The organism is Leptotrichia sp. oral taxon 847 (genome assembly GCF_001553645.1).
GTDB lineage: Bacteria > Fusobacteriota > Fusobacteriia > Fusobacteriales > Leptotrichiaceae > Leptotrichia.
On the sequence record NZ_CP014231.1, the window covers coordinates 807,401 to 865,071 of the forward strand.

The 57,671-nt window shown below is 27.4% G+C and carries 61 protein-coding genes and 1 riboswitch (1 of these 62 cut by a window edge); of the genes, 13 read left to right on the plus strand and 48 right to left on the minus strand.

Annotated elements, in window-relative coordinates; genetic code table 11:
- Nucleotides 1–149: 149 nt before the first annotated feature.
- The 7 genes from argS to AXF11_RS03660 all read left to right on the plus strand — a co-directional run bounded on the left by argS (nt 150) and on the right by AXF11_RS03660 (nt 5,947).
- Nucleotides 150–1,871 (plus strand): arginine--tRNA ligase, encoded by a 1,722-nt coding sequence (gene argS / locus AXF11_RS03630; protein WP_068155021.1) that lies wholly within the window; start codon nt 150–152, stop codon nt 1,869–1,871.
- Nucleotides 1,872–2,101: 230 nt separating this feature from the next.
- Nucleotides 2,102–2,392, plus strand: a complete 291-nt coding sequence (locus AXF11_RS03635; protein ID WP_068155023.1) for a hypothetical protein — start codon at nt 2,102–2,104, stop codon at nt 2,390–2,392.
- Between the two features lie 28 nt (nt 2,393–2,420).
- The gene (locus tag AXF11_RS03640) at nt 2,421–3,281 is read left to right on the plus strand and encodes a polysaccharide deacetylase family protein (protein WP_068155025.1); all 861 of its coding nucleotides are present in this window, start codon (nt 2,421–2,423) and stop codon (nt 3,279–3,281) included.
- Between the two features lie 151 nt (nt 3,282–3,432).
- Nucleotides 3,433–3,933 carry a septal ring lytic transglycosylase RlpA family protein gene (locus tag AXF11_RS03645; RefSeq protein ID WP_068155026.1) on the plus strand — a complete coding sequence of 167 codons (501 nt, stop codon included), beginning with the start codon at nt 3,433–3,435 and terminating at the stop codon, nt 3,931–3,933.
- Between the two features lie 44 nt (nt 3,934–3,977).
- Nucleotides 3,978–4,688: a 3-oxoacyl-ACP reductase FabG gene (gene fabG / locus AXF11_RS03650; protein ID WP_068155029.1), complete on the plus strand. Its 711-nt coding sequence runs from the start codon at nt 3,978–3,980 to the stop codon at nt 4,686–4,688.
- An 18-nt stretch (nt 4,689–4,706) separates the two neighbouring features.
- Nucleotides 4,707–5,330 carry a ribonuclease H family protein gene (locus AXF11_RS03655; RefSeq protein ID WP_068155031.1) on the plus strand — a complete coding sequence of 208 codons (624 nt, stop codon included), beginning with the start codon at nt 4,707–4,709 and terminating at the stop codon, nt 5,328–5,330.
- Between the two features lie 38 nt (nt 5,331–5,368).
- A complete protein-coding gene (locus AXF11_RS03660; protein ID WP_068155034.1) occupies nt 5,369–5,947 on the plus strand; it encodes a hypothetical protein in 579 nt (192 codons plus the stop codon).
- A 145-nt stretch (nt 5,948–6,092) separates the two neighbouring features.
- Here the strand turns inward: AXF11_RS03660 and rho are convergent, their stop codons facing one another.
- The 15 genes from rho to cobM all read right to left on the minus strand — a co-directional run bounded on the left by rho (nt 6,093) and on the right by cobM (nt 21,388).
- Complete coding sequence (rho, locus tag AXF11_RS03665; RefSeq protein ID WP_068158216.1) at nt 6,093–7,328, minus strand: transcription termination factor Rho; 1,236 nt, start codon at nt 7,326–7,328, stop codon at nt 6,093–6,095.
- A gap of 215 nt (nt 7,329–7,543) precedes the next feature.
- Nucleotides 7,544–8,872: a tRNA (N6-isopentenyl adenosine(37)-C2)-methylthiotransferase MiaB gene (gene miaB, locus AXF11_RS03670; RefSeq protein WP_082729375.1), complete on the minus strand. Its 1,329-nt coding sequence runs from the start codon at nt 8,870–8,872 to the stop codon at nt 7,544–7,546.
- A 748-nt stretch (nt 8,873–9,620) separates the two neighbouring features.
- Nucleotides 9,621–10,199, minus strand: coding sequence for a hypothetical protein (locus AXF11_RS03675; RefSeq protein ID WP_068155035.1), 579 nt, complete (start codon nt 10,197–10,199; stop codon nt 9,621–9,623).
- Nucleotides 10,200–10,203: 4 nt separating this feature from the next.
- Entirely contained in the window at nt 10,204–10,878 is a 675-nt protein-coding gene (locus AXF11_RS03680; RefSeq protein ID WP_068155039.1) for a hypothetical protein, read from the minus strand.
- Between the two features lie 231 nt (nt 10,879–11,109).
- The gene (cobU, locus tag AXF11_RS03685; protein WP_068155041.1) at nt 11,110–11,679 is read right to left on the minus strand and encodes a bifunctional adenosylcobinamide kinase/adenosylcobinamide-phosphate guanylyltransferase; all 570 of its coding nucleotides are present in this window, start codon (nt 11,677–11,679) and stop codon (nt 11,110–11,112) included.
- Nucleotides 11,680–11,712: 33 nt separating this feature from the next.
- A complete protein-coding gene (gene cobJ, locus AXF11_RS03690; RefSeq protein ID WP_068155043.1) occupies nt 11,713–12,456 on the minus strand; it encodes a precorrin-3B C(17)-methyltransferase in 744 nt (247 codons plus the stop codon).
- Nucleotides 12,457–12,505: 49 nt separating this feature from the next.
- Nucleotides 12,506–13,879 (minus strand): hypothetical protein, encoded by a 1,374-nt coding sequence (locus AXF11_RS03695; protein ID WP_231724763.1) that lies wholly within the window; start codon nt 13,877–13,879, stop codon nt 12,506–12,508.
- Between the two features lie 181 nt (nt 13,880–14,060).
- Entirely contained in the window at nt 14,061–14,573 is a 513-nt protein-coding gene (locus AXF11_RS03700) for an HXXEE domain-containing protein (protein ID WP_068155046.1), read from the minus strand.
- Between the two features lie 2 nt (nt 14,574–14,575).
- Nucleotides 14,576–15,589, minus strand: a complete 1,014-nt coding sequence (gene cbiG / locus AXF11_RS03705) for a cobalt-precorrin 5A hydrolase (RefSeq protein WP_068155048.1) — start codon at nt 15,587–15,589, stop codon at nt 14,576–14,578.
- Between the two features lie 44 nt (nt 15,590–15,633).
- Nucleotides 15,634–16,614 carry a hypothetical protein gene (locus tag AXF11_RS03710; RefSeq protein ID WP_060918518.1) on the minus strand — a complete coding sequence of 327 codons (981 nt, stop codon included), beginning with the start codon at nt 16,612–16,614 and terminating at the stop codon, nt 15,634–15,636.
- A gap of 18 nt (nt 16,615–16,632) precedes the next feature.
- The gene (locus AXF11_RS03715; protein ID WP_068155049.1) at nt 16,633–18,243 is read right to left on the minus strand and encodes a DKNYY domain-containing protein; all 1,611 of its coding nucleotides are present in this window, start codon (nt 18,241–18,243) and stop codon (nt 16,633–16,635) included.
- Between the two features lie 24 nt (nt 18,244–18,267).
- Nucleotides 18,268–19,035, minus strand: a complete 768-nt coding sequence (locus AXF11_RS03720; protein WP_068155052.1) for an NUDIX domain-containing protein — start codon at nt 19,033–19,035, stop codon at nt 18,268–18,270.
- A gap of 223 nt (nt 19,036–19,258) precedes the next feature.
- Nucleotides 19,259–19,852, minus strand: a complete 594-nt coding sequence (locus tag AXF11_RS03725; protein WP_068155054.1) for a flavin reductase — start codon at nt 19,850–19,852, stop codon at nt 19,259–19,261.
- 117 nt (nt 19,853–19,969) lie between these two features.
- The gene (locus tag AXF11_RS03730) at nt 19,970–20,581 is read right to left on the minus strand and encodes a hypothetical protein (RefSeq protein ID WP_068155056.1); all 612 of its coding nucleotides are present in this window, start codon (nt 20,579–20,581) and stop codon (nt 19,970–19,972) included.
- Between the two features lie 45 nt (nt 20,582–20,626).
- Nucleotides 20,627–21,388 carry a precorrin-4 C(11)-methyltransferase gene (gene cobM, locus AXF11_RS03735; RefSeq protein WP_068155058.1) on the minus strand — a complete coding sequence of 254 codons (762 nt, stop codon included), beginning with the start codon at nt 21,386–21,388 and terminating at the stop codon, nt 20,627–20,629.
- A 271-nt stretch (nt 21,389–21,659) separates the two neighbouring features.
- On the opposite strand from cobM, the gene AXF11_RS03740 reads away from it, so the two are divergent.
- The gene (locus tag AXF11_RS03740) at nt 21,660–22,073 is read left to right on the plus strand and encodes a pyridoxamine 5'-phosphate oxidase family protein (RefSeq protein WP_060918511.1); all 414 of its coding nucleotides are present in this window, start codon (nt 21,660–21,662) and stop codon (nt 22,071–22,073) included.
- 20 nt (nt 22,074–22,093) lie between these two features.
- On the opposite strand, the gene AXF11_RS03745 is transcribed toward AXF11_RS03740, so the two are convergent.
- The 6 genes from AXF11_RS03745 to AXF11_RS03770 all read right to left on the minus strand — a co-directional run bounded on the left by AXF11_RS03745 (nt 22,094) and on the right by AXF11_RS03770 (nt 25,820).
- A complete protein-coding gene (locus tag AXF11_RS03745) occupies nt 22,094–22,423 on the minus strand; it encodes a winged helix-turn-helix transcriptional regulator (RefSeq protein WP_068158220.1) in 330 nt (109 codons plus the stop codon).
- A gap of 138 nt (nt 22,424–22,561) precedes the next feature.
- Nucleotides 22,562–22,954 (minus strand): DUF1016 N-terminal domain-containing protein, encoded by a 393-nt coding sequence (locus AXF11_RS03750; protein ID WP_068155059.1) that lies wholly within the window; start codon nt 22,952–22,954, stop codon nt 22,562–22,564.
- A gap of 61 nt (nt 22,955–23,015) precedes the next feature.
- Nucleotides 23,016–23,702, minus strand: a complete 687-nt coding sequence (locus AXF11_RS03755) for a hypothetical protein (RefSeq protein WP_068155062.1) — start codon at nt 23,700–23,702, stop codon at nt 23,016–23,018.
- A gap of 43 nt (nt 23,703–23,745) precedes the next feature.
- Entirely contained in the window at nt 23,746–24,636 is an 891-nt protein-coding gene (locus AXF11_RS03760; RefSeq protein WP_068155064.1) for a hypothetical protein, read from the minus strand.
- Nucleotides 24,609–25,334: a precorrin-2 C(20)-methyltransferase gene (gene cobI, locus AXF11_RS03765; protein ID WP_068155065.1), complete on the minus strand. Its 726-nt coding sequence runs from the start codon at nt 25,332–25,334 to the stop codon at nt 24,609–24,611. Before cobI ends, AXF11_RS03760 begins: the two co-directional genes overlap by 28 nt.
- A 114-nt stretch (nt 25,335–25,448) precedes the next feature.
- Nucleotides 25,449–25,820, minus strand: coding sequence for a DUF488 domain-containing protein (locus AXF11_RS03770; protein ID WP_068155067.1), 372 nt, complete (start codon nt 25,818–25,820; stop codon nt 25,449–25,451).
- A 573-nt stretch (nt 25,821–26,393) separates the two neighbouring features.
- Between AXF11_RS03770 and AXF11_RS03775 the strand changes: the two genes are divergently transcribed.
- Nucleotides 26,394–26,894, plus strand: coding sequence for a TlpA family protein disulfide reductase (locus AXF11_RS03775; protein ID WP_068155068.1), 501 nt, complete (start codon nt 26,394–26,396; stop codon nt 26,892–26,894).
- Nucleotides 26,895–27,108: 214 nt separating this feature from the next.
- On the opposite strand, the gene AXF11_RS03780 is transcribed toward AXF11_RS03775, so the two are convergent.
- The 14 genes from AXF11_RS03780 to ylxM form a co-directional block, all read right to left on the minus strand.
- Nucleotides 27,109–27,876 (minus strand): META domain-containing protein, encoded by a 768-nt coding sequence (locus AXF11_RS03780; protein ID WP_068155070.1) that lies wholly within the window; start codon nt 27,874–27,876, stop codon nt 27,109–27,111.
- A 134-nt stretch (nt 27,877–28,010) separates the two neighbouring features.
- Nucleotides 28,011–28,529 carry a hypothetical protein gene (locus AXF11_RS03785; protein ID WP_068155071.1) on the minus strand — a complete coding sequence of 173 codons (519 nt, stop codon included), beginning with the start codon at nt 28,527–28,529 and terminating at the stop codon, nt 28,011–28,013.
- Nucleotides 28,530–28,830: 301 nt separating this feature from the next.
- Nucleotides 28,831–31,911, minus strand: a complete 3,081-nt coding sequence (locus tag AXF11_RS03790; RefSeq protein WP_068155073.1) for an autotransporter domain-containing protein — start codon at nt 31,909–31,911, stop codon at nt 28,831–28,833.
- A 777-nt stretch (nt 31,912–32,688) separates the two neighbouring features.
- On the minus strand, nt 32,689–33,255 hold the full coding sequence (gene cbiT / locus AXF11_RS03795; RefSeq protein ID WP_060918538.1) for a precorrin-6Y C5,15-methyltransferase (decarboxylating) subunit CbiT: 567 nt from the start codon (nt 33,253–33,255) through the stop codon (nt 32,689–32,691).
- Nucleotides 33,256–33,293: 38 nt separating this feature from the next.
- A complete protein-coding gene (locus AXF11_RS03800; RefSeq protein WP_068155075.1) occupies nt 33,294–35,063 on the minus strand; it encodes a DUF2207 domain-containing protein in 1,770 nt (589 codons plus the stop codon).
- A 94-nt stretch (nt 35,064–35,157) separates the two neighbouring features.
- Nucleotides 35,158–35,961, minus strand: a complete 804-nt coding sequence (locus AXF11_RS03805; RefSeq protein ID WP_068155076.1) for an energy-coupling factor ABC transporter ATP-binding protein — start codon at nt 35,959–35,961, stop codon at nt 35,158–35,160.
- Entirely contained in the window at nt 35,961–36,644 is a 684-nt protein-coding gene (locus tag AXF11_RS03810) for a CbiQ family ECF transporter T component (protein WP_068155078.1), read from the minus strand. Before AXF11_RS03810 ends, AXF11_RS03805 begins: the two co-directional genes overlap by 1 nt.
- The gene (locus tag AXF11_RS03815; RefSeq protein ID WP_068155080.1) at nt 36,631–36,948 is read right to left on the minus strand and encodes an energy-coupling factor ABC transporter substrate-binding protein; all 318 of its coding nucleotides are present in this window, start codon (nt 36,946–36,948) and stop codon (nt 36,631–36,633) included. The genes AXF11_RS03810 and AXF11_RS03815 overlap by 14 nt, the downstream gene beginning before the upstream one ends.
- A gap of 5 nt (nt 36,949–36,953) precedes the next feature.
- Nucleotides 36,954–37,661: an energy-coupling factor ABC transporter permease gene (locus AXF11_RS03820; protein WP_082729376.1), complete on the minus strand. Its 708-nt coding sequence runs from the start codon at nt 37,659–37,661 to the stop codon at nt 36,954–36,956.
- A gap of 146 nt (nt 37,662–37,807) precedes the next feature.
- A riboswitch (cobalamin riboswitch) is annotated at nt 37,808–38,046 on the minus strand.
- Nucleotides 38,047–38,112: 66 nt separating this feature from the next.
- A complete protein-coding gene (locus tag AXF11_RS03825; RefSeq protein ID WP_068155084.1) occupies nt 38,113–39,633 on the minus strand; it encodes a cobyric acid synthase in 1,521 nt (506 codons plus the stop codon).
- Nucleotides 39,634–39,731: 98 nt separating this feature from the next.
- Nucleotides 39,732–40,358, minus strand: a complete 627-nt coding sequence (gene cbiE, locus AXF11_RS03830; RefSeq protein ID WP_068155086.1) for a precorrin-6y C5,15-methyltransferase (decarboxylating) subunit CbiE — start codon at nt 40,356–40,358, stop codon at nt 39,732–39,734.
- A gap of 110 nt (nt 40,359–40,468) precedes the next feature.
- Complete coding sequence (locus AXF11_RS03835; RefSeq protein ID WP_068155088.1) at nt 40,469–42,145, minus strand: ClC family H(+)/Cl(-) exchange transporter; 1,677 nt, start codon at nt 42,143–42,145, stop codon at nt 40,469–40,471.
- Between the two features lie 40 nt (nt 42,146–42,185).
- Nucleotides 42,186–43,517 (minus strand): signal recognition particle protein, encoded by a 1,332-nt coding sequence (gene ffh, locus AXF11_RS03840; protein WP_068155090.1) that lies wholly within the window; start codon nt 43,515–43,517, stop codon nt 42,186–42,188.
- A 16-nt stretch (nt 43,518–43,533) separates the two neighbouring features.
- Complete coding sequence (gene ylxM, locus AXF11_RS03845; protein ID WP_068155092.1) at nt 43,534–43,875, minus strand: YlxM family DNA-binding protein; 342 nt, start codon at nt 43,873–43,875, stop codon at nt 43,534–43,536.
- A gap of 155 nt (nt 43,876–44,030) precedes the next feature.
- Between ylxM and AXF11_RS03850 the strand changes: the two genes are divergently transcribed.
- A complete protein-coding gene (locus tag AXF11_RS03850; protein WP_068155094.1) occupies nt 44,031–44,612 on the plus strand; it encodes a hypothetical protein in 582 nt (193 codons plus the stop codon).
- Between the two features lie 42 nt (nt 44,613–44,654).
- On the opposite strand, the gene nrdG is transcribed toward AXF11_RS03850, so the two are convergent.
- The 11 genes from nrdG to AXF11_RS03905 all read right to left on the minus strand — a co-directional run bounded on the left by nrdG (nt 44,655) and on the right by AXF11_RS03905 (nt 54,521).
- Complete coding sequence (gene nrdG, locus AXF11_RS03855; protein WP_068155096.1) at nt 44,655–45,158, minus strand: anaerobic ribonucleoside-triphosphate reductase activating protein; 504 nt, start codon at nt 45,156–45,158, stop codon at nt 44,655–44,657.
- 1 nt (nt 45,159) lies between these two features.
- Nucleotides 45,160–47,343, minus strand: coding sequence for an anaerobic ribonucleoside triphosphate reductase (locus AXF11_RS03860; protein ID WP_068155098.1), 2,184 nt, complete (start codon nt 47,341–47,343; stop codon nt 45,160–45,162).
- Between the two features lie 334 nt (nt 47,344–47,677).
- Nucleotides 47,678–48,343 carry a hypothetical protein gene (locus tag AXF11_RS03865; RefSeq protein WP_068155100.1) on the minus strand — a complete coding sequence of 222 codons (666 nt, stop codon included), beginning with the start codon at nt 48,341–48,343 and terminating at the stop codon, nt 47,678–47,680.
- Between the two features lie 225 nt (nt 48,344–48,568).
- Nucleotides 48,569–49,549: a hypothetical protein gene (locus tag AXF11_RS03870; protein WP_068155102.1), complete on the minus strand. Its 981-nt coding sequence runs from the start codon at nt 49,547–49,549 to the stop codon at nt 48,569–48,571.
- A gap of 25 nt (nt 49,550–49,574) precedes the next feature.
- Nucleotides 49,575–50,942: a TrbI/VirB10 family protein gene (locus AXF11_RS03875; protein ID WP_068155104.1), complete on the minus strand. Its 1,368-nt coding sequence runs from the start codon at nt 50,940–50,942 to the stop codon at nt 49,575–49,577.
- Between the two features lie 13 nt (nt 50,943–50,955).
- On the minus strand, nt 50,956–51,759 hold the full coding sequence (locus tag AXF11_RS03880; RefSeq protein WP_068155107.1) for a TrbG/VirB9 family P-type conjugative transfer protein: 804 nt from the start codon (nt 51,757–51,759) through the stop codon (nt 50,956–50,958).
- A gap of 35 nt (nt 51,760–51,794) precedes the next feature.
- Complete coding sequence (locus AXF11_RS03885; protein ID WP_068155109.1) at nt 51,795–52,037, minus strand: VirB3 family type IV secretion system protein; 243 nt, start codon at nt 52,035–52,037, stop codon at nt 51,795–51,797.
- A gap of 243 nt (nt 52,038–52,280) precedes the next feature.
- Entirely contained in the window at nt 52,281–53,009 is a 729-nt protein-coding gene (locus AXF11_RS03890; RefSeq protein WP_068155110.1) for a hypothetical protein, read from the minus strand.
- The gene (locus AXF11_RS03895) at nt 53,006–53,287 is read right to left on the minus strand and encodes a hypothetical protein (RefSeq protein WP_068155113.1); all 282 of its coding nucleotides are present in this window, start codon (nt 53,285–53,287) and stop codon (nt 53,006–53,008) included. Before AXF11_RS03895 ends, AXF11_RS03890 begins: the two co-directional genes overlap by 4 nt.
- Before the next feature lie 39 nt (nt 53,288–53,326).
- Nucleotides 53,327–54,103 carry a hypothetical protein gene (locus AXF11_RS03900; protein ID WP_068155114.1) on the minus strand — a complete coding sequence of 259 codons (777 nt, stop codon included), beginning with the start codon at nt 54,101–54,103 and terminating at the stop codon, nt 53,327–53,329.
- A gap of 7 nt (nt 54,104–54,110) precedes the next feature.
- Complete coding sequence (locus AXF11_RS03905; protein ID WP_068155115.1) at nt 54,111–54,521, minus strand: hypothetical protein; 411 nt, start codon at nt 54,519–54,521, stop codon at nt 54,111–54,113.
- A gap of 408 nt (nt 54,522–54,929) precedes the next feature.
- Between AXF11_RS03905 and AXF11_RS10410 the strand changes: the two genes are divergently transcribed.
- From AXF11_RS10410 to AXF11_RS10570, 3 genes are all read left to right on the plus strand, one after another.
- Nucleotides 54,930–55,967 carry a glycosyl hydrolase 108 family protein gene (locus tag AXF11_RS10410; protein WP_082729377.1) on the plus strand — a complete coding sequence of 346 codons (1,038 nt, stop codon included), beginning with the start codon at nt 54,930–54,932 and terminating at the stop codon, nt 55,965–55,967.
- Between the two features lie 146 nt (nt 55,968–56,113).
- Nucleotides 56,114–56,548: a hypothetical protein gene (locus AXF11_RS03915; protein ID WP_068155117.1), complete on the plus strand. Its 435-nt coding sequence runs from the start codon at nt 56,114–56,116 to the stop codon at nt 56,546–56,548.
- Nucleotides 56,549–56,752: 204 nt separating this feature from the next.
- The gene (locus AXF11_RS10570) at nt 56,753–56,947 is read left to right on the plus strand and encodes a hypothetical protein (RefSeq protein ID WP_156440379.1); all 195 of its coding nucleotides are present in this window, start codon (nt 56,753–56,755) and stop codon (nt 56,945–56,947) included.
- A gap of 91 nt (nt 56,948–57,038) precedes the next feature.
- On the opposite strand, the gene AXF11_RS03925 is transcribed toward AXF11_RS10570, so the two are convergent.
- Complete coding sequence (locus tag AXF11_RS03925; RefSeq protein WP_068155122.1) at nt 57,039–57,437, minus strand: hypothetical protein; 399 nt, start codon at nt 57,435–57,437, stop codon at nt 57,039–57,041.
- Between the two features lie 19 nt (nt 57,438–57,456).
- Nucleotides 57,457–57,671 carry the 3' end of a TraG/VirB4 family ATPase gene (locus tag AXF11_RS03930; RefSeq protein WP_068155124.1) on the minus strand. Its footprint extends 2,365 nt past the window's final position, so 215 of the gene's 2,580 nt are visible here — the last part of the coding sequence; the start codon falls outside the window, past its right edge; it ends in the stop codon at nt 57,457–57,459.

A 57,671-nucleotide genomic window follows, 5' to 3' on the forward strand; every position in this document is an offset into this window, starting at 1 on the left:
TATACTATTTTTTCAAGTTTCTATTTCTTTTTTTACGAAAGAGGACCATCGTCATATTTTTGATTAAAAAAATCTTGTGGTTATTTAAAAATTATGATAAAATACTTTGGTATTATGATGTTTTAGAAAGGAGAATTTAAAAATTACGGATGAAATTGTTGACAAATAAAATAAAAAAATTGTTTTCTGAAAATATAAATAAAATTTTTGAAAATGATTTTTCAGATAAAATTGACATACAAAATTCTACAAAAAAAGAATTTGGAGATTTTCAGACGAATTTTGCTTTGGTTAGTTCTAAATTAATCGGAAAAAATCCTAGAGAAATAGCGACTAGAATAGTCGCAGAATTTAAAAAAAACGAAATTATTGAAAAGCTCGAAATTGCAGGACCAGGATTTATTAATATTTTTTTGAAAAATGAATTTTTGAATGAAGAAATTAAAAAATTGGAAAACGAAAAATATGATTTTTCTTTTTTAGATACAGATAAAACAGTAATTATTGACTACTCTTCACCAAATATTGCTAAAAGAATGCACATTGGACATTTGAGAAGTACAATAATTGGACATTCGATTAAAAAAATACTGGAATTTCTGGGAATAAAAGTAATTTCAGACAACCATATTGGAGATTGGGGAACTCAATTTGGAAAACTTATAGTTGGCTATAAAAATTGGTTAGATAAAAATGCTTATGAAAAAGATCCAATTGGGGAATTGGAGAGAATTTACGTTTTATTCTCAGATAAAGCAAAAAAAGAACCATCTCTTGAAGAAAACGCAAGAAAAGAATTAAAAAAATTGCAGCAAGGCGACAGTGAAAATATAAAATTGTGGAAAGAATTTATCAAAATTTCTTTAAAAGAATACAACAAAGTGTATGAAAGACTTGGAATAAAATTTGATTACTATTACGGCGAATCTTTTTACAACGATATGATGCCAGAAGTTTTGGAAGAATTAAAGAAAAAAAACATTGCAAAAGAAGACGAGGGAGCATTAGTCGTGTTTTTTGACGATGACAAATTACCGCCTGCACTCGTTCAAAAAAAAGATGGAAGTTTTTTGTATGCAACTTCAGATCTTGCAACTATGAAATTTAGAAAAGAAAAATTGAAAGTGGACGAAGCTATCTATGTGACAGATGACAGGCAGCAAAATCACTTCAAACAAGTGTTTGAAATTGGAAAAATGTTGGGCGCACCTTACGACTATAAAAAATTACATGTAATTTTTGGAATCATGAGATTTGGAGATGTGATTTTTTCTTCGAGAAGTGGAAATATTATAAGACTGGTTGATTTACTGGACGAAGCTAAAAGGCAGGTTAAACAAGTTATTAATGAAAAAAATCCTAATATTCCAGAAGATGAAAAAGACAAAACAGCTGAAATCATAGGAAGTGGCGCAATAAAGTATTTTGATTTAAGTCAAAACAGGACAAGCGATGTTACGTTTACCTGGGATAAAGTTTTAAATTTTGAAGGAAATACGGGACCGTATTTACAATATACATACGTTAGGATTATGTCCATTTTCAGAAAATTAAAAGAAGAAAATATCATTTTGGAAAATGAAGAGATAGTCCTAAAAAATACAGACGACGTAGAAAGAGAACTTGCGGTTTCACTTTTAAGATTTCCACAGTTTGTTGTAAAGGCTTATGAAATATTAAAACCTAACATTATCGCTGAATATCTGTTTGATACAGCAAAATTATTTAATAACTTTTATAATTCAAAACAGATATTAAAAGAAAAAAATCCTAAGATACGTGATGCTAGAATCTTATTATCTAAAAAAACTGCATTTATTTTGAAACAAGGACTTGATTTATTAGGAATAAATACTGTAAACAGAATGTAAGAGAGGATTTATAACGGCAGGGTTAAAAAAAATTAATTTAAAATTGTATTATAGTTAATCTTAAATTAATGATTATAGTGTATACTATACACAGATCGATAAAAAGATCTAAAACCTCAATTAACCCCCCCTTTTATGAGACCTCTTTTTCGAAAGAGGTCTTTTACTTTTTTAAGGGAACAAAATTAATTGATAAAAAAATTTAAATAAAAAAGAAAAGAGGAAAAGAAATGGCGAAAAAAGACAATTATCTTTATAGTTATAAAGATGATAATGATGAAACAAGAACAAATAAACTATTAAAAAGGGCAGTAATACTGTTTATAATATCTGCAATTTTAGTTGCAGTATCACATTTTTTCTTGAACAAGGAAAAAGTAGTTTTAATGTCAAAAACTCCAGTTTTAAAAGAAAATAAGGAAGACTTAAAAAAAGAGATTGATGAAATCAACGACAGAATTAAATCTACTGAAGAAGGAAACAATAGAATACAAGAAATTATAAAAAAATACGACAAATAAAAATAAATTGAATGTGAGGTAAAAAAAAATGAAAAAAGGAATAGCAATAATTGGAATAATCGCCGCATGTGTAGGATTTGTATATTCAGGTTGGCATATTTTTGGGACAACATCAAAATTTGTCCAAAATCATGGATTAAAAAGTAACATAAAAAAATTAACAAAAGAAAAAATTAAAAAAGAAAAAACTTTAGAAGAATTGACTAAAAAGAATGAAGAAGTTACAGCAAAATATGAACAGATGAAAAAAGATGGAAAAATAAAAATAGTTCATTTGACTTTCGACGACGGTCCTTCGAATAATACTGAGAAAATTTTGGCAATATTAAAAAGAAATAACATAAAAGCAACTTTTTTTGTGATAGGACATAATCAAAATAAATATAAAGAAATAATAGACGCAGGGCATGCACTAGGAGTTCACAGTTATACTCACGATTATAAGTACATTTATGCCAACGAAAAAAACTTCTTTGACGACTTGTACAAATTGCACGACGATATTAAGGCAAGAACTGGAAAAGATGTAAGAATAACAAGATTTCCTGGTGGTTCAAGCAATGCAATTGCATCAAAAGCCTTGAAACAACAAATTATTACTAGAATGGCAAGAGAAGGGTATATTTATCACGACTGGAACTGTGATTCTACAGATGCGAGCGGAAACGGTGTGCCTGTAGCTAAACTTATCAAATATGGTATTTGTACTAACCATCCAGAAATTGACGTCTTGATGCACGATACAAATGTCAAGGGAACAACTGTTCAAGCACTACAAAGCATTATTGATGGATATAGAAAAGCAGGATACAGTTTTGAAGTAATCACACCTAGCAGTATGAAAATTCAACATGTAAAACAACCTGAACTAAAAGATTTGAAAAAATAATAATTATAGTTTTAAATAAAAATTATAGTTTTTTTAGTAGATGTTCTTATTAAAAATAGTTTTTATGGTTTAATTAAGAGAAAACTAAGTTAGAAAAATGATAAAATATGATATAATTATAAAATAATAAAAATATAAAGGAGCGTTTTTAATGAAAAAAATAATTACAACACTATCAGTTTTGTCATTATCTCTATCATTAAGTTCAAACATAACAGCAAAACAACAAAGTAATAATCAAAATATAATTTTTATAAGAAAAGAAATGATGAAAAAAGCAGATAATTTAGATTTAACTGTTTCAAAAAATGAAAGTAAGTCAGTTATGACAATAAAGAAAGAGGACTTAAATAATTTTACACATTATCAAAGTGGTACGGCTTCTTTTTACAGCAAAAACTTAAATGGAAGCAAAACTTCGAGTGGTGAACGACATAGATCAAGTGAAATGATGGCTGCTCACAAAAGTTTGCCATTTGGGACAAAAGTAAAAGTAACAAATTTGAACAACGGTAAATCTGTCATTGTGAGAATTAATGATAGAGGACCGTTTGTAAGAGGAAGAGTTATTGATTTAAGCTATGCTGCTTTCTCACAAATAGAAAGTCCTGGAAAAGGTGTAACAAAAGTTGAATTACAAGTGTTAAAATAAAAAATATAAACTAAAAATTCAAAAATTAGAAAGGTGGAAAAATAGTGTTAAAGGGAAAAATAGCATTAATTACAGGTGGTTCGAGAGGAATTGGAAAAGAAATCGCACTAAAATATGCCGAAAATGGTGCGACAGTTATCTCGGGAGATTTAATTGACCCAGATTACAGCCACGAAAATATCTCTCACATAAAATTAAATGTAACAGACAGAGAAAACATCAAAGAAGTTGCAAAAGAATTAAAAGAAAAATATGGAAGATTGGATATTTTGGTAAACAACGCTGGAATTACAAGAGATTCATTGCTTCAAAGAATGAAAGAAGCGGATTGGGATTTAGTTGTTGACATCAATTTAAAAGGTGTCTACAATGTTATGCAAGGATTTGTTTCACTACTTTTAAAAAGTAAAGCTTCAAGTGTTATAAATATGGCTTCTGTAGTTGGAATTGACGGAAATACAGGTCAAACTAACTATGCAGCAACAAAAGGTGGAGTTATAGCGATGGCTAAAACTTGGGCTAAAGAATTTGGAAGAAAAAATTTGAGAGCAAACGCGATAGCACCTGGATTTATTAAAACAGATATGACACACGTTTTACCTGAAAAAATTGTAGAAACTGTTTTAGCTAATACGCCATTAAGAAAAATGGGAGATGCTCAAGATGTGGCAAATGCAGCGCTATTCTTAGCAAGCGATGCTTCTAAATTCATAACTGGACAAGTTTTAAGAATTGATGGAGGTTTAAATTTATAATTTTATAAATTTTAAATTATGTCAAAGATATATGCTTATTATTTAATAAATAGTGGCAAAACTGGTATTTTGGAAAATTGGGAAAAATGTCAAAAGATAGTTTCAAGCCAAAATGCGAGATACAAATCTTTTAAAACTGTAAAAGAAGCTCAAGAATGGCTTAATTCAGGAGCAGAGTACGAAAAAAAAGAAAAAAAGAAAAGTTTGTGTGATAAAGGGAAAATCGTTCCCTGCGCAATTTATTTCGATGCTGGAACAGGAAGAGGAAATGGTGTCGAAGTGAGACTTACTGATTATAAGGGAAATCCGTTGCTACACAAAATTTTGCCAAAAGAAAAGATCAATGAACACAAAAATTATTATGTTGCAAAACATAGGTCAAATAACTATGGAGAGTTAGTTGGGCTTTATGCAGCATTAGTTTACGCAAAAAAATATGAAATTAAAAAAATTTTTGGAGATAGTTCACTTGTACTTAATTATTGGTCCAAGGGACATTACAACGCAAGTAATATCGAATCTGAAACAATAGAATTAATAAAAAAAGTTACTCTGATGAGAAAGAAATTTGAACATCAAAATGGAATCATAGAAAAGATTTCAGGAGATTTAAATCCTGCAGATTTGGGATTTCATAAATAATAATATTGAAATGAAACAAAAAAAGGAGAGTATTTTTTATGAAAAAAATATTTATTATAATTATGCTATTCGCCGTTTGTGTCATTGGAATTTCTGCAACAAAAGATAAAGAAATAAAAATTCCTAAAATTAAAGCAGCGAAAGTGAAAAAAACAAAATTAAAAGCAACTGATAAAGTTTATGAAGGCGAATATTTAAGAGCTACAAATACTTTTGTTTACACAAAAGATAATCTAGTTTTTCCAAATAAAGTTATGTCTTACACTGTAAAAGATGAAAGTGGCTTGCTTGATGGAATTTATAATTTTATATCAGAAAAATACGGAGTAGTTGATACTGATTTAATTGGATTAAAGTTATCTGGAACAGTATCTAAAAAAGATAAAGTTATAACAATTAAGAAAATAACAAATTATCAAGTTCCTAGAGAAAAAATCCTAGGTGAAGAAAAAGCCTTTGGAACTGATAGCAATATTGAAAATACAGGTACAGATGTTACTCCAAGTACAAACGATACTAATACCTCTACTGACACGAATACAGAAAATAAAAGTAATGATGGTATATTCCCATCAACTCCTAGCAATAGCGGACTTAATTTAAATGAAGGAAACTAAAAAATATTTATTAAAAATTAATTCTTGAAATTTCAAGAATTAATTTTTTTATTAAAAAACTACACTGGATAATTATTTATTCAGCGCAGTTTAAAATTGCAATTAAGCTAATCTCACAATTAATTGATAAAATTATTTATTAACTTTATTTTTTCAATACCAAATTTTCAAGTAATTCATCGTTATTTTTATATAATTTTGTAAGTTCAATCAATTTTTTCATTCCTTCAACTTCCGACATTCCACTAAGTTCTCTTCTAAGAGCCCAAATTTTTTCCAGATTTTTTTTAGGAATTAATAACTCTTCTCTTCTTGTACCACTTTTTAGCACATCTATCGCTGGGAAAATTCTAAGCTGTTCAAGAGCTCTACTCAAAATTATTTCCATATTACCAGTACCTTTGAATTCTTCAAAAATAACTTCGTCCATTCTACTTCCCGTCTCAATAAGTGCCGTTGCGATGATTGTAAGACTTCCACCATTTTTAATATTTCTGGCAGCTCCTAAAAATCTTTTTGGATAATAAAGCGCATTTGGATCGATTCCTCCAGAGATTAATTTTCCACTCGATGGAATTGTGATGTTGTAAGATCTTGCAAGTCTTGTCAAGCTATCCATTAAAATTAGAATATCTTTTCCTCGCTCAACTTCCCTTTTTGCCATTTCTAATACATTTTCAGTAACTTGCGTATGGATTCTAGGATCTTCATCAAATGTAGCCGAATAAACTTCTGCTTCTTTTACATTTTCTTTTATATCGGTAACTTCTTCTGGCCGCTCGTCAATTAATAAAATCCAAACATCAATTTCAGGATTGTATTTTATAATATCATTCGCAAGTGTCGAAAGTAACACAGTTTTTCCAGCTTTTGGAGGAGCTACAATAAGTCCTCTCTGTCCTTTTCCAATTGGAGAAATTAAATCAATTATTCTTGAAGAAACTTCACCTGATCCAAGATTTAATTTTTCATCAGGATATGACGGGATTAAGTCGTCAAAAAATGGTCGTTCCAGTGATTTTTCAGGCAAATCACCGTTTACCAGAAGCACTTTTAAAATTCCGTAATTTTTTTCAGTTCCAATCGGTATTCTAAGCTCTCCAAACACAATATCTTCATTTCTCAAATAAAATCTTTTAATTTGGGAAATCGAAACATAGACATCAGGCCCAACAGAAGTATTTCGCAAAAATCCATAAGTTGAACCGTTCATAATATCAAGTTTTCCAAATCCGTAAGTTTTTCCTTCTTCTTCACCCTTTTTTATAAGAATGGCATTTATCAAGTCAGATTTGGCCATTCCAGAAAATCCTTCAATTTTATATTCTTTCGCCATCTTTTTCAAAGTTGTAACATTTTTTGAAAGAATTTCTTTTATCATTTCTTCCTCCAAATGTTTTTCTGCAAAACGTTTTTCCTGTGAAAATTTTTCTGAATTTTTAAATTCTTTTGGATTTTTTTCAATTTCAACATTTTTTTCAATTTTTTCAGTTTCACTTTTTTTAACCAAATTTTCTTCACTTAAAGTTACTTCAGTTTCACCAGTTTCTTGTGAAACAATTTTTCTAGGTCTTCCTCTTCTCTTTTTTTCTTCCATTATTTTTTCACCAACTCTCCATATAATGTCCAAGTTTTGGCATCATTAATTTTAATATTTACAAATCTTCCTTTTAAATTTTTACTGTCATCTTTAAATAAAACGACTTTATGAGTCGAAGTTCGTCCAGTTAACATCTCTGGATTTTTTTTACTCGGTCCTTCGACCAAAACTTTTATTGTCTTCCCTAAATATTTTTGACTTTCTTCTCTAGCTTTCATATTTTGAAGTTTAATAAGCTTTTGCAATCTTTCATTTTTAACTTTTTCATCCACTTGATTTTCCATTGTAGCCGCTGGAGTTCCAGTTCTTTTTGAATACATAAACATATACGCATTTTCAAATCCAACTTCGTTTACAACATCCATCGTATCTTGAAAATCTTCGTCAGTTTCTCCAGGAAATCCGACTATAATATCAGTTGTCAGACCAATATCAGGTATTTTTTCTTTAATTTTTTTTGCAAGTTTTATATATTCTTCTTTTGTATAACCACGGTTCATTGCATTTAAGATTTTTGTTGATCCTGATTGCAGTGGCAAATGTAACATTCTGGCTATTTTAGGATTTTTTGCTATTACTTCAATTACATCATCATTAAAATCTTTTGGATGTGGCGACACATACTTTATCCAGAAATCTCCTTCAACTGCAGCACTTCTTTTTAATAGTTCAGAAAAATTATCACTTTTATCAGCTAAATCACTTCCGTAGGAATTTACATTTTGTCCCAAAAACAATATTTCCTTGTACCCTTTTTTTGTATACTGCTCAACATCTCTTATAACTTCGTTAATTGGTACAGAGCGCTCCATTCCACGCACATATGGAACTATACAAAAAGTACAGTAATTATTGCATCCATAAGTTATTGAAATTGACGCAACTATATCATCTCCAAAATCAGCGTCAACTCTGGTAGGAAGTTCATCTTCATCATCAACCATAACTATATGAGTTTCTTCTCCTTTTTCAATTCTTTCAATAATATCTGGTATTCTTCCAATATTCTGATTTCCCAAAACCAAATCGACATAAGGTGTTCTTTTTATAAATTCGTCTCGCACTTCTTGTGCAAGACACCCTGTAACACCGATTATCATATTTCCAGATTTTTCTTCCTTAATTCTTTTCAAATCTCCCAATTTTCCATATACTTTGGTTGCAGCTCCCTCTCTTACTGTACAAGTATTAAGAAATACCAAATCTGAATTTTGAATATCCTGGGTCATTTCATAACCCATTTTTTTTAACATCTGTGTCATTTTTGCACTTTCATTTACGTTCATTTGACAGCCATATGTTATAACAGTTGCTCTTTTTTCCACTATTTCCTCCTTTTAAAATCACTTTCGGTACTAAAAAACAAAATGCCAAACGTTTTATTAATTTTCTTGAATTTATATTTTTTGTAATCTATATATTTTGATATGCTTTCCAATTTGAAAACTGTTTTTAATAAATATCAATCTAAATAGTTATAACATAATTAATTAAATTTTTCAAGTTAGTAATTAATTTAGGATGGTTTAAAAATTTTAGGGGCAGATTTTTTAATTTCAAATTTTTTAGGTTATTTTTGATTACAAGATGTTATTTTAATTTAGTATAGTTTTTTATTTTTTTACATAAGGGGAAAGGACCGCCATTTCCCCTTATAATCCCCACGCTCGTCTAAGCATTTTTTTGAAGCAAAGCCGAAACTCACTTCGTTCAGACAGTCGTCTTTACTCCAAAAAAATCACGACACTTTTTCTATGGTAGTAAAATTTAAACCGTCGGAGCATTTTTATGTGCTGACAAAACTGTCTGAGCACAATCAGTGCGAGTTTTTTGGCAGTGCATAAAAATGACGAAGACTAGCCGGGGTGCAGGGGTGCGGCGATGAGCACTTCTGCTTAAAAAGGAATAGAAAAAAATTGTTATTTTAGTAATTTTGTGGATTGAATGATAAACTTAAAATAGAAGCTTTTATTTATCCCTAAATATTTTAATCCGTCATTAATTTAGAATGAAGTAAAATATGAAGAAATTAAAATTAGAATGACAACTTTGTCATCCTGATTTAGCTTTAGTTTAAATTAGGTCACTCCATGATTTACTCTTTTTTAAAATTTTATTCAACACATAAATTGCACTTTCGTTATTCTTATCTAACTCTAAAATTTCTTTTGCTACTTTCTCTGCCTCTTCATCATCCATTAAATGTTCTGGAAGTCCATAAAAACTTAGTAAAGTTAATAGATTTTCAAGATTTTTTTCAATTCCTACTGCTTCTCTAGCATGAAAAATACCAACAGCATAAGCTCCTTCAACACAGCAAAATGTAAATGATAGCAAACTTGCTGACAAATTTAACCAAATTACATTTTCTGTTTTTTTATACATATATTGTGAAAATCCATAAAAAGTGAAACTTTCTGTAATATCAGCCATATTCCATATTATTTCATATATTTCTTGTTTATTAATATTCACTATTTTTTTATTTGCTTCTTCATAATTTACATTTAATATATCCACTCCAACTTCTTTCAATACATTTAACATATTTTCATCATATTTTTTCAACATATCTTTAGTAAATATACTTTTCATATTTTCTGTAAACATTTTTCTCATTTTTTTGTTATAAGTTTCTTTTATATTTTTCATTTTTTTATCCCTTTACTTTATAATGCATTGGTAAAAACACTAAATTACTCGGCAATAAAATTCTATCAACATTTTTAATTTTTAATTTTAAGTCATCTTTGTCAAAAAAATAGTTATTTTTTTTTATATAAAAAATTTCTTTATTCGCATTAAAAATTTTTATTTGGTCATTATTTAAATAATTGATTTTATAATTATACCTTTTTATTTTAACGAATAATAAAATAATTAAACATATTGATATTTTTATTTTATAGAAAAAATAAAATAATAATATTAAAAATATTATTACTATTTTATTTTCAATAAAACTTTTATATTCTAAAATTTTTTCATTTTTACTTTCAAAGAAAAATAATCTTTGTTTTAATTCTTTAAATATTTCTTCATAATTAATAACATTACTTATCACTATACTATTTTTATCGTCTTTAAATAATTCTTCTTGTCTATTAAATAAACTTGTATTATTGGTTGGAAAATTTATTATTATATCTGCTGAATTCAATAAGTTTTTTCTCAGAAAAATCATTTCTATTTTATTATATCTTATTTTTTTACTTTCTGTTCCAAAAAAAATTTCTAAATAATTTTCTGAAAATATTATTTTCTTTTCTTTTAATCCTATTAATAATTTAAGAAAAATTTGTAATATAACTATAAATATATAAAATATCATAACAAAAACAGCATTAATTAATAAAATATAATAATTTTTTTATCACTTTTTATAAAAAAAAATAAATATAGGACTCATAAAGTATACACAAATATATGCAATTAACAGCATTCTAAATTCACTATAATGATAGTCTATTTTTTTACTTTTGATTTCAAATTCCACATTTGACCTCTTCATTAAATTCATTTGTTTTCACACCTTCTTTAAATCTCTATTTAAAAATAACTTTTACTTTATTTTTATCGGAATTCCTGAAACTACAAAATACGCTTCATCAGCTTTTTCTGCAACAAACTGATTCATTTTTCCAGCAATTTCACGAAAATATCTGCCAAGCGGATAAGCGGGAACAAGGCCCATTCCCACTTCATTTGACACAATTACAACATTTTCAAAATTTTTAAAAATTTCACACAAATTTTGAACTTCTTTTTCCACATTTTCATCACATTTTTCCAATTGATTTTTTTCAGGTTTTTCCCAATCTATTTCTTCATTTTCAAAAATAATATTGCTTATCATATTCGTCAAACAATCTACAAGCATATTATTTTTTTTATTTTCATTCATTACTTCTTCCAAACTTTGCGAAAAATTTTTATAACTTTCAACTGTAATCCAATTATCTTTTCTTCTCGCTTTATGCAATTCAACTTTTTTTTGCATTTCTTCATCAAAAACAACCGAAGTTGCAAGATACACATTTTTTTGCTTTCCATCATTCAAAGATAAAAGTAAATCTTCCGCAAATTTACTTTTCCCACTTTTTGCTCCACCTGTCACGTAAATTATCGCCATTTTTCCCCTTCCTAAAAATTTTTAGCTTTTTATTTAATATTCATACTTTTTGCTATATCCTCTCGGAGTTATAATCTTCTCATTTTTCACATAAGTATTTGAATTTCCAATTATCACAATTGTGAGCATATCTATTTCATGTTTTGTCATCTCTTCTAAAGTCGTCACAACATATTCTTCATTTTCTCTTCTCGCATTTCTAACTATCGCAACTGGAGTCGTTTTTGGCTTATACTTTAGCATAATCTTTTGCGCTTCCTCAATTTGTGTAACTCTCCCTCGACTTTTCGGATTGTAAATACTTACAACAAAATCCCCTTGTGCCGCAAGTTCCAATCTTTTTTTTATAAGTTCCCAGTCAGTCAGTAAATTACTTAGGCTAATTGTCACATAATCGTGCATAACAGGAGCTCCCGTTATTGCAGCAGCTGCATTTGTAGCTGTAACTCCTGGTATTACTTCCACTTCTATTTTATCATCCGCAATTTCTAACATAATCCCAGCCATTCCATAAACCCCAGCATCTCCACTACTGATAAGAGCCACATTTTTCCCATCTTTTGCCATCTTCAAAACATCAGTACATCTATCAACTTCTTTCATCATCGAAGAACTCACTATTTCTTTATCAGGATAATATTCTTTTACCAAATCTGTATAAGTTTTATACCCAACAATAACATCACTTTTTCCTATCGCTTCATATGCTCTAAATGTCATATCTCCTTTTTTCCCAGGTCCAATTCCTACTACATAAATTTTTCCATTTTTGTTCATTTTTTTCTCCTAAATTACTATATTTTAATAAATTTTTATTTTATTATTTTTAATCTCTTCCACCATATTTCGCTTCAATATTTCTATAATCTTCTCCCAATATTTCATTTACAAATTTAAAAAAATCTAAATTTTCATTTTGAGCTGCAAAAACTGTTAATATTTTATCTTCATTTTTATCATCATACACATAAAATTTATTGTCTTTGCTGTCAGTTCCTTTTCTTAAAAATACTCCTTCTGAAATTTCTTCATCTTCTTCTCTTTTTCCAAAAATAAGAATTCTAACAATTTTTTCTTTTTCTTTCAGATCTTTTAATTTTATTCTTTTCTCAAAATCTTTATTTTTTCCTAAAAAAACAAGTTTACAATTTAATCCACTACATCCAAATGTCCAATCGAAAATCTTTTTCTCTTTGTCTATTCTTGTTTCGATATAGTCAAATTTTTTTTGATTAACAATTTGTTTTATTTGTTCATCATCTGAAAGTGATTCAAAATTTTTTCTCTTTTCTTCTAAATAACTATCGTTTTCAATAGTTTCACCCTTTTCCGAATTTTCCATAATCCTTTTAAACATTTCAGTGCCTTGAAGTTTTTTTGTCAATTTTTCAAGTTTTGTAATTTCTTTTTCTGACATTTCTCCAAAAAATCCTTTCAAAGCCATTGTCATCTGAATTGTCATAACAGTCATCATTTCCTTATTTTTATTATATTCCGCCACTTCTTTAGAAATCTTTTTATTTGCGATTTTATTTATAAAATCATTGACCATTCCTTCAGTATCACCTGTAAACGCTTTTAGGATACCACCAACCATAAAAAAAGTTAATTGATCAGAATAGGCTTCTTCATCAGAAATTCTGTATTTTTCTAGCAAATTTTTATTATCAAGTATTTTATCAATTTCATCCATTTTTTGCGTTATTTCATCTATTTTCTGTTTCATTAACTTAGAATTTCCATCTTCTTTTATATTTTCCGTTTCTTTTGATATATATTCAAAAAAATCTATTCCCTTCAAATAATACTGATTATCGCTAATCTTTTTAACTTTTTCAAAATACTCATTTTTTGTATCTTTATTTTTGGAACAATTCCAGAAGTCCTTTCCCAAAACGAAATTTTTTCTATCTTCAGGAATATCCATTTTCAAATATTCTGAAACATACTTTTTCTTCTGAGGATCATTTGGTATCCCAGTCACAAAATACGATTCTATCAATCTTTCCAAGGCAACATAATTTCTTTTATCTTTCTGATAAAGTTTTTCCCATTCATCCTTACTTTCAGTTGCCCTTTTCCTATCTCCATCTTCTTCTACAAATCCTTCTCCAAATTTCTTATCCAATTTTACAGTTTCATCAATTATTTCTTGTTTAACACCTGCTTTTGACAAATCTTGCTGGATTTTTTCCTTCATTGTTAAGGCGGCTAAATTTAGGTTTATTATAAAAAAAAGGACTATGATTAGAAATATTTTTTTCATGTTATTTTACTTGTATAATATAGTTACATTATACAAGCTCCTTTCTTTAAATTTTTTATATTGATTATATATTTTTTAAATCTATTTTTTATTTTAAATATTTTTATAATTTTTTTTATTTCCACAAATACTTATCAATTTTTTTACTAATTTTATGTAAAAATAGCAAATTTAAAATCATAAGAAATCCAATTATTATAACACATAAAATTAAAATAACTAAGTTAATTTCTTTATTTAAAATAACATTCCAGATTATTAAAATTCCTAAAGGGAAAATTATAAAAGAAGTCCGACTTCCTGGGGAAAACTTTCTATATCTAAGCGCATCATACATATGAGGTACTAAATGTGCAATATATACAATAAATAATGACAGTACTATTTCATACATACTAATCTCACTTGCTATAAAAAGTAATGTTGATAAAATTATAAATTCTTCGGCAATCATTAATGAAATTGTTTCTGTAGATGGATAATTCCCTTTTTTTTTCACAAATAATTCATTTTTCATATCTTTTACAACTTTGTTTTTTTCTATAAAATTTTTTATAAAAATTATTTCTTCAAATTCGTGTATCATAAACAACACTATTGCTATAAATGACAATTTATATATTTCCATTCTCACATTTCCTCCTCAAAAATTGAAATCGTAACTTCTCCCAGCTTCACTTTTTTCACCAAAAAACTTCCTTTTTTACTCGAAGCTAGATAGGCACAAGGCTCGGAAACTCCGTATACTCCGATTTGATTTTTTACAAATTCTGAACGCTCTTCAACTAAATTTTCTACTTCCAAAATTTTTTCTTTTCCAAAAAATTCTATTGGAATATTTAATTCAGTCATTGCTTCTAAAAGTCCAATTTCATCAGATTTTACCCAAGCGGATGCGGCTTTTTTTATCGAGTCCATTTCTAAATTTTGAGTTTCCATTACATAATTTATTTTTTCGATGATTTTTTCTTTCGGTGTATTTCTTTTGCAGCCGATTCCGAGAATAATATTTTTGGGAATAATTTTAGAAATTTCAATATTTTTTCTGTTTGAAACAATTATTGCTCCAGAACAATTTTTGTCGTTTTCTACGATATTTTTTGGCAAATGAATGCTCACATTTTCTCCGTTTACGATAAGCGAAGTAACTTTTTTGGCATCGTCCAGACTTTCCAACTTTGCTTTAATTTTTTGCGACAATGTGTCAACCGCAATTTTTCCACCAACATCAGAAGCTGTTGTAATTACTGGGATCGCTCCAATTCCATCCGCAATTTTTTTACATTCTTCATTTGCCCCTCCAAGATGTCCTGAAAGCAATGAAATCACAAAATTAGCGTGATCATCAATCGTTATAACTGCCGGATCAGTATCTTTACTCTTAAATTTTCCTTCAATAATTCTCACAACCGCTCCAGTCGCCGCAACGAAAATATGCAAATCATATTTATCAAATGTTTTTTCTAATAAAATTGGCACTCGCTCATTTATCACAAATAAATTTTCCACATTTTCACTTTCAAGATTGAGCATATTAGCCACTCTTTGTGACACATAAATATGCAAATTTTTATAAACATTATTTCGTATTTTTAGACAGGTTTCATATCCGTTTTTGCTTACACAGTAAATTGCTGTTCTCATTTTTATCTCTCCCAATCACTAAATTTTTAACTTTTTATTTGAACTTATTCTTCCAATTTTCTCATAACTTCATAAAGCTTACTGTTTTCTAATTTATTTAAAAACTCTTCGCTTTCTTTTTCATCAAATGATGCCACCATCCTCATTATTTTCAAGTACATATTTTCTAGAATAATATTATACTTTATTGAATCTTCTGTCATTTTCTCATTATTTGCAATATTTCTCAAATAATAATCAGTCGCCTTTTTTATAACTTCTATTTTTTCTTTACTTGAATCTTCCGAATATTTCTCTAGTATTTCATTAATTTTTGAAAAATTTAACGTTAAATTAAATCCGTAAACTAACTCGTCCACAATTTTAAATTCCCTTTTATTTTCTTCTGACTGAAAAAAATCTTTAACAACTATCATTTTTTTCATTTGCTTATCGGTAATTTCCTTTATTTCCTTCATTTTTTTCTCATTTTCCAATGAATGGTTAACCAATTCCTGAAAGTTCTTGTTCTTACCACGAATATCCATTTCCATAGTCGTAATTTCGATTAAATCATAAACAGCTGGTTTATTTTTATATTTTTCTTTAATTTTATTAAAATATACTTGAGCTTTTTCCTTTTGACCAATTTGATAATAATAGAGACCTGTTGTACTCCATTTTCCAAAGTCAGTAATTTCTCTATCTTGTAAATTTTCTTCACTTATTTTTTGTGCTTTTAAAATATTTTTATCTCCACCTTTTTTTAAATACAATGTTATTAAATATTGTCTGACTAAAACATTATTTTTATCTTTTTTCAGCAATACTTCTGCTTTGTTAATCAATTCATCAATTTCATCTTTCTGTGGAATAATTGATAATTCACCTCTTGAATCCAACAAGAATTTTGATGTTTCATCAATTATGCTTTGTTTTACTCCCCTTTTTGAAAGTGTTTCCTGAACATATTCCCTAAACGTATACGCATTTGCTCCTAAACTTGTTGCTAAAAAAATTGTAATTGCACAAATTAATTTTTTCATAAAATTTTCTCCTTTTTTCTATTTTTTTATAAATTTAATTTCTATTTTATCTTCATCAATTACGCTGCCATTCACAATATATTTTCTATTTTTATCTTCCAGTTCTCTTGCTGATTTCCACTTGAGTGTTTTAAAATCTACATTTTCAATTTTTTTAGACTCTACAAAATTAAATCCTGAAAAATAATCATAAAAAATTACGAACAAATTATTTTCATCTCGAACATATATAATTTTTTCCGTTATCGGCTCTTTCATAACTTGAAATTTTTCAGGTTTTATATCTTTTAATTCAAGACCAAACAAATAAACTTTATTTTTATCTTTTCCAAAATCATCTTTATTCTCTATATTTTCAAAATGCAACGCTTCAAATGATTTCACATCTACATTTTGAAGTTCTTGTATATCCGCATATTCTTTACTAAAATAAACTTTTTTATCGTCTTTTGTATAATAACGATTTAGCACTTTAAAATTTTTAGGATTTAATCCTTTTAACTCTTTTACCATTTCATCTTTTCCAGCCACAAAATTTATATAATATGCTTTATTTTTATCCTTTGCATACATAAAATAATCTTTTTCATAATCTTTTACTACTTGAAAAGTTTTTCCATCCACATTTAAAACTATTCCATCATTAGAATAAAATTGATTTTTATCTCTTACCAAATGTTCATTAACCCTTTGAAAAGTATAAGGATCCGAATTTTTTATTCTTTCATTTGAATGATACAAATAATTTTTGTCTCTCGCAAATCCTGCATAATCATCAATTACTTCAAAAGTTTTTGTGTCTGCTCCATCTATTTTTTCATTTCCTTCATAAACATTATTTTTATCTTTTGAAAAATTTGATTTCATTATTTTAAAACTTTTAAAATCAGCATTTTCCAGTTTATCTCCTTGAAAATAAATATTATTTTTGTCAAAAAAATAACTGGAATCATCATCAAAAAATTTTAATGTCTGTAAATCTATATCCTCTTTTTTTTCTCCATAAAGATACACATTTTTCCCATCTGTAAAAATATAATCTTTTAAAACTTTAAAGTTTTGGGGAGCTACTCCATCTATTTTTTTACCAATATAATAAACACTATTTTTATCTTTTGAATACCCTCCACCAATTAGTTGAAAAGTTTGTTTGTCAACATTTTTTAAAATTTTGGGAGACATTATCACATTATCTAAATCGACAGGAAGTCCTCCATTATATGAAAATAAAATATACACTCCGTTTTTATCTTTTAAATAAATTGAAAATTCATCTGTCATTATTTCAAGAGTTTTTACATCTATATTATCTACCTTATTCTCCCAAAAATAAAGATTATTTTTATCTTTACTCAATCCGTAACTAATTTTTGTCAATAATTTAAAACTTTTAGGATCTGCTTCATTAAGAACATTTTCTTCATAATAAACATTATTCTTATCTTTTGCATACTCACCATCTTCAAAAACTTCAAAAGTCTTTGCATCAGCTCCATCTATTTTTCTATTTATGTAATAAACTTCTCCATCTTCTATTCCATAATTTTCATTTAATTTTTTATTTTCTGAAAAAATCAAATTACTAATTAAAAATATCAAAACAAACATTTTAATAAAACTCTTTTTCATCTTTTTTCAACCTTTCCTAAAATTCTACACTTCCATCTCAAACACATTAATCACAGGCGTTTCATAAGGATGAATCTCCTTAATCAAATAATACGCTAACTCACAAAATTCTTTTTTCACTCTAAATTTCATAATTTTTTCATTGGCAACACTTACCTTTCCAACTTCCCCGTCAAAAGGATTCCCACCTTCCAAAGTTTTCCAATGTCCAATTCCATCAATTGTAGAATAAACATCTGTATAAAATCCTTCTGTCAAAAGGTTGTGTTTTTGTAAGTTTTCTACAATCTTTTCCACATAATTTTCTGGAACAAAAACTTCAAAACAGCTATATTTTTCTTTAAATTCTAGTTTTGAACTCAATAAATTGTCGTTTTCATAATTTAAAGTCAAATAAAAAAATGGCGTATTTTTAAACAATAATTCTAAAAATATTTTGTCGCCTTCCCACAATTTTAAATCAAAAATTTCTTTTTTACGAATCCATTTTAAGTTGCCTTCATCACATTCATGCTGATTTCCTGAAAAATCTGAACTTGTGCAAAGATACATAAATAGCGGCTCATCATCATTGTAATTAAAAATCACAAGTCCACGAAATTCATAACTATTCAATTCGTAGCCAGTTTCCTCTTGAACTTCTCTTTTTAAGCACTCTTCAGGTGTTTCCCCAGCTTCCAATTTCCCGCCAATTCCTAGCCATTTTCCTTTATTTATATCATTTTCCTTTTTAGTCCTGTGTAGCATCAGATATTTTTCATCTTTTTCTAAATAACATAATGTCGTGATCATTTTTATCTTCCTTTTTTTATTTTATTTATAAAATATTATACCATATAGTTACGTTGATTTAGAATAGTGTTAGAAAATTTTAATACAAAAAATATGACATAGCAAAAAAAGAGAACTTACTTTATTAGTTAGTCCTCTTTTTTATATTATTCTACGGAAGTGTTCGATTAAGTTTTTTGAAATTTTTATTTAGTTTTCTAATTATGTTGTTTTTTTTTACAAGTTAAATTTCCTGAAAGTTGAAATTTAATCCCAATCTATCACCTGTTGAAGTATATTCTCTAAATTTATAAATCAATGGTTTCCATTTTTGTGTATCAATATGTGTGTCATCTTTTAATATTTTCTCATCAACGAAAATTCCTTGTATTTCACAAGTTACAATAGCAAACCAGTCTTTTTTTACTATATCTTCTACTTTGGTTTCTATATGAATTGGACATTCTTTTATTCTCACAGAATCCACCATTTTTCCTCTTAATTCAGTAAATTTAGCAATCTTAAATTTATCTTCACAATATTCATATCCCATTTTCTGCTTTATTTCAGGTACCTCTATATCACCTGTAAATTTTTCGATTTTTTTTACATTTTCATATAAATTTTCATCAGGAATATTAAAAGTTACATCTGAGTCCATTTCAATATTTTTAAAACCTTTATTTCTCAATCCTATTCCTATGACTATTGTTTTTCCAAGTACAAAAGAAGAGGATAGCGGTGTTATATTACTTTTACCACTTTCCTTATCTTCTGTAGTCATCAATAATACTGGAAATCCATAATATAACCCATCTTTATCTAATTTTTTAAACATAAATATCACTCCTAATATCTGTAAACTTTTTTATAGATTTTAATTATACTGTAAAAATCTTTTTTTCATTTTTGAATATTCTAAATCTACACTTTTCTTTTTTTCAATTATTATTCATTATTTCAATTTATTCAACATTTTTTCCACTTCTTCTTCATCCTTAAATTTCCATTCATTCCCAACTTTATTTAATTGAACGGTTACTTTTTCTGTCGTATAATTTTTAGGATTTTTCATTCCTTCTTTTAACATTTCTTTCGATATTTCCATAACAACTTTTAAAGCTTCACTATCACTTAATTCTTTTCCATATTTTTTTAAACATTTATTTTCTATCTCTTTTTTATTCAAAATTTTATCCATATCTGGAGCAGTTACTTCATAAGTAACAAAAGCCTTTGTATTCGATATATATTTTATATTTTTTATATCAAATTTTAAACCATCAGACAATTCAGAAAAAAAACTAAAAAATCCATTCATTATTGATTCCTCTGCTTTTTTCTCCTCTTCATCTTTAATTTCCCTCATTTCATTCTGACCGATTGATGGCATGATTTCTTTTATAAATCTTTTTACATCCTCGTTTACTGTTCTTTCAATCTTCTTGTTCTCCACTTCAATCTGTTCCGCAGACAATGTAACATTTTTACCTTTTGTCACTTGATAACCTTGTCCAAAAATTTGCAACGAAAGTGCAAATAACATAATCACTAATAATTTTTTCATCTAAAATTCTCCTTCTTTTCTTACTTTATCAAAATTTTTATATTTTTATTCTTCAACCCCTCTTCTAAACTCATGTGAAAATGTCTTATCATAAAGTTTAGATTTAGAATATTTACCCCCCATAAAGTTTCCAACCAAAATTTGTGCAGTTTTCGTAATTTTCTCATCTTTCACTTTTTGAGCAATGTTTTCCAATGTTCCCATAACGATTTTCTGATCTTCCCAAGTTGCTCTTTGGACAATTGCAATTGGTGTTGTTTTATCATAATGTTTTAATAGTCTTTTTACAACTTCATCAATCATTTGTACAGACAAGAATATTGCCATTGAGCATTTGTGTGAAGCTAGGCTTTCAAGACTTTCTGTTTCTGGTACTGGAGTTCTTCCTTCCAATCTTGTACAAATTATTGTCTGACTCACATCAGGCAATGTGAATTCTTTTTTTATTGCAGCGGCAGCAGCTACAAATGAACTCACTCCTGGCACAACTTCATACTCGATTCCGTATTCATTCAAAATATCCATTTGTTCCCTTATTGCACCATAAATGCTCGGATCCCCAGTATGCACCCTTGCTACCAGTTTTCCTTTTTTCTGTGCCTTTATCGTAACTTCCATCACTTCATCCAAGTTCATTGAAGCAGAATTATAAATTTCAGCTCCATCCTTATGGCAATCAATAACCTCTTTTGGAACCAATGACCCCGCATAAATTATTACATCTGCTTCCTCTACGATTCTTTGCCCTTTTACTGTTATTAATTCAGGATCTCCAGGCCCTGCTCCTATGAAGTATACTTTTTTCATAAAATTACCTCTTTCTTTTTTTATTAATTTTCTAGTTTTATAGTGTTTCATTTATTTCAAAACTTACTGACATCTCTGTATTCAAATATATTTTTTCATTTTTTTAAAAAATGCTGCCTAGACTTTCCCATTTTAAAGATAAACTATTCTTTTTAAGTTACCATCTTGTTACCTTGTAATAAAATTGTGCCTTCTTTACAATTTTTCTATTTTAGATTATAATTAACATAGTTAGCTAACTCGAAATAAATTATATTTGGAGGAAATTAAAATGATTGATTACAATAAAATATTAAAAGAAAACTCTTACGGAATTTTAGCTACACTCGATGATAGTAAACCTAAAACAAGAATTTTACAATATCTGTTTTCTGAAAAAAACAAAGTATATCTTGCAACTACAAATAATAAAAACGTTTACAAACAGTTAAAAAAATGTCCTTATGTTTCTTTTCTCTCTCATTCAGAAGATTATTTATCATTTATATCTGTAAATGGAAATATTCATTTTACTGATGATATTGATCTTAAAACAAGAGTTTTAAATGAATATCCAGCAATAAAGGAACTTTTTAAAACTCCTAACAATCCTATTTTTGAACTTTTTTATATTGATGTAGAAGAAATCAGGACTTTTGATTTAAAAACTTATACCAATGAAAATTTTAAAATAGAAAAACCATAATTAATTCGATACAATTATAGTTATTCATATTTTGTTTTTTCTCTGTAATTTACACCCCATTTGTCCATACTTTCCAGTATTGGCTTTAAGCTGTAACCTGTTTCAGTAAGAGAATATTCAACTTTTGGAGGAACTTCAGGATAAATCTTTCTTATAAGAAGATTGTCCTCCTCCATTTCTCTTAAATTGTATGTCAAAACTTTATTGGAAATTCCGTTTATAGATTTTCTCAACTCTCCAAATCTTTTTGTTCCATCGAGTAAATCTCTTATTATAAGTATTTTCCATTTATTAGAAATTAAAGAAAGTGTTATTTCAACAGAACACTTCGGTAATTCTTTTCTATTCATAATTATCATTCTCTATTCCTTTTAATTTTATTTTCTTATCATACTCCCTCAAAACTTTTTCCACCTCATTTTCAAGCACTTCCTTATTAGGGATATACAATGTGTATTTTGAGGCAAAAATCTGATTAGAAAGCCCACCTAGTGCGTATCTCTTTCATAAAATGCCCTTTCTTTATCATCAGATATACTCAGAATCTCACAATAATGAGACCAGCTCAATTTTCCAGACACTGTCTGGAATTTTTGATATTTCAAATAAAATTTTCTCATATTAAATAAATTTGATTTTGAAAAGCCCTTTCCATATTCTTTTGTCAATTTTTTTGACAATTCTTTTAAAAGTTTTTTCCCGTATTCTGCTCTCTCACTATTTCCCTGCTCATCTTCTATAATAATTTTCCCAATTTTCCAATAAGTCTGCACAAGAATATTATTAATCTTTACAGATACTTGTTTTCTTGCATTTTCCATCAATTCTTTGATTTGCAAATAAACCATGTTACTTTCAATTCCTTTTTCAATTTTATTCATTTTTCTCCCCCTATTTATATTAAATTCTAAAAATAATTTATAACTTATCAAACATATTTAACTAATAACTAATTTTTTGTTCAACATTCGGATTTTGAACGGCTTTCTTATATAGTTCCTTTAATTCTTCAAAATGATTTCCATTTTTTTCTCTATACTCTTTTTCCTTTTCTGTCAATTCCCTATTATACGGATTATCCCCCAAACTGCTGTGAAGTGCAACTCCAAATTGTGTTATAATATCGAATTTCATAATTTCCTGCGACAAACTTTTGTCTGTATAAAATTTATACCCATCATAATTTGAACCTCTTCCCGCATCATAGTAAATATCGTTATTGTATTTTACTTTTACAATATTTTTTATTTCTTTTTTTGTTTTTCTTTCATAAATAACTGCTTTGTTGTTTTCCACCAATTCAGCGATATAATTACGGACATAATCCAATTTTTTATCTTTATCCGAAATATTATTTTTTATATTCTTTTCTTTTTTATCTCTATTTTTATTGTATAATTCCAATAAATCACTTTTTCTCACTAAAATATCATAATTTTCAGTTTTATACGTTACTATATTCTTTTTATCACTTGATAATACATAACTCAAATTTATTTCCTTTTCAAAAGTTTGACTTAATTCTATATATCTTTTTTTCTTCGTATCATAAGTTCCTTTTACAATTGTTTCTGCTAGTCCTTGAATTGCTACTACTCCAAGTAACAAAATAAATAATATTTTTTTCATAATAATTCCTTCTTTCTATTAGTTCTTAAATTTTAACTACTTCTTATTGAATATCCCCATCAGTCTGGTTTTCAACACAATTTCTCCTTTTATTTTTATTATTTATTTTCAAAGTTCCCAAATAAAATCCCATATTAACAACCATCGCATACACAAAATACCTTGACTCTAACGTCTTTATAATCCCGATTTTTTCAATACTAATCTGAGTTTCTTTAAAATACATCAAAACTTTATATGGAAAAGTATAAATTATTGCATAATAGTCTTCTTTATACCAATTAAAACCCATAAAAATAAATATTCCCGTAATCACTAAACAGCCTATTATTGTAAGTATTCTTACAAGCTCAATTTCTTCATCATTAAAAAATTTTTTTATAAAAAATCCAAAACAAATATTAATCATAACAAATGGGATTAAAATACTAAATTGCATTCTATCTTCATAACTTTCCATTGGAATTGTAAATATTTGAACTCCAAAACAAATTACAAAACTAGGAATCAAAAAATACATTGTAACAAACCATAATATAATTTTAGAAACTTTAGACAAATAACTTCTACTCTTTATTTTACTTCTAAATATTCCTAAAATGAATAATCCGTTGAAAAAACATAATTTTATAACTCCAATAATATCTATTCTAAATAACAATACTACTGATAAAATTATAAAAAATATTGGCAATTTCAAAATTTTATCATTTTCATATTCCGATTTTTTCCCCATGAAATAAAACATTACGCCAAAAATTATTCCCGTTATTATTGAAAACATTCCTCCAAAAAATAATCGAAATGGCAAATCAAAACCATAATCCCAGTCATATTTTCCTGCCCAAAAATAAAATACAAAAAATAAAATTTGAAGAATTATAAACTTTGCTATTTTTATTTTCCTTAAAGTGTTTTTAGAAATCTCTTCCACTCCTTAACTCCTCCCTTCTTCAATATCATCGTCGAAAAATAAGGAACCTCCTCTACACTCTCAATATCCCAATAAAAAACTTCATTCTCTTTTCCGCAATCTGAAACGATTACAGCATTTTCTTTATTCCCAGTTTCAATTATCGCTTTTTTTATTTTCTCAAAATCTCGGCTGATTTTCATTAACACTAAATTTTGATTATTTTCAATTTCTTTATAAACATCAGTCTTTCTATTGACAGAAACTACTTTTAAATCTTCATCTCCAATCATTAGCGGTATATTAAGCCTTGCCGCAATACTGTTAAATGAAGTTATTCCCGCAATAGTTTCAATTTCCACATCATCTGAAATATGTTCCAAGACGTAAGTGTAAGTGCTATAAGTCATCGGATCTCCTATCGTTAAAAATGCTACCTTTTTCCCTTTTTCCAATTCAGCACTTATTACATCCGCATTATTTTTTCTAAAAACTTTTCTCGCTTCCACATCTTTTATCATCGGAAACTCCAAAAATAGCTGCTCCACATCAGGCTTTACATACTCTTTTACAATATTAAAAGCTGTACTTCCTTCTCCACTTTTCGCCTCAGGCAGTACAATTACATCTACCTCATGTAACCTTTTTGTCGCTTTAACAGTTATATTTTCAGGATCTCCCACTCCGACACCAATACCATAAAATCTACCTTTTTTCATATTTCACTCCTTTCTCTTCTCACTTCCCCTAAAAAATTCACTCATTTTTTCAAATTCTAACTTCTTACCTTTAGATAATTTTTATTGATTATGCAAAAATCTTTTTAATTTCAACTATTTTCTCAACTTTTCTTCAATAAATTCCTTCAACACAGGAATATGACTCAATTCTGGAGTTTTACTTGCATAAACCATTGTCACATTTCCCTTTTTTAACTCTTCCAATATTATATCCTCAAATTCCTTAAAATCTGAATTTCCTTCCAATTCTTTTCTGTAATTTTCAGAAAAATTTTCAAAGTCAATAATCCCTTTATGATAATTTTGTCTCAATTCTTTCGATGGCGTAATAATTTTTGCCCAATAATCAATTTTTGCATTTTCCTTTTTTAGCCCTCGAGGCCACAATTTATCGACTAATATTCTAAAACCATCTGTTTTTTCAATTTTTTCATACGCTCTTTTCCATTTAATTTCAAATTTCATAACTGTTCTCCTTTTTTATATTTTTTTAACTATTTATAAAATCTTCGAATATATTATATCATATTTATTATACAAATTCTTAATATAATTCGACATTTAAAAAAATTAATTATTTAAGAAAAAGTCTATTTTAATGAAGAATTTGTTTTTTATTTTTGTAATTGTAATTGAAAATTTTTATCAAATAATATAAAATACTTATAGTTATAAAAAAGAAAGGAAAAAAACAAAACTTTCTTAATTCTATTCTATATACTTGGTTACATCGGTTTTTACTTAACATTATTTGTAAATGGAATTTATTTAGAAAAGAAAAATCGTTTAAACAAAAAAGAATATTTAAAGATTTCAACAATACTAATAATTTCATTTACATTAATGCTTATTTTTAAAGAAAATTTCTTTATTGTTGAATTATTATTGTTGTTGTTTTCTTTATCAATTTTGTGGATTGTTTATAAAAAATATAGCGAAATTAAGATTTAAAAAGTTAAATATGATTGAAAATATATACTTAATATGATAAACTTTATAAAATATTTTAAATAAAAAAATAAGAAAGAAGGAATAAAAATGAAAAAATTACTAATTGTTGTTTCATTATTTATGACAAGTATTTTGGGATTTTCAAATGTAAAATCTCTTGATGTCGATGTAACAGAAGGTGCAAAATTACCTAATTTTGAATTAAGAGATTTTCAGGGAAAATATACAAAAAGTAAAAAACTATTTGGAGATGGAAAACCTACACTTTTTATTTTTGCTGCTGAATGGTGTCCTTATTGTCAGCGTGAACTATCTGCTGTGCAAAAATTTTATGAAGAAAATAAAGATAATATAAATGTTGTAGTTGTATTCACAAGAAGAAAAACTAATTTATCAGCAACTAAAAAATATGTGGAAGAAAATAAGTTTACTTTCCCAGTATATTATGACGCCACAGACTCACTTATGAAAGCCTTCAAAGTGAAAACTGTCCCATACAATTTAATTATTCAGGATTCCAAAATTCAAAAAGATTTGGGTGAATCAAAAACTTATGAAGAGTTGAAAGAAGCATTTTATTTGAATTAATAAAAAATAGTCATTATAAAACATCTGAATTTTTATTTGGATGTTTTTTTTAATGTTTTTTCTGATAAATACGGCAATAAAAAAGAACAATCATATTAAATTTAATTTTTTTTGAAATTAAAAAGAGGCAGCAATTCTATAGAACCTCTTTTTTTATTAATAGACTTTTTTTATCAAATATTGTACGCGACATCCTTTTACAAAAAGAAATCACTTATTTGATCTTTTCAAATTTCAACGTTTTTCCATCACTAGTAGTCAAAGTCAAAATATTTTTAACTAATTTTATAGTTTTAGAATTTTGTAACAATTTTAAATACTCAAATTCAATTTTCATTAAATTTTCTGGTCCAGCTATTTTTGTAGAACCAACTGGTCCAATTTTAATGCTGTCATTCTTGATTTCACAATTTCCAAAATAGTTGTTTATTCCAGAATTTCCATTAATCTTGTTTTCAGCAAAAGAAATTGTTATTTCTCCTTCTTTTTCTGGAAAGGAAGTTTGTCCCATTTCGACAAGTTTCCATTTTGTATTTTTCAATTTTTTACTCAAGTCTAATTTTTTAAACGTCCAAACTTCTCCATTTTTATTTCTCAAGCTCAAAGTTGTGTTATTATAATTTATTCTTGGAGAATTTTGCAAAATATCAAAAAAGTTTAGCTCAATTTTCATTAATTCTTCTGGTCCAGCCATCAAGGTTGTCGCTGTTTCAGCAGTTAAAATTGAATTATTTTTTATTTTATATCCTCCAAAATAACTATTCACACCTGAAAATCCACTAATTTTACCGTCTGAAAAATTAAGCGTAATATTTACCCCTTCTGGAATTGGCAATTTTTGACCTTTTTTACTAATTTGTGATAATTCCCAAGAAGTTTTATTCAAATTGTAAACAGTTCTCTTTTTTACTTTTGCACTTAATCCAATACAACTAAACAAAAAAACTGTTAAAATTCCAAATAAATAAAATGTTTTCTTCATTTTAATTCCTCTTTTCTTTTTTTAATTTTTTTATTTTATTAAATTTATAATTTTCTTCCTCCAACTTCTACTGAATAGAATAAAATTTTAGAGATTATTTTTAATTTATTTTGGGTTGCAATCAGTATAAATTCTTATTTTGCTTGTTCAAATAAAGTAAAAAATATACTTCCCAATAACCCTACATTTAATAAATTAGTCATCATTAACGCTGAATATGTATATTTATTTAATCTATTGTTATCTTCTATAAAATTTGAAGCTATCCAAATCGGTATTTGAATAACCAAGATTCCATAAAATTTCATACCTCCAAAGAAAATAACACCTAATAAATCAATAGTAATTAGAACAAACGCACTATAAGAAAAAAGCTTATTATTCTTCTTTTTCATTAGCATGAACAATAAAACAACTACAATACAAACTATTGAATGTAATCCCTGATTTTGAGAAAAAAAGTCTTTACCTAAAAGTTTTATACACAAAAATAAATATATTATTCCGAAAACTAAATCACCCCATAAAAATTTTTTAAGTTTTTTTTCTTTAAAAATTGGCAAAAGAATTTTTGCAAAACAAAAAATAAATCTACTGCCACTATAAATTAATACTAAATCAATAAGTATAAGCATTATTATTGACTTTTCCAACTATCTCACACTCCTAAATAAATTTTTTCATATAAAAAATATTTTCCTTTTGACTCTCAATAAATTTTTTTATAATTTTACTCAATTTATTACTCTACCCTATTTATTTAGTTATTCCTAAAATAATTTACTTAATATCAAGTATCTTATCACTACGCACCTTGATTGTCAATAAATTTTTTTATTAAAAACTTAATTAAAATTCAAAAATTCAATTTTTTTCTTCCAAAAAAAATATACATCCCATAACATCAAATTCTTTTTGAGTACTAAAGGATGTATTTTTTAGAATTTAACTCAATTAGAAATTAATTCTAACTCCTGTCGTGTAAACATTGTTACTTCCTTTACCTTTTCCGCTGTCCATAGAGCCATCATAGTTTACATACCATCCAAAACTTTTATTTACTTCAGTTAGTGCACCTGCTCCTACCCAAGTTTTATTTTTTGAAAGTCCAATACCTTTTACTTTGAATTTTGCTCCTGGAAGTCCAGTATATCTTGCATCAAAGCTCAAATCCTCATCTTTAAAAGCTTTTTGGTGTGTTACATATCCCTGGAAAGTTGTTTTGCTTCCACTATTCCAATTTACAGATTTTCCGACTCTAAATCCTACTAATGCTGCGGTTTGATTATAAGTTTTTTTCTCCGCTGTAAGTCCAAATTGGCTGTCTTTTTCAGAAAATGAACCTCTTTGAACCGTGTCGTGAGTCAACCCAACAAATGGTGTTACGACAAAATCTCCATTTTTATTTTTTATATCATATCCTGTTTCCAAGTACCCTGAATAGACTTTGTCATTGTGATTAATCTTTGCTTGAGAATAATCATTACTACCTAAAATGATGTCCCTTTCAACATCGCTGTCAACAAATCCTGCTCCCAAACGACCTTGCAAATATAATGGATTATTTTTATTGCCTAATCTTCCGTACAATGAAAAACCAAAATTATTTGCATTGGATTTTCCTCCGTATCTGTCAAACTTAACATCGGCTTTTGAATAAGACAACGCTGTCCCTAAAATTAAATTTTCACCAAATTGTTTGTCAATTCCAACTTGTCCACCAAATACTTTTGTGTCTCCTGTTCCATATCCGTCTTGTTTTAGTTTACCATTTGCACCGAAACCTGATACCCAAAGTCCAAATTTATCCCCGACATTGTCAAGTGTTCCAAGCATTACAAGTCTATTTGACAAATCTTTATTTACAGTTTGTGAATGCCCGAAAGTCAACGCTTGAGCTGATGCGTAAATTTGTCCTGATAAACTGTCTAAAATTGCTGCTCTTGCTATAGAAGAAAGCGATTGTAATTTTGCAGCTTTTTTCTCAAACTGCGAAACATTTTCCGCCGTTCCATTCTCAATTTTTTCATCTAATTTTTGAAAAGCTGTTTCAATATTTTGCGCCGTATTTTCTTGCATCTCGTCAGTTCCTGCTATTTTTTTCACATAATCTAACACATTTTTTCTACTCAATTTCACACTTAATTTATTTCCTTTTACTTCAGTCGCACCATTAACCAATTCAGGTGTTTCCACTTTCCCAAAATTACCTTCAATCCCTTTTTCTGCTTCAATCACAGTCATTGACAACGGTTTTGCTGTAATATATCTTCCATTACTTAAAGTTTGTAATGTTGCACTCTCTCCATTTAAATTCACTATTCCATTAACTATAAGTTTAGAACCTATTTCTGCTTTTGTTACAGAACCAGCTGTTGCTATGTAATTTCCTGTTATAACAGCTCCTGAACCTCTATTTTCAAAAGTTCCTCCATTATTGTAAACACTTTTTGGAACACCATCCTTTTCATTTATTATAGCTGTCGGATACGTTACTAGTGTCCCTTGTGAATTTATCGTTATATCAGAAGTATTATTTCCATATATTTCTAATTTTCCTTCATCTATGGTAGTATTTCCAGCATAACTATTATTCCCTGTTAAAATCAATGTTCCATTTCCAGATTTTCTTAATCCGCCATCACCTTTAATATCATTTTCAAAAATAGAAGTCATTGAATTTCCGATATTTGCGTTAAATTGTCCTTTTAACCCAGCAAGTGATGCATTTTTACCTACAAGTAAGATATTATCAAATTGAGCAGGTCCTTTTAATGCTTTTTCTTCATTCAAATATCCCCATCCATATCTTGAACTTACATCACCATTGCCGATTAATAATGTATTTATTTTAGTTGCTGTTGTTAAAATCGTCTGCTGAATTTCGTGTCCTGTCATCCAAGGAAATCTTTCTTTAATTTTTGCGGCCGTCGCTGTAACTCTTGGAGCTGCATTTGATGAACCTGGTGAAGAACAACCTGGCAATTCACAACGTCCATTTGCAGAAATAGTCCAATATGCTGCACTTTCTCCTGCCCACGCAAAATGTTTTGAAAAATCTTTTGCACTCCCATCAGCCTGTTCTTCTAAACCTACCACCGCTATCCAACCTTTTTGTAATGAAGGAATTGCTATTGGTAACCCCGACTGAACAGACACTGCTGTAAGCTCAGTTTTATCTGCTTTATAATTTCCAGCTGCCCAGACAAATAATGAACCTTCGTTAACAGCTTTTTTATAGAAATTTATTAACTCATCTACCTTTTGATCCATTTTATCTTGAGTCCAATTTCCAACAGTTTTAATAGATTCCCATAAATCCTTTCTATAAGTCGTAGAAGAAAATTCTTGAGGTATTCCAAGAGATTGATTGTATATTCTTACACCTTTAGCTTGTAATTCTTTGTATCTATCCACATTTATAATTAATCCAGCACTTTGTGTTCCCAAAGATACTCCATGTATTGTTGCTCCTTTAGCTCCATTACCACTTTCGCCACCAAGTATCGTAGCTACTCTCAATCCGTGATCATTTTTACTTGGACTATGATCTGTAGCAACTGCATAATTTGAATTCAATCTTCCTTTAAATTCATCTTCTTTTACTTTCTCAAAAGTTTGTCCTCTTTTGTAATATTTCATTGTTTCATTATTAGTTATAAAATCCTCATCCAAAACTGCAACTTGTACGCCTTTTCCTGTCATTACACCTTGATTTGCAGGTTTTTCAAAATTATTTGGGATGGGTACTTGACTTTGTTGTCCAGAATTAGAACTGTTGTTTGTTGTAGAATTTCCAGCACTTTGTCCAGAGCTAGAATTATTATTTGATTCAGAATTTCCAATATTTTGACTTGGATTAAAATTACTTTTGCCACCAATATTTCCAGGGATTTGAGATGGATTTTCCGATGGCCTGCTTGGATTTGATATGGGGGTTGCTTGAGATGTCTGCGAACTTCCGCCTCCACCTCCGCCTCCGCCACAGCTAGATAACACGGTAATCAAACTGATTAATAGTAGTGTTTTTTTCATTTTTTTCGCTACTTAATTTTAATTTATCATATTGTACTGACAATAAATTTTCATATATTTGTCAAATTACTCTAAAAAGTAGCGCCTCCTTTCTTTTTTTAAATTTAAATATTTATATTTTTATAATTATTACAATTTATTCATTCATTTAATTATACCATAAAATAAGAAAAAAACAATTAATATCTTAAAAATTGATGGTTTAAAAATTTTAGGGGCAGATTTTTTAATTTCAAATTTTTTAACTTATTTTTGATTACAAGATGTTATTTTAATTTAGTATAGTTTTTTATTTTTTTACATAAGGGGAAAGGACCGCCATTTCCCCTTATAATCCCCACGCTCGTCTAAGCATTTTTTTGAAGCAAAGCCGAAACTCGCACTAAACGTGCTCAAACAGTCGTCTTTACTCCAAAAAAATCACGACACTTTTTCTATGGTAGTAAAATTTAAACCGTCGGAGCATTTTTATGTGCTGACAAAACTGTTTGAGCACGATTAGTGCGAGTTTTTTGGCAGTGCATAAAAATGTCGAAGACTAGCCGGGGTGCAGGGGTGCGGCGATGAGCACTTCTGCTTAAAAAATAAAAAAATATTTTAGTAACTTTCTGGATTGAATGAAAAACTTAAAATAAGATTTTTTATTTACCCCTAACTATTTTACTCTGTCTTTTTCCATATGCTTACTAAATTTTCGTGCAATTCATCTCACAACTAAAGTTGCGAGTGTTCTTGGACTATTTCATAAAAAACTACCTTTTAATATTTTTTTATATATTATTTTCTCGCAGAAATCACATAAATCGGATTTTCTGACATCATCATGTTAAAATCCTTTACTTTTCTATTTTTTGCCACAATTATTTGAGAAATATCAATATCCTCAAACTTCGATTTTTTCAAGCATTCAAGTGCTTCAAATGTGTTTTCTAAAACGATAAAGTTCAAAGCGATTATTCCGCCTTCTTTTAAATTTTCATAAGAATAATTGATAATTTCTGATAAATTTCCACCTGAACCACCGATAAACACTTTATCAAAAGTTATTCCTTGTGGTAAATCTTCTGGTGCTTTTCCAGAAATTACAGTCATATTTTTTATCTCAAATTTTTCCATATTTTGTTTTATTAAATCAACGGCTTCCTCTTTTTGCTCAATCGTGTAAACATGCCCATTTTTAGCAAATCTTGCCATTTCCATGCTCACAGAGCCAGTTCCGCCACCGATGTCAAGGCAAATATCTCCATCTGAAATTTCCATTTTTGCTATGCTAATCGCTCTAACTTCTTCTTTTGTCATTGGCACTTTTCCTCTGATAAATTCCTTATCTTTTATGTGATACATTATTTCCTCCGTATTTTTTAATTTTTGTTTTTATAATTTTACCAGCTTCCGCCTCCACCGCCGCCAAAGCCGCCACCTGAACTTCCGCCAAAACTTCTGCCAGAGCCAAATCTTTTATTTTTACTGGCAATTTTCCCCCATTTTGCCCTTACGGCATTAAAAGTTTTCTGAACTTCATTAATGACTAAATTATTTGAGAAAAAATTTACATTTTGATTTTTATATTCTTCTTCTCCAAATTCTTTTATAAAACACTGTGAAACTCTTCGATTTTGACGCAGTGCTACTGAATAAGGTAAAATAATATCATAAATTCTTCTTCTCTCAAATCTATCCATTTTCCAACTATTTTTAAAAATTTTATCTTCTATATATTTTTTTAACTCATCTATCCATTTTTTTATCGAAGAATTATTTTTAAAAATATAGTTAAAAATTTCAAATAGTCCCCAAAAATAAATAATTTCCAAAATATATAAAATATTTTTTGAAATATCGTTAAATAATAAAATTCCTATAAAAAAAATCGGTATTATTCTAAAATATGAAAGTTCGTCTAAAAAAATAAAATAACTTGTAGCAAAAAATATAAAAAAGCCAATATATATGCTTAAATTTTCAAATGCTGTTGTAAAAAACAAAATACTTAAAATTATCACTCCTAAAAAAAATGGAAAATAATATTTTTTAGAATCTTTTTTTAAATTTCGATATTTTTTCTCCAACATTTTTTTCATTTCTAAACTTTTTTCATAAAATTTATCTTCTTTTTGATAATTATTTCTTATAGCTTCCAAAATAATTTTCTCTTCTTCTGGCAATTCATCTTTTTCACTGATAAAAATCATTTTCATTGTTTTTTCTTTAATTGAAATACATTTCTTTTTTAACAACGACAAGATGGCGACTTCTGTCAATTTTTTCAAATCATCATTTCCAGAAAGATAAGCAACTTCAACTGGAGATAATTCTTCGTCAAAATATTTTGTATTTTTTGCTTTCAAATAATAAACCCACACATAGACACTCAAAGCCATCAAAATTATAAATCCTATCACTAAAGAAATTCCTCTTAAAGCTAAATTTTTAAAATCATTTCTTTCTTTTCCAAAACTTCTTTGAGCTTCGCTATTTGTTTGATTTAAAATATTTTTACCAAATTTATTTTTATCCAAATGAATAATAAAACTAATTCCTTCATTTTCATTCAATCTTGTCAAATTTGAAATAAAAATTTTCCCATTTTCCATTCTTGCCTCAAAATTTTGATTCCGTTCCCCTTTTTTTCCAGTATAAACTTCAAAATTAGAATTTTCACTATTTTCATACAATTTTCCATCTTCCATTTTAATAACAATATTTGCTTTTTCAATTGGAACGCCCCACTCTTGACCAATTCCATTAAAATATATTTCATATTGATTTCCATATTCTGTTATCGCTTTTTTCATTTTATAATCAATTTGATAATTGTAAATTCCATTTTCAAGCAAAACATCTTGTTTTCCTATTTTTACTATTTTATATTTCGCTTCATCAAAAATATCAAAATTTTCTTTTTTACCATTTTTTAAAACATTAAAAACCTCAACTTCTGAACCAAACTTCAAAGGTATTTTTCTATAAATCCCGTGCTTTTGCCTTCCATCAAAGTTGTAATTTATATTTTCTGAAATATTCAAAATCCCATCTTTTTGAATTGTTATGAAAACATCATAATTTTTTATGCTCTCGCCAAAAAGAAAGATGGGAAAAATCAAAAAAAGAAAAAAAATTCTTGAAATTTTAATTTTTTTCATCTTCATCATTATCACTCACTTTTTATATAAAATTATTTATTAATAATATTATACCATATTTTCTTTTAGCAAAAATTCAAGAATTTATTTATTTGCGAAATATTTATTTAAATTTCTTTTCCAAAAACTCATAATATTCCAAAATATCAATATTTTTCTGTTTCAAAAATTCTTTTACTTTCAATATTTTTGGTACATCCAAATTCAATTTTTTCAAAAAATTAAAATCATCAAAAATCTCGTAACGAGTTCCTTGCTTCACAATTTGTCCTTCATTTAAAATATAAATATAATCCGCAACTTCGTACGCAAAATCTATGTCGTGCGTAGAAATCACAAGCGTCTTTCCTCTTTTACACAAATTTTTTATCATTTCCAATGTTTTTTTTATATTTTTGAAATCAAGCCATGCCGTCGGCTCATCCAACACTAAAATTTCTGGCTCCATCGCTAAAATTGAAGCTATCGTAACTCTTTTTTTCTGTCCGTAACTCAAATGATGACATGGTTTTTCTAAAAGTTTTTTCATATTTAGCTCAGCGCTTATCTCACTTATTTTTTCCTCAATTTTTTCATTTGAATAACCCAGATTTTGCAACCCATAAGCTATCTCCTGATAAACTGTCGGCGCAAAAATCTGAACTTCGGGATCTTGAAATACAATTCCAACTTTTTTTCTCAAATTTTCCAAATCTTTCTTTTTATACTTTAATTTTTCCCCATTAAAATATATTTCGCCACTATCTGGCTTTAACAATCCATTTAGCAAAAAAAATAGCGTTGATTTTCCTGAACCGTTTTCTCCAAGAAATATTGTTTTTTTCCCTTTTTTTATATCAAGAGAGATATTTTTTAAAATCTTATTTTGTTTTTCATACGAAAAGCAAATATTTTCTAATTTTAACATTATACTACCACCATAACTAAATTTATTAAACATACAAAAATTACGAAAAAAATTTCTTTTCCAACTTTTTTATATTTTTTATGAACAAAGATAAAATTTTTCCCCAACCTTGAATTTACAGCTTTTACTGAATTTTCATTGTAATAAGCTGTCTTTCTGAATATTGATGCAACTAACATTGAAAAAGATTTTAGGCTACTTTTGTAATTTACATACCCCAATCTCGAATTTTGTGCATTTAATAACTTCTCTTTCACATCAAAAAGTACAAAAATAAATTTATAAATTAATAAAAACAATTCTCGAAAAATTTTTGGAAATTTTAATTTCTCAAAAACATAGTCAAAATCTGAAATCGGTGTCGAACAAATTAGAGCATAAACTACACAAATTGAAGAAAAAGAGCGAAATAAAAATGTCATTACATCTTTTTTTATCCATAAAAGCGAAAGTGCTGTTGTAAAAATAAAAAACGCTGGAACGATATATAAATAAAATAATTCTTTTATTTTTACTTTTACAAAAACTATCATAATTGCATTAAATAAAATAAAATTAAATAGAAAAACTTCTTTTTTATTAGTAACAATTAAAAATGTTAAAGTTACTACCATAAAAAATATTTTTATCGCAGGATTTATCTCCTTTAGTAAACTTCTGTATGAAATTTTATCTATTAGCATTTTCTTCTCTTCCCTTTTTACGACCTTTTAAATATCCCAATACATAACAGACCACTCCTGCCCCAAATGCCGCCTGTAGCGCAAACAAAAGACTTTCAACTTCTCCTCCCGGCAACTCAAAAAGATTTTTTGCCCAAGGTTTGTAATTTGGATTAATTTTTTGAATCAATTCTTCCCCTTTGTCATCAGACCCGCCAAATTCTGCTCCTTTTATAAATAGCAAAGGAAATATTCCTATCGCTACAATCAATAGCAGTAGTAGTATATTTTTTTTGAAAATATTATCTTTTTTTTCTTTTTTCAATGTAATTACACCTCTTCTCTTCCTTTTTTGTCATTATATTTATCCAATATATTTACTATAATATTTGTTAGCAACCCTTCAATAATCGCCAAAGGAACTTGAGTTACCGCAAAGATTGCCGCAAACTTTAAAAATGATTCCAACACTCCTCCAGTTGCCGAAGGATTTGCTAGTGCCAGTTGAAGTGAAGTTACTACATATGTTGCCAAATCCCCCAGAGCCGCTGCCAAAAACACCGCCATCGCTTTATTTTTTTTATAAAGCAATTTATAAATCCCAAAAGATACTAAAGGCCCTGTTATTGCCATTGAAAAACTATTTGCTCCAAGCGTTGTAAATCCTCCGTGCGCCAAAAGTCCCGCTTGAAATATAAGAACTATTGTCCCCAGTATTGAAGTTACAAAGGGTCCATATAATATAGAAGCTAATCCCACTCCTGTCGGATGCGATGAACTTCCTGTAACAGACGGTATTTTTAGCGCCGAAAGAACAAAGATAAATGCTCCCGCAAGTGCTAAAATCATTTTTTTCTCCATATCTTCACCAGACAATTTTTTCAATTTTTTTATTCCCAAGAACCAAAACGGCAAACATAAGACAAACCAAAATGCCGCCCACTTTACAGGCAAAAATCCTTCCATGATGTGCATAGAAAAACTATTTACACCAATTACTAAAAAAGCCATCAAAATTAATAATTTCAACTTCTTCATCTTTTCCACTTCCTCTCAAATTTTTTTAATTTTTCTAAAATAAAAAATCAGCTGAAAAAGCTGAACTTAACATACTTAAAAATTCTGTGATAAAACCACAGTTCATTTTTTTATGCATATTATTTTCTCCCTTCCCAGAAAATTTTATATTGCAAAGATTACAGGCAAGTCTCCTGACTAACTTCTTCCTACTCGTATCCTTCCCAAAAAATTTTTTTATTTTAAAACTTTTCATATTTTTTCAACAAATTAAAAAATTTTTTAAAATAAATTTTTCGTTTTCAGTGGCTATACACTTTCGTCCATTTCACAGTAGTGGTGGCTGTATCGGATTTTAACCGATTTCCTTATTAAGTTAAAAAACACCTGTATCTTTTTTATTATAACATATATTATAGTTTTGTCAATCGAAAAGCTAATCGTATAAAAACAAACTAAAAAAATAGTTTTTTTATTCTTTTTCAATTATCTCATAAATTTTTTCAATATCAATATTTTCCCGCAAAACTTTTGCCAATTTATCATATTCTCTATCTTTATATTCAGAATAACTAAATTTTTTATCTACATATTCCAAACCTTTATTTTGTCTGATCTTATTCAAAAAACTATTTGTAAATTCAAAATTATCAAATATTCCGTGAACATAAGTTCCAATCACATTTTCTCGCACCATTCCCTTTAACTTTTTCTCTCCAAAAATACAATTTTTTTGAATTTCTTTCAAATTTTTACTATTATCGCCATTTTCCAAATAACTATAACCTTGATGAATTTCATAACCATTTATTTTAACATTTTCCATTCCGCTCAAAATTCCACTTACGTTTTTTAATGTATTTTCATATTGCGTAGTTATTTTTTCCGTTTCTATAACTGTTTCTATCGGAAGTATACCTAGTCCTGAAATCTCCTTTAAATTACTTTCCAAGTTATTCAAATCAGTAATTTTTTGTCCCAAGATTTGAAATCCTCCGCAAATTCCAAAAATGACAGTTCCTGATTTTGCAAGTTTTATTATTTTTCGAGCCATATCTTTTTCAACCAAATCTTTCATATCTTCAATTGTATTTTTTGAGCCAGGAATAATAATAACATCTTCATTTCCAAGTTCATTTGCACTTTTGACATATTTTAGTGAGACATCACTATAATGGCTAAGTGCGTCAATATCAGTAAAATTTGAAATATGCTTTAATTTTATCACAGAAATTTTTATTTTTGCATCTTTTTTCTCATTATATTTGTCAATCCCAAGACTGTCCTCCTCTTCAATCCCCAATTTCACATACGGAACCACTCCCAAAACAGGTACATCCGTCAAATCTTCTATCATTTCAATCCCATTTGCGAGAAGCGATTTATCCCCACGAAATTTATTGATGATAACCCCTTTTATTCTGACTCTCTCACTTTCTTCCAAAAGCATTATCGTTCCATAAATTGCGGCAAAAACTCCACCTCTATCAATGTCCGCTACCAAAATTACAGGCGCATCTGCCATTTCAGCCATTCCAGTATTTACAATATCATCTTCTTTCAAATTAATTTCCGCAGGACTTCCTGCACCTTCCAATACACAAATATCATAGTTTTCTCGAACATAATCATATGCTTTCATAATCTCTTTTTTCAAATTATGTTTAAAAGAAAAATATTCTCTCGCATCCATATTTTTATAAACTTTCCCATTTACGATAACCTGCGATTTTTTATCCGTCGTCGGTTTTAGTAAAATCGGATTCATAAAAACTTCCGGTTCAATTTTAGAAGCTTCAGCCTGTACAACTTGTGCTCTTCCCATCTCTTTTCCAGATTTTGTTATAAATGAATTTAGCGCCATATTTTGTGATTTGAATGGTGCAACTCTATATCCATCTTGATAAAAAATTCTGCAAAGTCCTGTTGCAATTATACTTTTTCCAACATTTGACCCCGTCCCAAAAATCATTATATTTTTATGTTTTTTCATTTTTATCTCTTTCTAAATTTTATTTTTTTATTTCTAATTTTTTCAAAATCCTTTAAGCAAATATTTCAAAATTTAAAAAAATTTTTTTTAATAATTTTTTATCTTTTTATAATCACAACATTCATTCCAAATTTTTTCTCATAATCTTTCAATTTGCTAACTTTAAATTCATAGATTTTCTCATTTTCATAAGAAAGATTTTCGCCAACAAAAATTTTTGCATTTTCAAAACCGTTTTCAAACAATTTCTTTGCAATATTCTGTGGCGTATTTTTACTAAAATCTGTGAGCAATCCAATTTTTTCATATTCACTCAATTTTGATACATAATCAAAATTTTTGCCGTGAACACTTGAAATATAAGCATCGTTCCAAAAGTCTGAAATTTTTGCAAACATATATTGTAGTGACGAAATTCCAGCAACCACTTCCAATTCACTATCACAAAAATGTTTTTTTATAAAAGCTAAAAAGCTGTAAAAACCAGTATCTCCAGAAACTACTAAAGATATTTTCTTATCTCTGTTTTCATTGATAAATTCTATAACTTTGCTCAAATCAGCTGAAATATAAAAATGTTCTTTATTTTTAGTATACTTTCCTAAACTTTCCAAATGTCTTTTTCCGCCGATTATCACATCACTTTCTTCTATTTTTTTCAAAACTATTGGCAATGTATAATCAAGATTTCCAGGTCCTAAACCCAATATTTTTATTTTTTCCATACTTTTCTCCAAATTTTAAATTTTTTGCAAAAAATAATTTATAAAAAATAAAAGGACTAAAATTGAAAATTTTATTTTCTAAAAAGTCCTCTCATCTTAAAATTTATTTTTTAAATAACTTTCAGTCCTCTCTCCTTTAATTCACTTGCATATTTAACAGCAGTTTTGTGATCTGTAATCATGACGAGCTGATTTCCACTTTGAATTTTTGTATTACCTTTCGCTATATGATCTTCTCCTTCGGCTCTGACACTTACAATCAAAATATTTTCTGGCAACTTCAATTCTTTGACTAACTTACCGTCAAATTCCGAATTTACTCCTACAGGAATTAACAAAGTAACAATTTTATCCTCATTATTTCTTTTGTTTTTATTATATCTTTCCTTCCACCAATTTTCCAATATTTCGAGTCTTTTTTCCTTTTTTCTCTTCTCTTTTTTTATTTTTTCCTTTTCTTTTTTCGCTTGAGAAATCTCTTTTTCAAACATGTTTAAATAAAGTCTTTCATATATTGGCTCCATTTTAAATAATTCAGTAAAAATATAGACTATTGTACAAACGATGATAAGCATATACAAATAAGAAAAATTTCCCGTCATTTCCAAAATTAATGTAATTCCTGTAATTGGCGCTCTCACAACTGCTGTAAAATAAGCCGCCATTCCAAGTATCATAAAATGTACAATTATTTCATTTGGAATTTCAAAATAGTGATTTAATACTTCGCCGTAAACTTTTCCAGATAAAGCTCCTATCACTAACATCGGCAAAAAAATTCCGCCAGGAAATCCTGATGAATAGCAAAACATTGTATAAAAAAATTTCATTACTAAAATCATAACTAAAAATTTTAGAGCCACTTTTGCAGAAAACATTTTTTCAATTAAATCATGTCCTCCGCCTGTTATTTCTTTAAAAAAGATTGCCACTAAGTAGACAACCACCATAAATAGCGAAATTTTTAAATATTTATTCATTTTTATGTCTTTAAATTTTTTTTGAAACAACAAAAGAAAATATGAAAATCCTCTTCCCAAAATTGTAATTATTAAACAAAATACAAGCGTTACAATTCCAATAATATAAATTGGAGTATGTTTTGGAAGCATAAAATTATATTGAAACGAAGATTCAGGTCCTAAAATCATTCTTGAAACATAATTTGAAGTCCCGCTGGCAACTAATACGCAAATCAATAAAAGCGGCGAAAAAAACTTATGAAGTTCTTCTAATGAAAAAATTACTCCCGCAAGAGGCGCATTAAATGTCGAAGCGATTCCCGCACTGGCACCACAAGTTACAAGATATTTTTCTTCAGTTTCAGTTCTTTTTGTAATCTTTTTAATTCCAGAACCAATAAGCGCCCCCAGATGTACAGATGGTCCTTCCCGACCAAGTGCCATTCCAGCTCCAACCGCCAAAACTCCACCAAAAAACTTGGTAAATAGCTCCGGCAGCCAGTTAAACTTTATTTTTTTATTCAAAAATGCATTTACTTGTGGAATACCGCTTCCACCTATTAGCGGATATTTTGAAAACATAAACTGAATTACTATTCCCACTGAAATAAAAATTATTAGTCCTACAATAATTTTTGTTACTGTCAAATTTGTTAAATACCCGTTTCTAAAAAAGGAAATTTTATTTAGTAACAATGTGTATGACGAAACAATTAATCCTGAAAAAATTCCTGTAAAAAAACAAAGTATTATTAAAATAATTTTGCTTTTCCTTGATTTTAATGAATATACATTCTGTAATTCATGCAAAATATCTTTTGCCATTTCTTTCATCTCTTTTCTTTAATTTTTATCTTTTAAAAATTTATCTCTTTCTGCCTTTCATCATTCCAAGTCCTGGAATTGCTCCGCTGTTAAACATTTTCATCATTTGCTTCATCTGCTCAAACTGTTTTATTAGTTTATTCACATCATTTACTTGTACTCCGCTGCCTTTGGCAATTCTAACTTTTCTAGTTCCGGCTTTTAAAAGTTTTGGATTTCTTCTTTCCTGCACTGTCATCGAATAAATAATAGCTTCCACTTTTTTCATCTCTTTTTCAGCCATTCCCATATCAATCATATTCGTGTCAACTCCAGGTATCATTTTCATAATTCCCGCAATCGACCCCATTTTTCTAATCATTTTAAACTGTTTCAAAAAATCCTCAAAATCAAACTGATTTTTTCTAAATTTTTCTTCCATCTTTTTAGCTTCTTTTTCATCAATTGCTTCCTGCGCTTTTTCAACCAGCGACACGACATCTCCCATCCCCAAAATACGAGAGGCAAGTCTATCAGGGTGAAACGCTGAAACATCATCAAGTTTTTCCCCTTCACTTATAAATTTTATTGGTTTTCCGGCAACTTCTTTAACCGACAAAGCCGCACCACCACGGGTATCGCCATCCAATTTAGTAAGCACAACTCCGGTTATATCAAGTTCTTCATTAAATGATTTTGCCACATTTACCGCATCTTGTCCAGTCATTCCGTCAACTACAAGAAGTATTTCATCAGGTTTTACATTATCTTTTATATCATGCAGCTCTTTCATCAACTCTTCGTCAATGTGAAGTCTACCTGCTGTATCAATTATCACATAAGTTGCATTTTCTTCCTTTGCCGCTTCTATTCCTTCTTTCACTATATTTATCGCATCTGTACTCTCATCTATCGTAAAAGATCCAACTTTTACCTGCTGTGCCAACACTTTCAATTGTTTTTTAGCTGCGGGTCTATACACATCAGCTCCAATTAAAAAAGGTTTTTCTCCCTTTGATTTTAAAAATTTTGCAAGTTTTCCTGAAAATGTCGTTTTCCCAGCACCCTGAAGCCCACACAGCATCACGACTGTCATTCCTTTCTCAGCCTTTTTAAGTGCAACATTTGTTCCACCAAGCACTTGTACAAGCTCATCATTTACTATTTTTACAAATTGCTGTGTCGGATTTACTCCTGAAATTACTTCTTCACCCAGCGCTTTTTGACGAATTCTTGAAACAAAATTTTTAGCAACACCATAATTGACATCCGCTTCCAGCAAAGCTAATCTAACTTCCCGAAGAGCATCTTTCATATTACTTTCTGTCAATTTCCCCTGTCCTCTGACCTTTTTAAATATATCTTTAAATCTATCTCCCAAATTATTAAACATTTCTCTCTCCTAATTTTTATTCTAAATTTTCATCATAATCAAATTCTTCAATTATTTTTTCCAAATTCTCCAATGTAAAATTATTTTTCAAAAACAAAAGTTTATTTTTTAGTTCCTTTTCCTTTTCAAATATTTTCAATTTTTCTTCATATTCATCAAGCTGTTTTATCCCCCGCTTTATATTATCATAAACGGCTTGCCGTGTAATCTCATATTTTTTTGCAATTTCTGAAAAAGAACTATTTTCCTCAAAATACAGTTCCAAATACTCTCTTTGCTTTTTAGAAAAAAGCTCACTATAATACAAAAAAAGTATTGAGTGTCTCAAAAAATCTTCCAATTTTTCTAGTTTATTCATAATACCTTTATTATACACAATTACTATAACTATTGTCAATTTTTAAAATATAATTAATTTTTATTTCAAATTTTAAAACTATTGACTTATTAAAATAAATAATGTAAAATTAATATTATAATTATAATAAAAAAATTTATAGATAGGAGTCAAGTATGAAAAAAATATTATTGGGAATGTTATTTTTTATTTTTTTGACAAGTTGTGGTAATAGTTCAGAGAAAACAGTATCAAAATTTATTGATAACTTAAAAGCCGGAAAAACAAGTGAAGCAGGAAAATACACCACTGATGAAAATTTTGAAAAAAACTTTAAACAAACTTATGATAATCAAAGTCAAGAACTATTATTCAAGTCATTACTAAAAAATATTAACTACAAAATTGTAAAATCAGAAAAACAAAGTGAAGATACGAGCATTGTAACTGTTGAAGTTGAAAATATTGACACCAAAAAGTTCTTTTTACAATTTTTTAAAAATATATCAAGTAATACTTTTTCAAAAACCTCACCTAAAAAAACTTCTGAAGAAATACTAAAAGAAACTCTAGAAGATAAAGATTTGCCAAAAGCAAAAAATACAACAAAATTTATGGTAAAAAAATCTTCTGATACTGAAAAAATAGCTCTAACAGGTGAAAATTTAGAAGTTTTACTAGGAAAAATAAACACAACTTTTTCAAATTTAGATACTATTCTTCCAAAAGATGAAAATTCAGAATCAGATAATGATTAATAAAAAAATGTAGAGCTGCCACATTTTGACAACTCTATTTTTTTATATTCCAAAATCTTCTTTTTTTATAATTCTCTGGTTGCTACTTCCTCTAAATTTTATCTTTGGATCATACAACTCCTTGACGAATTTTCCGTCCACCAAAACATCGACATATTTTAAGCATTTTTTCCTCAAATCGTCTTTTTTTATTTCTTCCAACGTATAACCAGTATACATCCAAATATTTTTTTTTGTCTTTTCCTTCAAAAATTTTAAAACTTCTAACATATCTCTTGGATTAAAGAGCGGATCCCCACCACTTATTGTAATTCCGTCAAGTAGTTCATTTTGATTAATTTCATCTGCGATTTCATTCAAAATTTCATAGGTTAATTTAGTCCCGTTATTAGGGTTCCAAGAATACTTGTTGTGGCAGCCTGGACATGCGTGTGAGCACCCTGAAAAATATATTGAATAGCGAAGTCCAACTCCATCGACAATAGTTTCCTTAAAAGTTCTTAAAAGTCTTAACGAAAAAACTTTTTTTAAATCCTCATTTTTCATATTAAATTCCGTGTTTTACTCTGTCCATTTCTTCAGCTTTTTTCGCACTGTTCCAACTTTCAAGATCCCCTGTCAGATAACCAGTTATTCTTCTGATTCTTGATATATTGTGGCTTCCACAAACAGGACAACTGTCATAAATTATTGCCTCAGTTCCACAATCTTTACATCTGTCAACTGGGTGATTGATTGAACCATAACCTATTCCACTATCTTTCATAACCTTTACTATTTTTAAAATCACACTTATATTTTTTCTGGCTTCTCCGTCCAATTCCACATAAGTAATATGTCCACCTTTTGTAAGTTTATGAAAAGGCGCTTCTTTTCGTATTTTATCAAAAATACTTATTTCTTTTTTTACATCAATGTGAAACGAATTTACATAATAATCTCTGTCTGTAACATTTTTTATCACGCCAAATTTTTCTCTATCCATTCTTAAAAATCTTCCCGCAAGACTTTCCGCAGGAGACGCTAATACAGAGTAATTCAAATGATATTTATCTTTAAATTCATTTGCCACTTTTTCCATTTTTTCAACTGTATCGTAAAGTGTCTTATACGCCAATTCACTCGTTCCATGTTCTACGTCAAATAAAGCATACATCGCATTTGCACCACCCACAAAACCTATTGCAAGTGTACCGCTATTTATCGCATCTCCTACCTCATCATTTTCTTTTTTATCTCCCAAACCTTTCCACAAATTATTTCCCTTCATAAATGGAAACTGTTTACTAAGAGCCGTTTTTTGAAATTTAAATCTTTCTAATAATTGTTCTCCAGCAAGTCTTGACGCATCCAAAACTTTTTCTTGAAATTCTTTTACTAACATTTCATTTTTTTTATCTATTTTTTCTTTTTCACTAGAAAATTTATTTTCTTTTTCCATTGCTAAAATTTTTTCTTCCACATCTTTTCGAGTTTCAATCGCAAGTCTAGGAAAATTAATACTTGTAAACGATAAATTTCCACGTCCAAGGCTTGTCTTTTCACCATTTACATTTTCAAATACTCTTGTTCTACAACCCATTGTTGCAATTTCATATCTGTATTTTTTTGGATCATTCATATCCCATTTTTCGTGTCTATTGAACTCTGCGTCAAGAAATACAAAATTAGGAAATAATCTGCGACTGGTAGTTTCGCAAGCAAGTAACAACAGATCAAAATTTGGTGTTTCAAATTTTACACTTTTTTTACTTTCATCATAAATATTTTCGTCGCTTTTTACACTTTCTAAAAGATTTTCAAAATTACTTCGTGCTAAATTATAATCATTTTCAGAAAAATTTAAACCTTCTTTTACTTTAAAAATCTGAATTGGAAAAATTGGAGTTTCTCCTTTTCCAAGACCTTTTGAAGTTGCTCTTAAAAGTTCTTTTATGACCATTCTGCCTTCATAGGAAGTATCAGTTCCATAATTTATTGAAGAAAAGACAACTTGATTTCCGCCACGTGAATGCATCGTATTTAAGTTATGTAAAAATCCTTCCATCGCTTGATAAGTTTCTTTTTTTGTATCTTTATAGCTACTTTTTAACAACTTTTTCAAATCATTTATAGAAATACTAAAATATTTTGATATTTCTTCATTTTCTTTTTCTGTCGTTTTTATCGAATCAACTGTTTTTTTCAAAAATGCTTTTGCATCTTTTTCATATTTTTCAGTAATTTCAACATCATTTTTAATTTCCACAAAATTTAAAATTCTATTTTTTAAATACTGTCTAAACGATTTTAATACTCCCTTTGCCATATAAAAATCAAACGCTGGAATTGCTTGACCACCATGCTGTTCATTTTGATTTGTTTGAAAAATAATCGTTGCAAGAGTCGCATAAGTCAAAATACTTTGCGCTTCACGAATATACCCATGTTTTGTAACAAATCCTTTTTCAAACATATCTTCTAGGTCATACTGAAGACAAGTTGTCGTTTTACTTGGATAAAAGTCCAAATCGTGAATGTGGATAATCCCATCTTCATGAGCTTTTCTAAATTTTTCAGATATAAGGTTTTCAAGTGCATAAACTTTTGAAACTTCACTTGCAAATTTCATCATCTGTCCCGCCGGTGTCATTGAAGACATATTTGCATTTTCATTATTTGTATCATTTTTTTCCACATTTATTATTTTTTCAATTGTTTTGTTCAAATTCGGTGTTAATTCTAGTCCCATCTCGATCTTCTCTCCTTTATTTCGTATGTTCTCCCCACTTTTCAAATTCCTCAAAAACACTACATATTGTTGTCTTATCTAAATATTAACACAAAATATTGTGTTTTTCAAGAAGGATTTTAAAAATTAAAAAAAATTTAATCAAATAAAAATTATCAAATTTTTTAATTATACTAAATTACGAATATTAGAGAAAAAAATAAAAAAGTCAATTTAAAAAAAATTTTTTATCAAAAAAAATCTTTGAAAATATATAGATTTATGATTTTAAATATTAATTTTTTTAAATAAAAAAAGAACTGCTTCATTTATGAAACAGTCCCACTTATATTATTTAATTTATTAACTCTGGACCAAAACCAAATCCTAAATATTTATAAAGCGCATTATTTATTTTATAATCTTGTATTACTCCCCATTTATTTGGGTACTTTTTTACATATACTTTAATGTCACTTTCCATAAATTTCAAATCATTTCTTTTTACCACATTTAAATAAAACTCAGATATTTTTTCCAATAAAAAACTTTGATATCTTTTTTCATTCATTTTTTGAACTTCTTTCTTGTTTTCAGAAACTTTTTTCTCTATGTAATTTTGAAGTTCTGAATTATATGCTGTCAAATCAGGTACTTTCATATATACATTTAAAACTGCCTCTCCATTTTTTACTTCAGTATTTTTTATTTTATAAGTAATTTTTGAATTTGCAATTACCAAATAATCAGAAGAATTTGATAAAGATGCATTAGTTTGACTTTTTGCTATTTTTTGCAAATTGTCTTTTCTCGTTTTATCAACATTTGTTCCCAAAATTTCATTTGTACCTTCCAACGAATTTCCCATAACATTTTTTCTTACATTATCAGCTTTGGTATGAAAATCCATGAATTCATAAAAAGCATTATTTATGCTTTGTTTTAAATTATTTCCATTCGTAGTTTCAGAAAATAAAAATACACTCAAAAATAGAGACATAGTTAATATAATTTTTTTCATTTTTCTCACCTTTCAAAAACTTTTATTAAGAATTATAACATCTTATTCTTAGATTTCTATTTAAAAAATATTTTTTAGTCATTTTCATTTTTTATAATTTTTTTCTTAACATTTCATTCTACATTTTTCAAATAAAATATAGTGTCAATCCATCTATTTTAATTATGTATCAAAAAATTTTTTTAATATAATTCTAAAAATTCATCACTAGCTTTCATTTACTGCTTAACTACTAGTCAAAGTCATCGCAATAAAATCTATATTTTCAATAGTTTTCTCTGCTAACATAAGTGCTATCACAAGTGAAGAAATTCCAAGTATACTATTTCCAACTGATATTAAATTTAATAATTGATACGATACTCCCATCATTGCAACACCCATAAAAACTGTGATTATTTGTATAATTATTATATTTAATCCTTTTTGAGCAATTTGTGATGTACTTTCCAAAAGAAAAAATATTAAATAAAAAGTTGAAAAAATCATTAACACCAATGTTTCAAAAATAATTACAATATATTTTGAAATAATTTTTGCACAAATCCAAACGCAGAAAATTAATAAAATTATTTTGGCGATATTTATAAATATTGCAAAAAATGTTTTAAACTTTAGTACATTTTGTAGCAAATTAAGCGGTGTTGAAATAAAATTATCGGCTAACTTTCCCAGAGTTATATTTCTAAATTTCTCGGAGCCAAAAACTATTAAACCCAATTTATAAGACATAGAAAAAAATATTTCTGTGAATTCAGTTAATAAAGTCCCTTTTACTGTTTTGTTTCCAAAAGTATTTTCAAAACCAAGATTTATTTTGTAACTCACTGGCGTTATAAAAACAAAAGCCATAATTAAATTTTTTATAAAACTTGGAAGAAGCATTTTCAATATTGAATACAAATCTACTTTTCCCACATTTTGCAAAATTATTTTTAAAATATTTATAATCATAAACGCCAAAATAATAAAACCTAAAATTTGACTTAATTTTGATGAAATTCCCCGATACAAAACAATTAATCCATAAAAAAGTGAATTTACCATTCTTTCAATTACACTCCCACCACCAATTTTTGCTCCTTCTTTAAATACTTTTTCAAACCCTTTGTAATTTGTGTCAGCAAAACAAAAATTACATATTCCAAAAAATATTAATAGTATCTGATATTCTATTTTAAAAATTTTTTTATTATTTTTTTCCATAATTTCTCTTTTCCAAATTTTTTAATTAACTTCTTTTATATTCTTCCAAAACAATTTCATTTCCTGTAAAAACGTTTAATTTAGTCCCAACTGGAATTTTAATCCGATTTTTTACTGAATTCCAAGCCTTATCTATTGTTTCCATCGAATCTTTTACTGTGTTTACAGGATCTGTTATTATTTCATCCCATCTTGACGGATATCTTCGCACAATTCTAGTTTTTCTGTAATCCAACACCAAATCTGCCACACTAAATGAAAGTGCAAGTAATGATTTTCCAAGCCTTTGAGCCATCTTCGTATTCAACTTTCCCTTTGCGCCAATTTCTCCTTTTAAGTCAATCACATTTGACTTTTCAAAAACAATTGTTTTATTATTTGGAAGAATAATTTTGTCAACCATCATAAGCATCCTTGTATCGTTATTATTTTTCAGTGCGGAATAATTTCCAATTATTTTACTTCCCATCGGAATTAAAATTTTGTGATGTCCATCTTTGGAATAGACGTTTTCAGAAACTATAGCCATGAAATAACTGGGAGTATCGCTATTCATTCTTGTTGAAGTTACAATTGGAATATAACTTCCTTGCTGTAGTGAAAAAGTATTTATTCCATTTGCTTTGGCTTTTGGTCTTATTTTTTTCTCAACACTTTTATCATTTTTATCGCTTTTATCGACATTAACACTAGAATTACCATTTTTGCTCAATGAATTTAGTGCCCCAGACGATGGTTTTGTTATATTTCTTGGTTGATATTCAGGTTTTACTGGTTTAGGAATATTTCTAAAAGAGTAAACTTGAGTTTTATCATTATATGAAGCATTTCTGTCAGTCTTTTTTTGCGTCTCATTTTTTTCAGAGTCTTGAGTTTCAAAATTCTTATTCGGTTGACTCTGACCTTCTTGAACTTTATTTTTACCTTCATTTTGAGTTTTTGACAAATTTTGACTATTTAAAATATTTGCACAGTTAGGATTATTGATGTTATTCGGATTATTCAAATTAACCGTATCACAAGGCTCGTTTGCATTTACTACACCATCATTTTGATTTCCCAGATTAAGATTTTTATTTTGTGCTTCTTCAGGATCAGCTTCACCGTCATAAACTGGTTGCTCCATATTTTGGCTCATTTCATTTTGATTTTTATTCTTTTTAGCTGAATTTTTTATTATTCCAGGAATTGCAAGAAGTCCCACAACCATCAAAAACCCTCCAATTGCGACATACATCGGCAATTTTTTCTTAAATTTTTCATCTTTTTTATTTTCTTTAGGCTCATCTTCAAAATCTGAAATATCCCCAATATCATCTTCCAATTCATCTTCATCAGCTTCATCAATCACAAAATCTTCATTTTCATATTTTTCCAAATCATCTTTATACATTTTATTTCCCCTTTTATTTATGTTTTATTCTAACCTGTTTCTTTCCTATTTTAAGCACTGCTTCCTTAATTTTTCTATGAACGATTATTCTATTAAATTCATACTCGAAATTAACTACTTCAAACTCATTACTGCTGATTCCTTTTACCATTATTACAGGTGCTTCTTGTATTTCTTCAGGTAAAATTATGACAGTTTTTACTCCATCGGTAAAAACTTGCGTTGGCGCAAAAGGCAAATTTTTATTCGTTATTGTATAATTTGAATCCATTTTGTTGACATCCATTAAAATAGAACTTTTGCTAAGATCTTTTTTAACTGGAACTTTTGCCTTCATACTGTTTTCAGAAGATAAATAGTTGAATTTTACAAATGGATTAAATATTTCTAGAGTGGAATACAAATTGAACATATAAATTCTTTTATTTGTCATCACATTTACATTTGAAGTTATATCAAGATCCGTAGGTCTGACAAATAAATAAACAGAATTATCTTCTCCCCCAAATTCCTGCTCCATCTCAAAATTAGAATTATTTCCTCCGATTACAGCGATAATCTCTTCTTCTGGGTCAAATTTTATCATCGTAACAAAATCTGGCGTAACATAGATATCATAAATACTGTCAGGATAGTAATCAAAAGTAGTCGCAACCCGTTTTATCGCGTCTTGTTTCCCAGAAATAAGTTTTTTTATTTGCATTTTTGAAATACTTTCTTGACTCAAAAAGTTTTCTTTATTTTCTTCTGCCTGTAAAAAAACTCCAAATACAGAAAAAATCAACATTTTTAACAAAAATTTTTTTATTTTTTTCATATTATTTTTTTATTCCCCCTTTTATTTCTTTCATTTTAAGCATCCAGCTCATCTTCGTCAATAAAATACTTAAACAATAAATTTATTTTATAATTATCGCCTAAGCAAATAATTCTACAAACTGCCATAAGAATAGCCGCTATTACAAACGCCATAAAGTTCTTTGTAAAAATATAAAGTATCCCAGTAAATCCCATTATTATTTTAAAAATTTGCAATGGAACTCCCATAATTTCCATTTCATCCATAAGCGATGAAAAAATCTGTCTTTTTTTCATAATTTTCTGTACGATAAATATTAAAAAATTCGTACTCTCCTTTCTTTAAACCTTTTATTTTTTTAGAAAACTTATTTTTCAAGATAAAGTAAAAATTTTAAGAATAATTTTTTTAATAAAATTTCAAACGATTAAACTTCAAAATTTCAAAAAAATATTTTTAAAATTAACTTTTTTAAAACACAAAATAAAAATTTTTTATTTTTTCAAAAATATAGTTTAACATCACTCTATTAAATATTCTTAAAAATTTAGCAAATCGTAGATGGTTTTATCTTCCAAAATTCCGTTAAATTTTTTTTGTGCTTTTTTAAACACTATATCTTTAGTCCAATTATCGACAATTTTATTATTACTTTTCCTAAAAAATCCATTTTTTTCAAAATTTTTTATAGTTTTTTCTTTTTTTAAAATAAAACAATTAATATCTACGATATTTGAAATTTTTAATATTTTATAACCTTTTTGAAGCTCAACATAAGTCCCAAGTAAACCTAAAATTCTACTAAAATCTGAATTATAGTAACCTAACTCAATTTTAGATTTTTTATAAAAAATTTTAATTTCCTCATTATATTTTAAAATAATTTTATTAGCTAAAATAGCATAAATTAAAAAGTTATTTTCTTTCTTGTCAAAATTTGGCTCAATTTCAATTATTTTTGAAATTATCAAAGGAAAATTTGAATTAACAAATTCAATTTCTATCACAAGTTCAAAAAATTTAAAAAACTTATTTTTATATTCAGAACTTTCTATCACTTTTTTTATGTGAGATTCAAAAATTTTATTTTCATAATACAATTTAATCAAAAAAAATATTCTCTTATTTTCAATTTTATTTATCAAATATCTCAAATCGTACATTTTATTTTCATACTGAAGATAAATATTCTTTTCGCCAAATTCTAAAACAACAAATAAAAAAGGTATTTTTTCACTTTCTAAATAAAAATTTCCAGCAAATTTCATTTTTTCACCTTCAATTTTTTTTGATTTAATTCTTTTATTCTTTTTTCCAATTTATTTATTTTTGTCTTTAAAGCCACTTTTTCTCCCTTATTTTGAAAATACATACAAATAAAAATTTCTGAAAATTTCATAACTAACGCTTTATTTTCCAAAAAATTATCGTCGTAAATTCCATCTAATTCATTTTTTTCAAGAAAATTTGCAATTTCTTTGTCGTTCATCATTTTTTTTAGCTCCTCACCTTTATTTTCAATAAATATTTCCAATTTATTTTTCATTCACGTTAACCCTTTCCCAAAACTTTAACAGAAAATTTTTTAAATATTTATTCTCTCCAAATCAATATTTTCTTGCAATTTTTTTATCTTTTCCATCTTTACTATATTTTTCTTATTAAAATAAAACTTAAAATTTTTATCGCAGAAGAAACATCCGTCATTTACCGCCTTTTTAAACAAATTTATATAACTTTGCGCTTCTTTCAAAATTTTAAAATTAATTTTATCAAAATTGCAAAAATCGTTTGAATTTATAAATAAAAAATAATCTTCTGTCTTTTCCAAAAAAATATCCAAATATTCCTTTTCCTCAATAAAATCAATATTTTCATTAATTAAATTTCCAGAAAAAATAATCAAATAAACCACATCCACAACAATTTTTAAATACAAATTTTTTAATTTTTTATTTAACGAAATAAAATATTTAGTTCTTTTTATTTTTTCAAAAATAATTAAAACAACAAATATTTTGGAATAAACAAAAAAATCACTTTTTTCTTTTTTAATATTTTTACTAAATTCAACATTTATAATAACTTTTTCCTCAAAATCAATATTTCCAATTTCATAATCTAAAAAAATTTTCTCTTTTAGGTATTTATTTTCTTTAAAATTAATCTTACAATTCAAATTTTTTTCCAAATATTTGACAATAAATTTATATTTTTTTGCATTTTTTATTTTTATATTTTTTAAGATTTTATAACTTTCAAATTTAAAAAAATTATTTTTTCTCAAAAGATTAATTTTGCTTTTTTGATATTCAGACAAAATTAAAGTATAAAAATAAATAAATCTAATATTCTTTTTCACAAGTTACCTACCTTGAAATAAAAAATGTCAAAATGATTGTTGCTACTTGTAAAAAAAGAATAAACAACAAATAAAAATTGTATTTTTTTACATTTGGATTATAATTTATAAATACCTTAGAAAATTTTTCGTATGAAATTTGTAATTTTAAAAGAAAAAACATAATAAAACTAATAAAAATTATTGTTATCATTTTTGTATCTAAAAATAGTGAAAATAAAAAAATCGCAAAAAATATAATATAACTCTTTTTATCAAATCTTTTATTTCTAAACTCAATCTCAAGTTTACTTCTTTTTACAAAATTTTTTCCCATTGTTTCATAAATTTTTTTAAAATATAAATTGTTTTCTTTTGAAATTATAAAAAACAAGAACAATATTTCTAAAATTATCACAAATAAAGTAAGTATTTCCATCTCTTCACCACTTTTCTTAATTATATTTTAATTTATATAAAATAATTTTACTACATTTTTTAATTTATTTCAATATTAAAATTAAAAATTTTTAATTATTTTTTTTGAACAATTATTTTTTTTATCAAAAAATGAACGAAACATATTTAATTATCAGTGTTTATTCAACTTTTTCAAAAATTTGACATTTTTTAATATTTTGTTGTAAAATAAAAATGTAAAATATATATTTTATTTAATTTATTTTAACTTATATAAAATGGGGGAGATTTTTATGGCAAATGAAAATAACAATTTAAATGCTATAATGGGTATTTTTGACTCAATTAGTGGAAAAATTTTAGAAAACTCTAAAAAAATAAAAATAAAAATTCTAGCATAAAAAAAGAATTTGAAATTTCTTCAAAAATGGAAAACAAAGAAAAATCAATTGAAGAATTGAGAAAGGATGTAGTAAAAAACGCTCAAAAAATATACGACAGAAAACCAAGACCAAAATATGTATGGGGAAGCCAAGGACCCAATTATTACGACTGCTCTGGCTTTTCCCGAAGTATTTACAAAAATGCTGGACTAAAGATTCCAAGAATTTCTGCTGACCAATCCAAATTTACGTCAAAAAAACTAAAAAAATCCGAATTAAAACCTGGAGATTTAGTCTTTTTCGGCAAGGACAAAGTTAGCCACGTGGCAGTATATATGGGAGATGGAAAAATTATGGAATCTGGTGGCGGTGGATCAAAAAATGACACGCCAGCTAAAGCAGGAGTAGGAATTAGAATAAGAAGCATCGACGCTAGAAAAGATTTTAGAGGTGGAATTTCTTTGGAAGATGTTGCAGTAAAAAATAAAGTTGTAAGTAAAACTGAAAAGCATAAAACTGTTCAAAATAGCGATCGTCGTTTTGACGAAATCTTCAAATATCTTTTAAAAGTCGAAGGTGGATACTCTAACGACAAAAATGACAGCGGTGGAAAAACAAAATATGGAATTACTGAAAAGGAAGCCAGAAATCATGGATATAGAGGTGATATGCGTAATTTATCCTTAGATTTTGCAAAAGAAATTTACAAAAAAGATTATTACAAAAAAAATCAATTAGATAAAGTAAAAAATGATAAAATTGCTCTTTCCATTTGTGACTTTTCAGTAAATGCGGGTAATCATGGGGTAAAAAAGGCTCAGGAAACATTAAATAAAATTAATGGTACTAACTTAAAGGTGGATGGTGTGCTCGGTGAAAAAACACTAGAAGCACTAAACAAAACAAATCCTGAAAACTTTCTAAAAGAATACCATAATTCTCAAAGAAGATATTACGACAGCATCGCTCATGGAAAAAATAAAGTTTTTTTAAAAGGGTGGCAAAATAGAGTTTCTACTAAAGAAAATACTATTAAAAATATGAATAATAACAGACAAAACTCTCAAATATTTACAAGATAATTTCTCATAGAAACATTGTTCTAATTTTTAATTTAACTTCTAAAAGCTGTAAAATGTGCCTAAAAATTTTTTTATTAGGTACATTTTGCACTATTAAAAAATTTTTAATATGTTCAAAATAAAAATTAAAAGCAAAGGAAAGAAATATGATTATAAATTACGGAAACAGTATAATTGCTAAAAATGTTGAAAATGTAATTTTTTTTGGAAAAAGTTCAATGAAAATTGTAATTTTAAATATTGTTTTTATTGTTTTTATTCTTATGATTTTAAATATTCTCTACGAAATTTTTCTAATTTCAATCGAAAATAATCCATCCAAAGTTATAGCAAAATTAGTAAATGAATTAATTTTTTTTGGATTTTTATTTTTTATTCTTATAAACTGGATAAATGGACTTAATATTTTAGAAAATGTCATTGAACCTATAATCTTTAAAAAAATTCCAAAATATATTTTCAACTTTCAAATTGAAGGGAAAAATTTATTTATTGAAAACGATACTTTAATAAATTTAGATACTCTTTGGAAAACTTTAGAAGAAATCCCAAAACGAATTTATACTTTAAAAGATACTTGAACTATATTTTTAGAATGGATTTTAAAAAGTAATTTAGGTGCTACAATAATATTAATCTTATTAAAAATTTTTATGTATTTTATAATTATTATATTTTTTAGCGATATTTTACAACTTATTTTAACTGTCCATTTACTTTATATCTTTTCAGGAATTTCATTTATATTTTTAATATTTAAACCACTGAGGGAAAATTATGGACTTATGCTCCCAAAAATTCTTATTTCAACTTCAATTCAGTATTATTTAACATTTATTTTAATAGGAGTATGTGTTGGATATTTAAAATTTATTTATTCAATTGGTGGAAAATTTGTATATATCGTTGCAATTTTTCTTTTGATGGGAATAATAAAAAATGTGATAAAAACTATTAGTCAAATTGGAACAAAAATTTAAAAAGACTTTCTTAAAATGAACTGCGTAAGAAATCTTGAACATAAACAAGATAAATGATTCAGTTCAAATGAAGAAAGCCTTTATTTTTTTACTATTTAATATACATCTGAGATATATTTATAGATTGAGCTTGAGAAGAATCACTCGCACCTGACATATCAGAAATAAGTTTTGGACCAAACCAAGTTCCACCTATAATAATTCCATAAATTACTAAATTTTTAAATAATTCTGCTAAATCTAACTGCTGCCCCCTATACAAGTTAAAAACTGAAATTGCAAACATAAGTAGTCCCCCTGCTGTAACAATCCATTGAATCCAAGGAAGAAATCCCATTATTCCACCTAAAACTCTGTTAAATACCGTATTTGTCGCCATATTGGTATTTGTATTCACCGACATTCCCAAAAGTTGCTGATTCGCTGCATAAATTAAATTTGTTGATAAAAATATTAATAAAATTATTAATGCTGTAAAATTTTTTCTCATTTTTCCCCCTTTTAAATTTTTATTTTTCTAATATTTTATTTGCAATTTGCAAGTCTTCAAGACTTATTTTATTTTCTTCATATTTATATTTTAAATAATCTTTATTTAGATTTTTTAAATATTCTGATTTTTTTTTAGAATATTTTTTCAAATAAACATTTGACAAATTTTCTATCACTGACTTTGACGTATCATCTCCAGCTCCAACATATGCCAACTCGAGTTTTGACAAAT

Coding starts and splice junctions, on each gene's coding strand:
- AXF11_RS03700 (WP_068155046.1), bottom strand. CDS start 14,573: ATGGAAATATATAAATTGTCATTTATAGCAATAGTGTTGTTTATGATA.
- AXF11_RS03890 (WP_068155110.1), bottom strand. CDS start 53,009: ATGAAATTTGCTGGAAATTTTTATTTAGAAAGTGAAAAAATACCTTTT.
- AXF11_RS03835 (WP_068155088.1), bottom strand. CDS start 42,145: ATGGCAAAAGATATTTTGCATGAATTACAGAATGTATATTCATTAAAA.
- AXF11_RS03800 (WP_068155075.1), bottom strand. CDS start 35,063: ATGATGAAGATGAAAAAAATTAAAATTTCAAGAATTTTTTTTCTTTTT.
- nrdG (WP_068155096.1), bottom strand. CDS start 45,158: ATGAAAAATGAGGATTTAAAAAAAGTTTTTTCGTTAAGACTTTTAAGA.
- AXF11_RS10570 (WP_156440379.1), top strand. CDS start 56,753: ATGCTCCCAAAAATTCTTATTTCAACTTCAATTCAGTATTATTTAACA.
- rho (WP_068158216.1), bottom strand. CDS start 7,328: ATGATAAAAGAAATTCTTTCAAAAAATGTTACAACTTTGAAAAAGATG.
- AXF11_RS03655 (WP_068155031.1), top strand. CDS start 4,707: ATGTCAAAGATATATGCTTATTATTTAATAAATAGTGGCAAAACTGGT.
- ffh (WP_068155090.1), bottom strand. CDS start 43,517: ATGTTTAATAATTTGGGAGATAGATTTAAAGATATATTTAAAAAGGTC.
- cbiT (WP_060918538.1), bottom strand. CDS start 33,255: ATGTATCACATAAAAGATAAGGAATTTATCAGAGGAAAAGTGCCAATG.
- AXF11_RS03720 (WP_068155052.1), bottom strand. CDS start 19,035: ATGATCACGACATTATGTTATTTAGAAAAAGATGAAAAATATCTGATG.
- AXF11_RS10410 (WP_082729377.1), top strand. CDS start 54,930: ATGGAAAACAAAGAAAAATCAATTGAAGAATTGAGAAAGGATGTAGTA.
- AXF11_RS03635 (WP_068155023.1), top strand. CDS start 2,102: ATGGCGAAAAAAGACAATTATCTTTATAGTTATAAAGATGATAATGAT.
- ylxM (WP_068155092.1), bottom strand. CDS start 43,875: ATGAATAAACTAGAAAAATTGGAAGATTTTTTGAGACACTCAATACTT.
- AXF11_RS03905 (WP_068155115.1), bottom strand. CDS start 54,521: ATGGAAATACTTACTTTATTTGTGATAATTTTAGAAATATTGTTCTTG.
- AXF11_RS03820 (WP_082729376.1), bottom strand. CDS start 37,661: ATGAAGAAGTTGAAATTATTAATTTTGATGGCTTTTTTAGTAATTGGT.
- AXF11_RS03730 (WP_068155056.1), bottom strand. CDS start 20,581: ATGAAAAAATTATTAGTGATTATGTTATTTGCACTTTCGTTGCAAATT.
- AXF11_RS03745 (WP_068158220.1), bottom strand. CDS start 22,423: ATGAATAGAAAAGAATTACCGAAGTGTTCTGTTGAAATAACACTTTCT.
- AXF11_RS03740 (WP_060918511.1), top strand. CDS start 21,660: ATGATTGATTACAATAAAATATTAAAAGAAAACTCTTACGGAATTTTA.
- cobJ (WP_068155043.1), bottom strand. CDS start 12,456: ATGAACAAAAATGGAAAAATTTATGTAGTAGGAATTGGACCTGGGAAA.
- AXF11_RS03810 (WP_068155078.1), bottom strand. CDS start 36,644: ATGCTAATAGATAAAATTTCATACAGAAGTTTACTAAAGGAGATAAAT.
- AXF11_RS03680 (WP_068155039.1), bottom strand. CDS start 10,878: ATGATATTTTATATATTTATAGTTATATTACAAATTTTTCTTAAATTA.
- AXF11_RS03925 (WP_068155122.1), bottom strand. CDS start 57,437: ATGAGAAAAAATTTTACAGCATTAATAATTTTATTAATATTTTTATCA.
- AXF11_RS03725 (WP_068155054.1), bottom strand. CDS start 19,852: ATGTTTAAAAAATTAGATAAAGATGGGTTATATTATGGATTTCCAGTA.
- AXF11_RS03895 (WP_068155113.1), bottom strand. CDS start 53,287: ATGAAAAATAAATTGGAAATATTTATTGAAAATAAAGGTGAGGAGCTA.
- AXF11_RS03850 (WP_068155094.1), top strand. CDS start 44,031: ATGAAAAAAATATTATTGGGAATGTTATTTTTTATTTTTTTGACAAGT.
- AXF11_RS03885 (WP_068155109.1), bottom strand. CDS start 52,037: ATGAAAAAAAGACAGATTTTTTCATCGCTTATGGATGAAATGGAAATT.
- AXF11_RS03645 (WP_068155026.1), top strand. CDS start 3,433: ATGAAAAAAATAATTACAACACTATCAGTTTTGTCATTATCTCTATCA.
- AXF11_RS03770 (WP_068155067.1), bottom strand. CDS start 25,820: ATGAAATTTGAAATTAAATGGAAAAGAGCGTATGAAAAAATTGAAAAA.
- AXF11_RS03780 (WP_068155070.1), bottom strand. CDS start 27,876: ATGAAGAAAACATTTTATTTATTTGGAATTTTAACAGTTTTTTTGTTT.
- AXF11_RS03880 (WP_068155107.1), bottom strand. CDS start 51,759: ATGAAAAAAATAAAAAAATTTTTGTTAAAAATGTTGATTTTTTCTGTA.
- AXF11_RS03875 (WP_068155104.1), bottom strand. CDS start 50,942: ATGTATAAAGATGATTTGGAAAAATATGAAAATGAAGATTTTGTGATT.
- AXF11_RS03865 (WP_068155100.1), bottom strand. CDS start 48,343: ATGAAAAAAATTATATTAACTATGTCTCTATTTTTGAGTGTATTTTTA.
- cobI (WP_068155065.1), bottom strand. CDS start 25,334: ATGAAAAAAGGTAGATTTTATGGTATTGGTGTCGGAGTGGGAGATCCT.
- AXF11_RS03660 (WP_068155034.1), top strand. CDS start 5,369: ATGAAAAAAATATTTATTATAATTATGCTATTCGCCGTTTGTGTCATT.
- AXF11_RS03750 (WP_068155059.1), bottom strand. CDS start 22,954: ATGAATAAAATTGAAAAAGGAATTGAAAGTAACATGGTTTATTTGCAA.
- AXF11_RS03825 (WP_068155084.1), bottom strand. CDS start 39,633: ATGAAAAAACATAAAAATATAATGATTTTTGGGACGGGGTCAAATGTT.
- AXF11_RS03755 (WP_068155062.1), bottom strand. CDS start 23,702: ATGAAAAAAATATTATTTATTTTGTTACTTGGAGTAGTAGCAATTCAA.
- cbiE (WP_068155086.1), bottom strand. CDS start 40,358: ATGGAAAAAATAAAAATATTGGGTTTAGGACCTGGAAATCTTGATTAT.
- cobU (WP_068155041.1), bottom strand. CDS start 11,679: ATGGCGATAATTTACGTGACAGGTGGAGCAAAAAGTGGGAAAAGTAAA.
- AXF11_RS03715 (WP_068155049.1), bottom strand. CDS start 18,243: ATGAAAAAGAGTTTTATTAAAATGTTTGTTTTGATATTTTTAATTAGT.
- cbiG (WP_068155048.1), bottom strand. CDS start 15,589: ATGAGAACAGCAATTTACTGTGTAAGCAAAAACGGATATGAAACCTGT.
- AXF11_RS03710 (WP_060918518.1), bottom strand. CDS start 16,614: ATGAAAAAATTAATTTGTGCAATTACAATTTTTTTAGCAACAAGTTTA.
- AXF11_RS03790 (WP_068155073.1), bottom strand. CDS start 31,911: ATGAAAAAAACACTACTATTAATCAGTTTGATTACCGTGTTATCTAGC.
- AXF11_RS03860 (WP_068155098.1), bottom strand. CDS start 47,343: ATGGGACTAGAATTAACACCGAATTTGAACAAAACAATTGAAAAAATA.
- AXF11_RS03775 (WP_068155068.1), top strand. CDS start 26,394: ATGAAAAAATTACTAATTGTTGTTTCATTATTTATGACAAGTATTTTG.
- AXF11_RS03675 (WP_068155035.1), bottom strand. CDS start 10,199: ATGAAAAATATAAAAGAAACTTATAACAAAAAAATGAGAAAAATGTTT.
- AXF11_RS03695 (WP_231724763.1), bottom strand. CDS start 13,879: ATGAAGGAAAAAATCCAGCAAGATTTGTCAAAAGCAGGTGTTAAACAA.
- AXF11_RS03915 (WP_068155117.1), top strand. CDS start 56,114: ATGATTATAAATTACGGAAACAGTATAATTGCTAAAAATGTTGAAAAT.
- AXF11_RS03640 (WP_068155025.1), top strand. CDS start 2,421: ATGAAAAAAGGAATAGCAATAATTGGAATAATCGCCGCATGTGTAGGA.
- AXF11_RS03870 (WP_068155102.1), bottom strand. CDS start 49,549: ATGGAAAAAAATAATAAAAAAATTTTTAAAATAGAATATCAGATACTA.
- argS (WP_068155021.1), top strand. CDS start 150: ATGAAATTGTTGACAAATAAAATAAAAAAATTGTTTTCTGAAAATATA.
- cobM (WP_068155058.1), bottom strand. CDS start 21,388: ATGAAAAAAGTATACTTCATAGGAGCAGGGCCTGGAGATCCTGAATTA.
- AXF11_RS03805 (WP_068155076.1), bottom strand. CDS start 35,961: ATGTTAAAATTAGAAAATATTTGCTTTTCGTATGAAAAACAAAATAAG.